The sequence below is a fragment of the Dyella flava genome, from assembly GCF_016904955.1.
Lineage (GTDB): Bacteria > Pseudomonadota > Gammaproteobacteria > Xanthomonadales > Rhodanobacteraceae > Dyella_B > Dyella_B flava.
Genome location: NZ_JADIKE010000026.1, coordinates 56,727 through 113,511, shown reverse-complemented (window position 1 = coordinate 113,511; position 56,785 = coordinate 56,727). Strand labels below are relative to the sequence as shown.

Below are 56,785 nucleotides of genomic sequence, written 5' to 3'. Positions count from 1 at the left end.
TTGTTACCGAAGGTCTGCCCGCAGTCAGCACAGCGGTACTTGTCGAGAACGTTGTCGTCCACCACTTCACCGAAGGCGGCGCCTGCCGCACATCCGGTCGCGCCACCGATCAACATGGCCAGCACGCCGCCAGTGAGAGCACCCACCGCTGACCCGACCGGTCCTGCCACAGCGCCCGCAACAGCTCCTACTTCCGCGCCCGACAGCACTAGTGCGACGCCACTCGTGGCACCTGCCACTGCACCGATGGTGCCGCCGACTTTCTTTCCATACCGACGGGTTTCAATGCGTATCGAACGGCAGACAGGGCAAGCTGGAGCCCCCGGGATCAGTCCCGACGGCGGCGAGGATTCATCCCGTACGTACGGGATCATTGCGGTTTGATCTTGCATCACCAACGCTCCATAGCAGAAGAACACCCATGCATCGATTGGCATGGATGGAGCAGCGGGGATATCCCTGCTCGCGTGGGTGATATATGGCTGAAGATTTTTCGGTCGAATAAGGGGGGCGCTGTCGATAGGCTCAGGATGCCACCGCCCGTTGATCGTAGGTTTATACGATGGCATGGAACGATCGAAATCCCTGTAATCGCAGGAGTCTCAACCCATGAGAAAAAAGCACATCACCATGACTATCAGTTGACGTGCCATCCCCACAGTCTGGGGCAACCAACAGGAGACAGATATGTTCAAAGTTATCGGTGCCGTGGTGGTCTATGGGTTTGCTCTTCTTGGTCTGGCGCGATACCTTGAAACGATGCACTCAAGCGATTGACTCACAGACAAGGCCGCCCTGTGAAGCGATACATGGTTTCTGTCACGGCTTACGACAAGGATGGAAAGCGTCCCAACGGCAACACCTGGGCTATCGACGCTGAGAATCAGCGCGACGCCATCGAGCTGGCCAAGAGCAAGTAGTGGACCGACGTCGCTACCGCCAAAGTCGTCGCTAAGATTGGTGCTGTTTTTGACCGGAAACAGCGCTGATACACTAGCTCTCCAGCGCGTAAAAAGGGGGGAAGACAGTGGGTGGTCAATCGAAGAGCCTGCAAAAATTCATCACCGTGGTGCCTGACGAAGCACTCCAAACCGAAAAGGTAGAAAAGAAAGGCTTCGACTGGGGCGGGATGACAAAGTCGTTCACCGGCGGCAAAAACTTAATGGACACAGCGAAGTCCGCAGTAGCAGATGGCGATTGGAAAACAATTGCAGCAGTAGGCGTAACCGTAGGCGTAACTGCGGCTGCGGCGGCTGTGCTGGCACCTGAGATTGCGGTCGGTGCTGCAGGTGCCGCCTTGACCACATACGGAATGTCTGCGCTTTATGACGCAGTTCGCGGCATGCGTTCAGAAGGATGTGATGTAAAGGTTCTGGGGGAGTCGTCCGTTCGAGAATTGGTCTTCTTGCCTGGTCATCCGCGCCCAAAGACGGTTTACGCGCAACATCCAGCCAACGAGCTTATTTATTTCCCAATCTCTTCCTTCCACCGTCGTGTTTTTGAAAACAAGTTTAGCGAGGCCATCCGTCTTCTTGCTGCACTGGGTGCGAGAGAGATCCAAGTAGAGCATAAAAAAGGTTGGGACCGGGCATTCGCCGCATCGTTGGCAGCCCCCATTGCTACACAAACAGGGGTAGCACAGGTTGATGCTTCTGGTGGTACGTCCGCCAAAGCTAGCGAAAACCTACTGTTCACGGCCACTCTCCCAGGAAGCGATACACCCAAAGTGATCGATAATCCCATTTGGTTGCCATTCGAGGACACATGGCAGGCCATTGTTGAGCAACGAATGGAGCATGGCCTGAAACAGTTCACACTTTCCGTCAACTATGAAGACGACTACTCAGTAAATGCTAGTTTGAAAGGGAAGATCGATAAGGCTGGCCTGGAAATTGGCGGCAAGTTTGAAGACCATGTCGCCACCCAATGGACCATGCAGGGTACATTTGGAAGAACAGTGGGTTGAGTAGTTCAGAAACCCTGCGCCTGACCGAAAAACACAGAGACGTATAGGTCACGAGCCCAAGGTATTCGACCGGGACGGCCTACCAGATCGCGCATGTTCGCTTCCTGCCAGGTGTAACGTCTGGCCTTTGGGTCCCGGGAATTTGCCCATAAGTTCGTAGTAACTCCTGTTGCCGCCGCATCCTATTCAGTAGTTACATGTATACGTAGCGAGGATCGGCATCGCAACGCTCATGCAACTAACTCGGCTCGTTTGCGCCGTTACAGAGTTCATCGGTGATTTTTAATATTTTTCCTGCCAAGTCCTCTTTGCGATGTACAAGCGCTTGATAGTCAAAACCTTGAGGGAGCGGGCGCCCCTGCATTTGCGAAACTACCTCACTAGTAACGGTAAGGGCCGCCGACAAGGCGGATAATCGCGCGCCAATGGCCGAAAATTTTGCTTGTTCAGTGAGTGCAGCCGCAGTTTTGGCCTGCGCATCAGCAGACCGCTCGAGCTGTTCAAGAGTTACTGCGAGCTCTTTGCGCGAACCTTCAAGCTCTTCGCGCGCGTATTCTAACTGCCTACTTTGAAGAACCAACGTAAGAACAAGTGCCAGCAGCGCAAAAAAGCTCAAGAGTGGACTGAGTGAGCCGCCAATAAATTCGCCAAACTGCCCCCAAACCGCTCGATCCGTGCTAAACGATCCACCGAATTGCATGAAGTACGCTGAGAACGTGACGACAGTTGCAGCGATAGAGAAAGCGACGATAAGCGCTAGTACTTTTAGAAGCTTCTTGGCATCAAGTGCTTCCAACCTTGTTGCAAGATCCTTGGACACAGCACAACCTCCTTGGCCAGTTAACGTCAAGATTAAATCAACGCCGACGCCCAGTATCACCTAGATACGGATCGCGCCATGGCGACGGCGCAAGACATTGGTGCTCGATGCGTGGCAGCGCCGTCGCTAGCTGTTCGACCTTTTCTCTGCTATTTCGCTTGCTCTTTCTCGACGAGAAGGCGTAGCGCTTCATGCTCGCGCTCCCAATACCCCATGTGATCAAAGCCAAAATATGCTGCCGCGGCTGTTGCGGCCATCAGCATCTGCTCAATGGAGCATATCAGGAGCCCAGCAGACGCTTTCAGATCCGGACTATTGGTCAGGCCGGCAATTTCCCCGTTGTCGCCGACGAGCATGTACTCAGTCAAGTCGCGCACCGTTGTGTGCACCGATGCGCTGAACATGGCATACACACCAAGGTACCAATCATGGAGTCCCGCCGCCTTGGCAATATCCGCCGTTGTGAGATCTCGGGAATTCGTTTCCGCGATGTCAGCCTCGATTTGTGCCAGTGAGTCTTCCGTAAGGACTCCATCGGCATCCGGTACAACACCTCTCTGCACCAGTTGCTCTGCTTTTCGGAAGTGTTTCTTTCGCTTCACCGCGTCGGCAACGACGAGTCGCTCGCAAAACTCACTATCAAGGCAAGCGCGAAGACCGAACAGCGATTCCATGGCTGCTCGAAGCACCACTTTCGCCTGCGAGGAAAGGCCTCGTTCGAGGAGAATGACGGAAGCCTGGACGCTGTTAATGGTGCGCGAAAAAAAAGTGGCCACCACAAGCCCCTGCACGTCTTCCGGCTCGACTACAAGTCGTCGCTGGATAGAGAGCGCATAATCGTTGACGCGATACAGCTGATCGAACAACTCCTTGTTCTCGTCTCGCGCCTGCTCCACAACACCCTGAATCTCACTTGAGAGAAATCCACCGCTCCACATGGTCCGCTCCGCAATAATAGCTTCACATGCACCTACTTTATCTCAGCGCGAGTCGGCACTGCGCCCGCAAGTGCAGCGGGCGCTATAGGGGCAAGAACTGCGGCTGGTTACTGCGCGGTTGCTGGCGAGCGTCCGATCACGTTGCCCTTGCCGTCGGTGCAGGTGTACTGACCACAAGTAATGCCATCTTGACCAACGTCGGCCGGATTCACCGGAAACATCTCCTTGGCAACCTCCGCGACTGCACCCATTGGTGTACCCGTACCACCAACGCACTGACCGCTTGGTTCGCATTCGACCTGGTATTCGGGGTAGCCCGAGGGTGCCATGTCGAGCACAGTCAACTCCGAGTGGATTGAGATCAACGCATCATCGATGGCGTCCAGTGGTGACTTACCCGGATAGAACGAAGCCACAACATTGCCATAGGTATTCGTCGTCACCTTTGAGTTACCGCCTTGATCTAGAGCCGCCGTGTCCTGCTGGACAGCCTTTTGCATCGCCTGCCAGCTTGGGGTCTGCACCGTGTGCTCAACCTGAGTGGCGTGCGACGTCGGCTCTTTGGTCAACGGCGAGCCTGAGCCATAGGTCTTATCACCCGAATCGTTCGGCGCATTGGAAAGCGTCGAACTGGTACCGCTACTTGCTGGGCTGTTATCAGGCGAGCCTCCGGTGTAGTAGCCGTTCGTATCGTCATCCGACACGTGAGAGCGGCTATACAGATAGCCAAGGAGTGCCGCCGTTGCACATACCACGATGACAGTCAAGAGCGCCAATACTCCCTTGCTTATGGAATTCCTCCGAGTAGGGTAGGGCAACGCTTGGGAAACTGTTGCTTTTGGCGTGACCGACCGCTCTGCGGTGGGGGCATAGCTCTGGAGCGCCTCCGCTTGAACAATCTGCTGCCTGCTTGTTGCAAGAGGGGGTTGTGGCGACGCCGCCTGGGCGATCTGTAGCTTGGCCCGTTTGTACCCAAGAACGAACACGATCAAACGGACAAATACCAGAAAGCCAGCGAACATCTGGCCTGCAAAGTCGAACAACAACATGATTGCGTACATGATCGCCACTTGAATCCAGTACCGCCGAAGTGGTTTCTGGGTGTTTCGCCATCCTTGGAGCCAGCCAGCATGTTTTGCTTGCACGTTCGGCTGGGGAAACTTGTCGCCGTATACCTTCATCACCAACACTGACAAGTTGAAGGCCGTCAGCAATGTAAAAATCAATGTCACAGCATCCATCTATCCCCCCATTTACTCTGGTTGATTACAACGACATACAAAAGCCTGGGGCGCTCCGGAAAGAGCGCCCCAGGCTTCTTACTTGATGTGCTACTACTGAGGAGCCTGCTTCCCTTGCTGGCAATCGGCTTGCCACTCGCTCAACTGATCATTGGAGATGGGCACATCTGCTCCCTGCGCCTTGTGAAAGGCGTCGATCCATCTGTTAACGCACTCGTCGCCGCCCGATGCAGACTGAGCGACAGCTTGTGGAGCGACCTGTGACGCAGATTCCGCTCCACTTTCAGGCACTGCACGACCATCTTGCTGGTGAATGCTTACAACCTGACCAGAGCTCGGGTCATGGAATAGGACATCACCTATCAACTGCCCATTCTCGATCTCGAATTCCAGGAGTGGGTTGCCTGCCGTTGTGAAGCACTCAACCTTGCCGGCAATATGGCCCTGCGACCAATAGGACTTATACGAATGACAATCCCTAAGGGCGCCGCTTGTATCCCCATTTGTCATTCTGTACGGGGGGAAGTTATATAAAACCTGAGGCATCCCGCCTTGAAAGCTATTGATAATCGCATTCGCGATGCCGCCGACGTGGCCATCCTCCCACAGGCCAGTTCGATTCCCATTGTCGTATTCGCCGGTAGAGATGGATGTGGATGGCGGTGAGGTTGAATCATCTTCGGCGTAAAAGGTTGCCTTACCGCTCTCCAGGCCGTTGACGTAATTTACGACCGATTCGACCGTGATGATCTTTACGCCACGTGGGTCGGCTCCAATTTTCCATTTGGCAATGGATCCGCTTTCCGGTTTCCCGTTATCCCACTTGCCGTCAGCAATAACGTTACCGGACTCATCCTTTACGACCTCTTGCCCGTCCTTGCGACCGCCAGACAAGTGAAGATCATCGATGATGGTGCTGCCATCAGAGCCATATGTTTTCTGATCCCCGTCAAGGGTTCCAGACTTCCAATTGAGCTCCGCATACTTCTTTGTCGCATCGAGTGGCGAATAGAGAACGGCCAAGCCATCAAACAAGCCCTTCTCATTCATTGAGAAGGATGCCATCTTGCCTCCGTTGTCATCTTTGCATTCTACGTCGCCATTCATAGCTCCCTTCACGAAGTGAAAGGAGCACGTAAAATTGTTCTGAATGCTTCGACTTTCTTGCAGGTCATATCCAGACATTGGTGCGTAGCTATACAACTTTCCAACAATGCTTGGCGTGTCGTGAACAAACGTCACAACACCGGTAAACGGGTCTTGGTGGTTAACCTGAAAAGCTAGGCCATCATTGAATTCGATGTCCCGCGAGTCAACTGCGTTAGAGCCACAACCAGTCAGACTGATTGCCAGAGGAGCTAGCGCGAGAAGTGTCCAGATTTGTGCATTCCTTTTCATATTTCCCCTTGTTTGTCGAAATTGTGATGGGTGTTGCGGAAAGTTCCTTTGGCGGATAAAGCTGATTGCGTGGCTTCCCCACCAGGGCGTGTAACGCAAATACCTGTGTAACTTCGCCTCAGTAACGGCTTCGCTCTCTCCGTACCGCCTCTCTGTCTTGCGCTGTTCTATCCCCAGCCAGGCAGTCAGCCGGGCTGACCAGACTATGGCCAGAGCGTCATCTTGCATGGCTAAGCTGAACTGAACCGAAAATCGGTTCAGCGGTAGAATTTTGAAGTCTCGCGTGATCAAAAAATCCCCGCAAAAACCTGGGCTTGTGGCAAAGCCGTATCCAGGGTCCGATAAGATAGAACCGAAGAATAGGTCAGCCTAGCGTCGCCCTATGGTGCGGCGATGGCTACCCGAACAGTCAAAAAATTGAAGAGCGTGGATAAGGGTGAATACGCGGTAGCGTGGGCGCTCTTGAAAGCCGCACGCCAAGCCGCGAAGCTCACCCAGCGACAACTGGCTGCCAAACTCGGGCGGTCCCAAACCTTTGTAGGTGACGTTGAATTGGGGCGGCGACGCTTGGATATTTTGCAGCTTTATGAGTGGTGTAAAGCTACCGGGACTACGCTGTCAGCCTATGCATATCAGGTGGAAAGCACGCTGGACGTGCTTCCGAAGAATCTGCCTAAAACGGTTCGAGCCCCGAAGGCGCGCGCACCCAAGAAATGAAAACGCCGCCCACGAGGGACGGCGGTCGGTGCATCGGTCATCCCTGATGGGGGTGGGCCCACCCCCAGATGCCAGACTTCCCGGCAGTGCCGATGGTGAGGGCATCCCGTTGGCGTTACAAGTCACCTATGATCCGTTTTCCGGGTCTACGCTTCCGCCTGCATGCGAGGTGTTCACGACGGACCTCACACCTTGTATGAACCGGGCTGATGGCTCACGCCGGTTTCACAAGCGGAATGGTTCCATCATCAGCTAGTTTTGGGGACCGTATGAGCTGAGGGTTTGTCGTCGTCGAAAAAGGGGGAGGGGATGGACAAAGGAACAGGGCGCAACACACGCCGAGCTCATGAAACATTGCGACAGCTCGCCGTTGCGTTGGGCTTTGCAGCCGTCTACTTTGCGCTGCGGGCTATCTCGTTCTCACACTGGGATCTCGTGGCTGGCCTGGAGCTGGCCGCCCTCATCTTGCTCCCTTATCGCTATTGGGCGGCCCTGGCGGCTGGTGAATTCATTCCTCTTGCCACCGTAGCTATTACCTGCGTAACTTCTTTCGGCTTGGCCTGGGCCAGCTTCAAGGCCATCCCGTCCATCTGCCTGGTCATGCCCATCGTGTATGTGTGCCGTGAACGCCTGGGCTTGATCTGGCGCCGCGGCGATGGCGTCAGCATGCCCGTGCTGGTGCTCTGCACCGCAGCGGCGGCATTGGCGGTAGCGGGCTACAACATCCTCCTCCTCGCGCTGGCTCCCCGCCCGCCGGGGTATCCGCCGCTTCATCAGTGGATGTTGCGCTACGTGCTCGGGCATTCGCTTGGCATCTTAACCGTCGCGCCGTTGGCCATCGCGGTGTGGGTCGCCGTGCGTGGCAAAACCCTCAAAACTCTAGCCTCAGAACTTCGCGACAACCGGATGCTGGTGGACAGCGTCGGTGTTCTTATTCCCGTCTTGGGATTGCTGCTTTGGATTGGCTCACGCGCAAAGCTGGGATCGGACATGCGCTACATGGCCCAGGTCGCCATGTTCCTGCCGCTAGTGATGTTGGCGCTTAAAAACGGTTGGCAAGGCGCGGCGATCGGGAGCACAGCGGCCAGTATCGCCATCGTGATGCTGATGCCCGCGAAATACGATCACGCCACGTTGCACGCTCAGGTCCTCTTGCTCTTTGTAACCTCCACCATGCTGATCATCGGTTCGAAGATCACGGCATGGCATCGCCAAGATCAGCAGGAAAAGCAGGATATGCGCAACGCGTTGGCGTTGGCGCAGCGGAACTATCATGAAGGCGAACGTCAGTTGCGGCGCGCTGCTTACATGCTCCGCGAAATGCAAACGCTCGGTTCGTCCTGGTTCCGCTTCCCAACCCAGATGAGCGACTACCAGCGGGCACAACCCGTGGTCGATGCCGCCAACCGCTTCATCGAATACTGCGATCCTCTGGAAGGCCAAGGTCGAAGCCTGCCCAAGGCGCTGGAAAAGGGTAGCCTGGCGCAAGTGTTGTCCCAGCACCAGGTTCCGTTTCGCACGAATTTCCACGGCGGCGTGAGCGCGTTACCAAATGCCATGCATCTGGCGATCTATCGCATGATTTGCGGCGGCGTCACGCACCTGGCCGCGCAAGATCACGTGGGTCAGGTCGTGATCAACGTTCGGTGCGTGCATTACCGCGACCAGCGGTGGGTCATCCTGCGCATGACGGGAACGGAGGATCACGATCCTTTCCCGTTGTCAGAATCGCGCTTGATGGCCTTGCAGCAGTTATCGCGTCATACGAATTTCCAAGCCATCAATGACGACGCGGCGACCTTTGGGGGCGCCGCGCGTCAACGCGCCAGCGAGCGAGGTCTGCATCTCACTGTGGTGATGTCGGCCTGACGTTACTGGATCTGTTTCACCACATCACCGCACTCACCGGGATCTGTGCAGGTGTCCAGCAAGGGTGAAGCGGTGACATTCAGCGCGCCGTTGCTGGCGGGCGTGGCTGTCACCGTTACAGCTTGGTCCTGATACACAGTTTCCGTGCCGGCACTCGTGGCTGTATTGGTCTTCATCGTGGTCACGTGCGCTGCATCCGTCCCGATCGGCAGCGCCAACACTGTGCCATTTGCCGTTGCAATGGCACTACGCACTGTGCCATTGAGGCCATTGACCTGCACATACTCAATGCCATCTTTTGCGAAGACATACACGTGGTAATGCGGGCTTAAACTGACATCAGTGGCATTGGGCCACGCTTGCCCCAGGCCTGTGGACGGCGCGCCTGCCCAAGCAGCGCCAGAGAGACCGAAAGCCAAACTGATGGCGAGCACTGCACGCTTACTCTTCATATAAAAGTCCCCTTTGCTCATGTGGTGGATGCCCGTTCCGTGGAACAGGCAATCTAACACCGCAGCTTGACCGACATTCGGTAGGTGCGATGTCAACGTTCAGCACGGCAGGGGGTGTGTGATGGAAATGTGAAGACTGCATGCGATGAAAGGTCATGCTGGAGTGACCGTCAAAATCGCGCGTGCCCGTGCGTCGGAATTGGATATCACCACCATCAACGCCAAGCACTAACTTCAGGCAGACTCGCGCTCAAGCTGAATCACTTTGGCGCCCACGCGAAGGCTGTCCAAATAGTCCGCCCACGCTTGCATCATTTTTCGACGCGCGGGCAAGTGCGAAGTTCGGTTATAAGCGCGGCCATTGGCGTCTTTGACAGCATGGGCTAGCTGGTGTTCGATGTGATCCACGGGGAAGCCCAGCTCCTCGTCCAGCACCGTTCTGGCCATCGCACGGAAGCCGTGCCCAGTCATCGTGTCGCTGTCGTAGCCCATGTAACGCAGAGCCGCATTAACCGTGTTCTCGCTTATAGGTCGGCGCATGCTACGCACACCGGGAAACACATATTTCCCACCGCCAGTCAGCAAGTGCAGCTCGCGCAAAATTGACACAGCTTGATCGGATAGTGGGACTAGGTGCGGCTGCTTCATTTTCATCTTTTCGGCAGGGATATCCCACACGGCCTCGTCCAAGTTGATTTCGGACCACTCGGCATACCGCAGTTCACCCGGTCGTACGAATACCATTGGCGCCAGCTTGAGCGCCGCTATCGTCACGAGCGAGCCTTGGTAGTTGTAGATGGAACGTAGCAGCTCGCCGATCTTCGATGGAAGGATGATGCTGGCAAAGTGCTTGGTTTTCGGGCGTTCAAGCGCACCAATCAGATCAGCTGCAGGATTGCGTTCGGCACGTCCCGTGGCGATGGCGTAACGGAATACCTGACCAGCCAAGCCGCGTGCGCGATGCGCCGATTCCACGATACCGCGCTTCTCCATCTTGCGAAGAGCCGCCAGCAACATCGTTGCGGATACTTCAGCCACTGGTAGGTTGCAGATACTCGCGAGGTCTTTTTCGACCAGGCGACGGCCACGCTCCACGCTGTCCATCCCCATTCCTTCCTTCTCGCGCTTAGCTAGGAACTCCAGAGCCACCGAGGCAAAGGTGTTGCTTGCACGCTCCATCCGTGCGGCGCGTTCGGCTTTGGCAACGTGCGCAAGATTCAATCCCTCTTTCACTTGCGCTCGTGCTTGGTCGCGCTCGCTGCGTGCTTCGGCAAGCGACATGGTGGGGTACTCACCTAAGGCTGCCATGCTCGGCTTGCCTGCATGTCGATAGCGATAGCGCCACAGCTTTGCACCGGTGGGCCGTACTTCGATACACAGTCCATTGGTATCGGCTACGCGATACACCTTCTCGCGGGGTTTCAATGTTCGCAACTTGGTATCAGTGAGCATGTGAGTAACGCTTTTGTGAGTAAGGCATGATTTGAGCCAGCCACTTACTCACAACCTTACTCACTTTTTCATTGGATGCAACAGGACGTCTCGGGACCATTCCGGACATGAGTCGACAAAAAACCCCGCTTTTAGCGGGGTTTCTTTAGATTCTCTGGACTTACTCAGACATCACTGGACAGATATTTGGTGGGCCCACCAGGATTCGAACCTGGAACCAAGGGATTCGCGTGTTCCGAAAGTTTCCTCTCGGCGCGGACTATCTCTTCACCCTCCGACAAGCGGGTGGGGTGCGGGACGCTCGAGCCTGTTATGAAGGACGCTGAAGTCCTCAGGTAGTCTCTGCACCGTCCGGCGGTGTACCGCCGGCTTGGCTCAGGGTTGCCATCGATCCGCGCGAGCGCGTCGCTAAGGTTTCCCTGAATTCATCCCGTTCCCGTCCATGCATTACTGCATGGCGGCACCTTTCGATGAGTCCCCTGCTCTAACCGTTGAGCTATAGGCCCTATCTCCCCGGGGATGATACCAGCACGGCGGTGGATGCGGTGTCGTTCTGCGACGCAAAAAGGTCTCTGTGGAGCTGTCACATACTTCGTTTCTTTAACGTTGCCCGGCTTAGATTATTTGCCCCCTTTCTACGCGGAGGTGCGGCCATGAGTACCGAGACGGTGGCGAAACGGTTGGTAACGTTGTGTCGCGAGGGCAAGTACGAGGAGGCACAGCAAGAGCTGTATTCCAAGGATGCGATCAGTCTTGAGCCGCAGGAGATGGCGGAGGGGCCGATGGGAAATGCGCGGGGATTGAAGGCGATTCTTGAAAAGGGCCATCAGTTCATGGGTAGCCTGGAAGCGATTCACAAGAACGAAGTCAGCGATCCGGTGGTGGCGGATGGCTGGTTCAGTGTCGCGATGCATCTGGATGCCACGATGAAGGGACGTGGGCGGACGGATATGCGGGAGATCTGCGTGTATCACGTGAAGAACGACAAGATTGTGCAGGAGCAGTTTTTCTACGATGTGCATTGAGCGGTTGGTGTTGGCTCGATGCGGTTGTGGCTGAGGTTTGTGGTTTGACGTGATGGATGGGTTTAGTGAGGCGGTTGTTCTGAGGCCGTCATTCCCACGAAAGCGGAGGCGATTTTCAACGGCGGCAGCTGGTCAACCCGGTGTTGTTACTCACATCAGAGCAAAATGGATCCCCGCGTTCGCGGGAATGACGGCAAAGAAAGCGCCGCGCCAAGAACAAGCTTCTTGGCGAGGTTGGCCCCTCACCCCAACCCCCGGATCAAGTCCGGGGCAGGCTCTCTCTCCCACAGGGACTACCTTCGGGTCGCCCGGAGGGGAGAGGGGGAAAAGAAAAAGCCCCGCGTTGGCGGGGCTTTTTGTTGGTGCATAGTGCGCTGGGCTTAGTCGATATCGAGGAAGCTGCGCAGCTGTTCGGAGCGGCTCGGATGACGCAGCTTGCGCAGCGCCTTGGCCTCTATCTGGCGGATGCGCTCGCGCGTAACGTCGAACTGCTTGCCGACTTCTTCCAGTGTGTGGTCGGTATTCATGTCGATGCCGAAGCGCATGCGCAGCACCTTGGCTTCCCGCGGGGTGAGGCCGGCGAGGACGTCGCGCACGGTTTCCACCAGGCCGGTTTCGGTCGCCGAGTCGATCGGCGAGCTGGCGTTGGTGTCTTCGATGAAGTCGCCCAGATGCGAGTCTTCGTCATCGCCAATCGGGGTTTCCATCGAGATCGGTTCTTTGGCGATCTTCAGCACCTTGCGGATCTTGTCTTCGGGCATGTCCATTTCCTTGGACAGCTCTTCCGGGGTCGGCTCACGGCCGAACTGCTGCAGCATCTGGCGCGAAATGCGGTTGAGCTTGTTGATCGTTTCGATCATGTGCACCGGAATACGGATGGTGCGGGCCTGATCGGCGATCGAGCGGGTGATGGCCTGACGGATCCACCATGTCGCATAGGTCGAGAACTTGTAGCCGCGGCGGTATTCGAACTTGTCGACCGCCTTCATCAGGCCGATGTTGCCTTCCTGGATCAGGTCGAGGAACTGCAGACCGCGGTTGGTGTACTTCTTGGCGATGGAGATCACCAGGCGCAGGTTGGCCTCCACCATTTCTTTCTTGGCGCGGCGAGCCTTGGCTTCGCCCACCGACATGCTGCGGTTGATTTCCTTGATGTCGGTCAGCGGCAGGAACAGTTTCTTTTCGATGGCTTGCAGTTTTTCCTGCTCGCTATCGATCTGCTCGCGGTAATTCTTGATGTTGGGCGACCACTTCTGGCGCTTGCGGCCGAGCTCGTTCGCCCATTCGAGGTTGCCCTCGTTGCTGGGGAAGGCTTTGAGGAATTCGGCCTTGGGCATCTTCACGTGCTTGACGAAGATGTCCATCAGCACGCGCTCGTGGTGGCGGATGTCGCCCACGACTTCACGCAGCTTGCGCACGAAGCCGTCGATCAGCGCGGAGGGCAGCTTGAGCTTGAGGAATTCCTCAGCCATCTGGTCGCGCAGCTTGGTCACCTTCTTGTCGCTGATGTCGGTGGCCTTGGGCGCGGACTTCTGGAACTTGCCGTAGTAGTCGCGCAGCAGTTCCATGCGGCGCTTCACTTCTTCCGGGTCGGGACCGCTGGGGCCTTCATCGTCATCGCCGCCGGCGACGTCTTCTTCTTCCTCGTCCTCGTCACCTTCGCTTTCGGCGGCCAGTACTTCGGCTTCGGCCAGGGCGGCGTCGGCAGCCTGTTCCAGGTCGGCGAAGCCAGCCAGGATTTCGCTGAGGCGGCGCTTGCCGTCCAGGTGCTGGTCGTATTCCTCAAGCAGCAGCTCGATGGTCAGCGGGAAGCTGGCCAGGGCGGTCTGTACCTGGGTGAGGCCTTCTTCGATGCGCTTGGCGATGGCGATTTCGCCTTCGCGGGTGAGTAGCTCGACCGTACCCATTTCGCGCATGTACATGCGTACCGGGTCGGTGGTGCGGCCGACTTCGGCGTCCACGGCTGAAAGCAGGGCAACGGCTTCTTCAGCGGCGGTTTCGTCGTCGGTGGCGGAGCCGGGGGCGTTATCGGCCAGCGGGTCGGCGTCCGGGGCGGCATCGTGTACGTCGATGCCGACGCCCTTGAGCACCGCCATGATGTCTTCGATCTGCTCCGGATCGACGATGTCGTCGGGGAGGTGATCGTTGATCTCGGCGTAAGTCAGATAGCCTTGCTCCAAACCCTTGGAGATGAGCGCTTTGATTTCTGACTGTTGCTCGTGGGCTTTGTTATTCATACCGGCCGCCGCGGGATAGGAACCAATCAGTATAGCGATGTGCTGCTTTTTTGACCAGTTTCAAGTGGAAAAATTCGGACACGCACCTACGCAAAAATCGCGCCAAAACGCGGACTTCGGCGTAAATACGAAGAATGGATGGAGACTCTTGCGCACGCTTGGTGCTCAACGCACATCGAGCCAGAACGTCACAGGGCCATCGTTTACCAGGTGTACCTGCATATGGGCGCCGAAGCGCCCGATTTCCACCTTTGGATGAGTGGATCTGGCTAATTCGACCAGCCGCTCGAACCAGCGGCGACCGTGTTCCGGCGACGCAGCGCTGGTGAAGCTGGGGCGCATGCCGGAGCGGGTGTCGGCGGCCAGGGTGAACTGGCTGACCAGCAGCAGGCCGCCGCCGGTATCTGATAGGGAACGGTTCATCTTGCCGGCGTCGTCCGCAAAGACCCGATAGCCAAGCAGGCGTTCCAGCATGCGCCTGGTCTGCGCCTCGCCATCCTCCGGCTGCACGGCCACCAGTGCGAGCAGGCCCGCGCCAATCGCGCCCACGGTTTGGTTGTCGACATCGACGCGCGCGGAAAGGACGCGCTGGATCAGGGCGATCATGGGCGATGAGCTGGGCAGTGACTGAGTGCGGCAACTGTGCAGGGGAATGACGGGACGGTAAAGAGGCGAAGGATGAGTGGCGAGGGCGCAAATTCGGATGGCTTCGGAAGGTGGTGGCCTACATGTGTTCTACGGCAGCGAGCTCGATAGCTTGAGCACATCCTGGCAGTGGCGATGAGGCCGTGCGTTCCACCCTCGCTACTCATCCCGCGTCCCTTTACGCTTACGCGTCCGCCTCCAGGCACCACTAGCTGGCCACATGCGTCCCGATATCTTCCTCGTCTACCTGCTGTTGCGCCTGTTCGGCCTGCTGCCCTTGCGCTGGTTGCAGGGCATTGGCGCGGGCTTCGGTCGGCTGGCGTTGAAGCGTGGCGGCAAGATGGCGCGCTATACGGCGGTGAATATCGCCATCACGCGGCCGGAGCTGGATGAGCAGGCGCAGGCAGCGCTGGTGCGCGAGGCGATGATCGAGGGTGGCAAGTCGATTACCGAGATCGTGAAGATCTGGGGCTCCGGCGCCGAGCATGCGCTGGGGCTGATACGCGAAGTGCGCGGGGAGGCGTTGTTCGATGCCGCGCTTGCTTCCGGCAAGGGCGTGATCATTGCCGCGCCGCACCTGGGATGCTGGGAGTTGCTCAACTACTGGCTGTGCCGCAAGACATCGATGGCGATCTTGTACCGTCCGCCGCGCATCGCCGCGGTGGAGGCGTTGTTGCGCAAGGTGCGTGGTGCGCTGGCGCCGGAGCAGGTTCGCGCTGAAGGTGCTGGTGTGCGGGCTTTGTATAAGCGCCTGGCGGGCGGCGGGACGGTGGGCATTCTGCCGGATCAAAAACCGCGTGCCGGTGAAGGCGAATTTGCCGATTTTTTCGGCCGCGAAGCGATGACCATGGTGTTGCTGCCGCGGCTGGCGGCGCGTACCGGTTCCACGGTGCTGTTTGCATTTGCCGAGCGCTTGCCGCGTGGTGCGGGATATCGCATTCACTTTTTGCCTGCGCCGGAAGGTTTGGCTGATGCGGATTTGCCGCGTGCGTGCGGGGCGCTCAATCGTGGTGTGGAGGATTGCGTGAAGCTCGCGTTCGCGCAGTATCAGTGGCATTACAAGCGGTATTCGGCGGATAACCGGCCGAGTCCGTACGATTTTTAGCTAGCGTTTTTCTCCCTCTCCCCTCCGGGGAGAGGGCTGGGGTGAGGGGGCACTCTTGCGAAAGAGTTGGTTGCGTAGCCCTGAAACATCAAAGCGAACATGTGTCGTAACGACGATGTTTATGGCAAGCGCGGCCCCTCACCCCGACCCTCTCCCCGGAGGGGAGAGGGAGCAAGGCGTTAGTTATCGGCCTTTTCCACGCGCCGCAAAAATACCGTCATTTCTTTTTCGGCTTGCTTGTCGCCGCGCTGGCGCGCCACCTCGATGCCTTGCCGCCACGCATCTGCCGCGCCGGAAGTATCGCCACCACCAAGGCATGCCTTGCCTAATAATTTCCACGCGGCGGAATAGTGCGGATCGAACGACACTGCACGGCGAAGTTCTTCCGCGGCAGCAGCGTGCTCGCCTTGTTCAAGCAAGGCATTGCCCAGCGAGAAACGCAGCAGTGCGCCATCGCGCGGGCCGTTGCATTGTGCGCGCAGGCTGGCGATCAGGCCGGCATTCATGGCTGTTGGCCGTATTGCACGGTCGTGGGGGCTGGGAAGACGGTTGGGGCTTGCGTGGGTTCGGCGGGCGTGCGGCCGGCGCGGAGATCGGCCAGCGTCGCGGCCGGCCAGATTTCCAGCCACGACGAGCGGAACGGTTGCACCAGCAGGCCGTAGCGCAGGGCTGAAGGTTCAACCTGGTCCGGGTGAGTGATGATCAGGCCATCCGGATGTTGCCTGGCGAAATCCTGCAGGGCCTCGGCATTCCAGAGTTCGGTGATCGGCTGGCTCAGTCTTCCCGCGAAATGGAACTGGCCTTCGTAGTTGCCCTGGATGGCCACCGCGTGGTGCCCGGCTTGTGCGCTGGAAATCATCGCCGAGGCCGGGCTGAGATCGTATTTGTGCCACAAGGTCAGGGTGAACAAGGTATTGAGCGCCAGCACGCCGACCAGTCCGGCAAGTGCGACACGGCGCATTTCGCCACGTCCGCGTACCAGCAGCAGGCAACCGAGCAGCAGGAACATCACGCTGAAGGTGCGGCTGTACGGCGCGGCACCTTCGATCCATTCGCCGTGCAGCTTGTGTACCTGGGTCAGGTACGGCAGTGCGAACAGCAGGATCGCAAACAGCACGCTGCCGATACCGAGCGGCCAGCTTCCCAACCAGTAGTTGTCGGCCAGTTGGGCGCGCTGCTCGCGCAATACCGCGATGGCTCCGGCCAGCAGCAGCATCCAGCCGGCGAATTCCGGCAGCAGGTAGTACCACTGTTTGCCGCTGATGAGCGAGAACACCACGAACGACGGGATGACCCAGCACAGCGCAAAACGCAGCCCGTTATCCAGTGGTTTGCGCAGCGTGCCCAGCGCAACCCAGGCGCGCGGCCATGCGCTGAACGGGAACAGCAGCATGGGCAGCGAGATCAGATACCAGCCAATCCAGCGCGGATGGCTTTGCAGCTTCTGATCGGTTTGCACGCCTTTCACAACGCGCCCAGCGGTCTGCGTGAAGAACAGGCGGTGACGGTACGCATCGCCGCCGCTGAAGCCGGCCGGAATCGCCCAGGCCACCAACATCGCCAGGCCAAGCAAGATGGACAGGACGCCGCGCGTATACCAGCGGCCGCGATGTTCGCGTGCCCAGTCGTTCCAGATCGGGCCGAGCAGCCACGGGAACGCGATGTGCAGCAGCATCACCGGGCCCTTGGTCAGCAAACCCGCGCCGATCAGCAGTCCGAACAGCAGCCAGCGCGGTTCGGCGCGGCTGGCCTTGGGGGTCAGGCAGAGCAAGGCACCCAGCACGCAGTCGACCAGCAGCACCTCGTACATGATCTGCAGGCCGAACAGGAACGCGTACGACAACGCCATCAACATCCACGGCGCAGCTTTCGCGACCCATGGGCGTTCGGGAAAGAGGCGGCGTGCCAGCACCGAAACCTGCACCAGCTGGATGGCGCCAAAGATCACTTCCAGCACGCGCGGCCACACATCGCTGACGCCGAACACGAGCCAGCCGGCGTGGATCAGCCAGAACAGCAGCGGCACTTTCTCGCTATACGGTTCGCCGTTGATGTGCGGTACCAGCCAGTGGTGCCCGTTCCACATTTCCCAGGCCACGGCGAGCGTGCGGGTGGAGTAGAGCGGCATCGGGCCGTGGGAAAAGATCGCGATGAGCGCGACCACGGTCCACAGCGGCAGCCATGGCCACAGGGCGCGCAGTGCTTCGGATCGGCGATAGTTATGGGTCGACACTTGCTAAAGCCATCCGTCTCGGGTGGTCGGAATTCTACTGAGCTATGCGGGTGAATTGGCTGTGACGGTGTCGCCGGTCAGGCCGGACCCCAATAGCCGATGCGCCGGCGCAACTTCAATTTGCGCCAGAAATTCAAGGGTTTGGATTTGCGATTGCGGCCACCCGCAGCAATAAACGCATCGATGGCGTCCAGCACGCGTTCACTGGAATGCCCGTCGCGATAGGGGTGGATGGCGTCGCTGAAGGTTTTGATCGCCTGCATCAGTTCCGGCGGCCGCGACAGCGCCCGCTCGATGGCCGGCTCGAATTGCGAGGGGTCGTCGATATCGATCAGCTGCGGACCGGGGGCGCGATTCTTGAACGTCACCACCGGCTTGCCGGTGAGCAGGAATTCGCTCAGCGCGGACGAGGTATCCGAACACATCATGTCGACCTGCGTGAACAGGTCCAGGATGTTGTCGTTTTCAGCGAAGGTCAGGTACTCGTTCTGCAGCGCCTTGAACTTGGCGGTGGTCTCCGGATTCATCTTCGGATGGAACGACACGATCCAGTGCCAGCGGCCGTCGCGCGACAGACGCTTCACTTCCTCATACAAGGTTTCCGCGGCGCTCCACGAAGGCGAGAAGGTGGAGTGATAAAGGATGACCGGCGGCTTGCTTACGGGCGGCAACGGGCCGGCGATTTCCTTCATAAAAGGATCGAGCTTGGGCCAGCCGGTTTCCGTCACGGTGAAATGGCCGAGCTTGTCGGACAGCGCGCCGAATTGCGCGGTGTCTTTGGGGCCGGTGGTGCAGTACAGGTCGAAGAAGCCGCGGATGTACACATGACGCGGCTTGCCGGCGTTGAAGCCGTGGAAGGTTTCCACCTTCACGCCGGGAAAGAAATGCGGCAGATGGTTGCCGGGCGTGATCACCGCGATCGGATTCCAGCGACGCACTTCCTTCACGCTGAGCGACCGCTCGCCTTCGACCAGATCTTCCGCGCCGGGGCCATCGAAGAACCAGGCGGTTTCATCGCCGCGTGCGCGGATGGCTGCTTGCAGCGGTCGCAGGATGGCCAGTGCATAGCGTTCGGAACCGTAGAGCAGATAGTGCTTGGGCATCAGTGATCCAGTCCGCTGCGGGTCAGGGCGTCCGCGGCGGTATCGCGAGAGGCGGGATTCTGGCGCATTTCGAAATAGCGCATGCGCTTATAGGCCGCGTAGCTGGCGGCCGTTTGCGCAATGGCGTAGCCGCGCCAGCCGTCCAGAAAGCCCAGGCGCAGGAAGTAATCCTTGATGAAAGCCAGGGCGAACACGAACGGGGTCTGCCACATGCGTGTGGACTTGTCCTTGTCGTGCCAGTCGCGGCACTTCAGCTCGGCATACAGCAATACCTTAAGCTGCTTCTCGACCAGGCTGGGATTGTTGTCGTGCAGGAACGGCGCCTTGAAGGTGATCGAAGGACCTTTGAACTGCAGCGACTCATGCACACGGACATCGCTCCAGCGGGCGCGGTCGCGATGGTAGAAACGGGCCATTTTTTCGCCGACCGCCGGGCGATACCAGCGCATCGGCTTGCCCATGTAGATCAGATGCCGGCGCAACACGGCGGCGGCGGTATCGCTTTCCATCAGGGCCGGCAGCCGGCGTTGCAATTCGTCGCTCAGCTCGGGCGTGAGGTATTCGTCGGCGTCCAGCGCAAGAATCCACGGGTGACTGCAGTGGCCGGCGGCGAAGTTGCGTTGCGGGCCGAAACCCAGCCATTCCTGCGCTACCACCCGTGCGCCATGGGCGCGCGCAATGGCCACCGTGTCGTCGGTACTGCCGCTATCCACCACCAGTTTTTCGGCGGCGAAGGGCACGCTGTCCAGGCAGCGCGCGATTTTTTGCGCCTCATTGCGGGTCATCACAACGAGCGTGAACGGAAGAAGGTGCGCCATGCGCGCATTCTAGCCTAAGGCTTTCTGTAGACAGGCCCTGGCATGGGCGGGCTACAGTTGGCGCGCCGGAAGCGTCCGCCGTCACAAAAGAACAGGCTGCATCGCGCCAGTTCATTGCGTTTCAGCCTCGGGCAGGCAACATGCGCGGGTATTCGGGCTGGTTCGATGGATGCCGCACGAAGCGGGGGACGCCCAGCTGTTACCAAACGCGGTATGGGGCGTTGTGTTCCAGATCATGGGAAGAATGTCGCCAGCATGCAGATGAAAAAGCCAAACCTTGCCGCCACGCGGGGACAGCGATTCCGGTTGCAGTCCGATTTGCCGAAATGGGCCGGTTACTGGCTGCTGCTGGGGATGTGGTGGTTGCTGGTCGGCCTGGCGGCGAGCCCGGTTGGCGACAAGGTATGGAACCCCGGCAAGCCTTACCACGACAGTCTGCTGTTGCTGTTCATCGCGCCGGCCGTGTGGTGGGTGTGGCAGCGGCGCGGCGAGTTTCGCCGGCGCATTGCACATAGTCTCGATGCCTGGCTGTTGCTGGCTTTTCTGGCCTGGTCGAGTCTGTCATCGGCGTGGGCCAATTACGGGCATGCGGGTGACAACGTCTTTGTGGCGGTCTATGTGTTGCTGTTCGTGATCACCTGGGCGGCGCTGGTGGCCGGCAATCCGCAGTGGTTTCGTCGGTTGCTGTTCTGGGGCGCGGTGGGTCTGGCGTTGAGTGCGCTCGGCGGCGTGGCCACGTTTCCATGGCGGACCCTGCATACGACGATGTGGCAGCAACAGGGGCGCCTGGTTTCCTTCGGCATGCTCGACAATCCCAATCTGGCCGGATTTGCCTATGGCGCTGCGATCGTGTGGCTGGCGCAGACCACCGTGCGTGGCCGCTGGCTGCACGTGATCCAGATCGTATCGCTCGGGATGCTGTCGGTTTTCGTGGTGATGACGTACAGCCGTGCGGCGTGGCTGGCGATCCTTGTCGCGCAGGGCTGCATGTTGCTGAGCGCGCGACATGGGCACGTCAAGTTGCGGGCGCTGGTGATACTCGCGTTGGCCGCACTGGCCGTTGGATTCGGCGGCTGGCGCTACGTCGAGCAGCGCGGCATGTCGTATCGGCCGCAAATCTTCGAGCAGGCGTGGGACCTGATCAAAGCCCATCCCTGGCATGGACTGGGCATGGCCAGTCATTACGAAATCCACGTCGGTGACGAGGTCTGGACGCACAGCCACAATGTCTTTACCCACAATGCGATCATGCTGGGTATCCCGGCCGGCCTGTTGTGGGTGGCGATGTGGCTGATCGTCGGCTGGCGTGGCTGGCTGTTCCGGCACATCGCGACCGGTCGCTGTCTGCTGGCGCTGTGGGTGTTTTCGACGGTAGCCTTCCAGTTCGATGCGCCCGAACTGATGCAGAAGCCCAGCGTGGAATGGCTGATGGGCTGGCTGCCGCTGGCGATCAGCATGGGGCTGATGTGGCGCGTCAGGGATAGCCAGCAACGTCGTGGAAAAGAGGTTCGTGCATGACCGCCGGGGGCAAGCCGCACAAAGTGTCGTTGATCGTCATCACCTACAACTGGCCGGATGCGCTCAAGCAGGTCTTGCGCAGCGTGGCGGCGCAGACCCGGCTGCCTGACGAAGTCATCGTGGCGGACGATGGCTCGAAGGAAGACACCCGGCAGCTGGTCGAGTCGATGGCAAAGGATTTTCCGGTGCCGTTGCGCCACCTGTGGCAGGAGGATCTGGGCTTTCGGGCCGCGCGTTGCCGCAATCTGGGCATTGCGGCCAGCCGCGGCGATTATGTGGTGCTGACGGATGGCGACATGGTCCTGCACCCGGCCTTCATCGCCGATCATCTGATGCTCGCCGAGCCGGGTTACTTTCTGCAGGGTGGCCGCTTCAAGACGACCACGCGCGAAACCGCTCGCCTGCTGGCTGGCGGCCGTCCGGTCTTTGCACCTTGGGCGGATGTGGACTTCCACGTTTTCGACGGCATTCGCCGTATTTACTCGTTCCGCGCACCGGGGCTGGCACGCTGGAAGGCGAAGGGAAAAAACGGCGGCCGGGTCATGAGCTGCAACATGAGCTTCTGGCGTGAAGATCTGCTGCGCGTCAACGGCTTCGATGAGCGCATGGAAGGCTACGGCGCGGAAGATCGCGAACTGGCCGCCCGGCTGGAAAATGCCGGTCTGCGTCGGCGTCAGCTGAAATGGTGTGCGCTGGCCGCGCATCTGGAGCACAAGACGCGGGCCCAGGTAGACGTGAACGATATGAGCTTGCCCAACAATCGGCTCTATCGCGCCACGCTTACCGAGCGCATCACGCGTTGCGAGCAGGGCGTTGATCGGCACTTGGCCGATCCTGCACTCAAATCCTGAGTTCGCTTAGCGCCCGGCCGATACGCTGGGCAAATTGCGCTTTGTTCTCGACAAACCACTGCCTGGCGTATTCGCCTTTACGCTCGAGTTCGGTATCGCTCAGGCTTAGCGCCTGCGCTACCGTCTGCTCCATCGCGCGTTCGTCAAACTGATAGGTGGTGGCGTGACCCATCGTGCCGGTGCTGGCATAAGCCACCAGCAGGCCACGTTCGGCATCGACGAGTTCGTTCATGGGGGCTGCATCGACGGTGATGACGACAGCGCCGACGCCCATGCCTTCAACAATGTAGTGACCCCAGCCTTCGGCTTCCGACAGGCACACGTGGTAGGCATGAGCATTTTGCAGCGTTTGCAGGGCCTCTGCCGGCACGTACTCCACGCAGTGCCGTATATTCGCCTGCGCCGGCCCCGGCTGCGCGCAGGAAGGATTTTGCAGCACGGTCAGCGTCGGCCATTCCGGGTGCTTGCGCCATAAGGCCAGCAATCGTTCGGTGCCTTTGATGCGGCTGCCACCAGCGAGGTGGAAGAACTGGCGCGTTCGGCGGACCTGCGGATCGTAACGATCATCGCTGTCAAAACCCACGAAGGACGTCTTGCAGCCCAGGCGCTGGAATAGTGCTTCCGCGTGACGGGTCTTGGCCCAGACGTGATCCATGCAGCGCAGGTGTGCAGCATCCTTGCTGTCGAACCACTCCGGATTCGGCAAGGCGATGTTGTAGCGCGCCAACGGTAAATGCAGCGGCCACAGGTGTTCGAACATGATATTGAGGTCGTATTGGGCGTGACCTCGCAAGCGTGCCCAGGTATGGCGCAGATGGCTGAAAAGCACGCGCCGTCCGCGCCCGTAGCGCCAACGCAGTTGCTCGTCCTGCTCGCCGAGCGAGGTGACATGCACCGTGCAGCCGCTGGCCTTGAGCGCATCGGCGAGCAATTGCGCGTCGCGCGTCAGCCCCAGGCCGTTATCACGCACCACCAGATTGACGCTCAGTGAGGCAGGCATGACGGGCACGCCGCTTACTTGTTACGCGCTGGCGGAGCAGCGTTGGCAATGGCATCCAGAAAACGCTGGCGGAATGCCGTGTTGTTGTGTTCGTACCACGCGCGTGCGGCGCGTCCCAGCGATGCTTGTTCTTCTTTCGGCATGGCAATGCAGCGTTCGATGGCGACACGCATGGCATCGAGATCGAAATCGTAAAGCGTGGCCAGCTCCTGCGTGCCGTTGGCATGTGCGGCGACCAGCACACCGCGTTCGGCGGTCACCAGTTCGTTCATCGGTTCGGCATCGGTGGTGATGGTGACGCAGCCCGTACTGAGGCTTTCCACCAGCGAATGGCCATAGCCTTCGGTTTGCGACGGGCACAGATGAAACACGTTGGCGTTGTGCAGGCGGCGCAATTCCGCTTCGGGAAGATAGTCGCGAATCAGCTTCACATTGGGCGGCAGCTCGGGAAGCTCCACCCGCTTGCGCCGCCAGACCACGGTGAGTTCGGGCCACTCCGGATGCTGTGCCCACAGCTCCAGCAAGGGCAGGGTGCCTTTGTTGCCGCTGCGGCCGGGGCCGTGGAAAAACGTGGCTTGTCGCGCGACTTCCCGATCCTGGTAGTCCGAGCCGGTGAAGCCGATCGGCACGACACGGCAGCCCAGCTTGCCGAAGATCTGCTCGGCATGCTGGGTCTTGGCGAAGATGAGATCGATATGCGGCAGTTCACGCAGCCATTCTTCGCGGAACCACTCCGGATTGGGAATCAGGATGTTGACGTGTGCCTGATCGAATGATTCCGGGCGCACATGTTCGAGCATGATGTTCATGTCGTAACGCGCGTTGAGTTCGCCGTGGAACCAGCCGCGAAACAGACGACGCAGGCGCGCATGCAAACGCCGCAGGCGATTGCTCAGGCGGCTGCGATGGCCAAGCCCGGTGATCGTGACATCGTGCCCGCCTTCGCGCAGCAAGCCGGCGAGCAGGTGCATGTCTCGCGTGAGGCCCGCGCCATTGTCGCGTGCGATGAGGTTGATATTGCTCATGGCTGCCGTGCGGTTTGCAAAGTGGGCGATGGCGGATTAATCAATGACGTCCTCATCCGTGGTGGCCGGGGGTGGTGTGCAACCGGGGATCACCGCATCCGCCTTGAACAGCCACCAGTCACGCCGGTTGGCATGACCCATGTTGATGGCCTTGCTGCGGTCCACGCAATGACCCATCGCCGGTTCCTGCACGAATAGCCAGCGGGTAGCGGGTGCGGCGGCCTGCCATTGTGCCGCATGTGCGAACTGCTGCGAGGTGGGCGCGCTGAAGCCGAAATCGACGGCAGGGCGATTGAGCATCAACATGTTTTGTTCTTTCCAGTCGACCAATGCGATTTCATCCTGCGGACCCAGATGTGCGCGCACATTGGCCATCAACTCAGAGGCTGAACTGCTGGCGTTGAGCAAGGGATAAGCCCACAGGCCGCACACCATCCACAGTGCCAGCATGCCGCCGGCGATCGCCCAAGGCGCGCGCCGCAGGCCGAATACGGCCAGCAACAGCCATTGCGCCGCGCCGATCACGATGCACATCCACCACAGGCTGTCCGCCGGACCATCGAAACCACGGTCATAGGCCAGCTTGGCGGCGAAGGGCGGATGGGTCAGCAAGGCATACGCGCCGAGCCCCAGCATGCCGCCGCCGATCACGAGCAGGAACAGCAGGCAGAGTATGCGCAACCAGCGCGTTGCCAGCATGGCTTCCAGATAAGGCGCGGTGATCAGCGCGAGCATGGGCAGCATCGGCAGGATGTACACATCACGTTTACCGGCCGATGCACTGAAGAACAGCAAGACCAGCAACATCCAGCCCAAGGGCAGCAGGATGCGTGCGTCTTTCGCTTTCAACGCCTGCCACCAGCGCGGGAAGCTGCCGGGATAAGTCAGCGACAGCGGCAGCCAGGCATAAAGCATGATCGGCAGGTAATAGAACCTGGACTGGATGTGATGCCACGCATGGGCGTAGCGGCCAGCGGTTTGGTGAAACAGGATGTTGTTGACGTAAGCGGCGTAGATCGGGTTGTCGGTATGCGATCGTGCCGCCAGCAGCATCGGGATCAGCCACAAACCGATCGCCGCCAGCGTGGCGACCAGGCCCAGCAACCAACGCCACCAGGCGCCCGCGCCCATGACCGCAACGCCGTCCCAGCGGCGAAACGCAGCCCACGCATACGGCAGCAGCATGAACAGGGCGAGAAAGCCGACGCCTTTGGTGATCACGCCCAGGCCCGCACAAAAACAGCCGAGCCAGTACATGCGCCAGTTCGGTCCGCACAACATGTGTCGCAGCAGGCCCCAGTTGGCGGCGGTGATGTAGAACACGACCAAGGGATCGATTTGTGCGCGCTTGGCCTGGAATACAAATTGGATGCACATTAGCGCGGCCATTGCCGCGTACATGCCGACCTTGCGATTCCAGAGCCGTCGTCCGAGATCGTAGATGAGCAGCAACGTGCCCAGCGAGGCGAGGAACGACGGCAGCATGAAAGCGATGCGCCAGTTGCGCACCACTTCAAAGCTGGCCGCTTCCAGCCACATCAGCATCGGCGGTTTGTCGGCGTACAACTCCACGCCGCGATGCGGGAACAGCCAGTCGCCGCTTTCCACCATCTGCTTGGCCGCGAGGGTGAAGCGCGGTTCGTCGGACGGCCAGGGATCGCGCAGGCCGATGCCTATGCCGAGCACCAGGATGGCGAATAGCATCAGTAGCCAGAATTGGCGGTGTTCCTGAAGCTTCTCCCTCAGCGGGTTGGGGTGAGGGGCTGCGCTTGCCATAGATCCCATTATTTTTCGGTGTGACTTATCAGTGGAACCCATTGGAGCAAAGGAGTCTTACCGGAAGATTGGCCCTTCACCCGGCGATTTCTCCCACGGGGGGGACTGCTTTCGGGTCGCCCGGACGAGACGTGAGCGCGCCTTCAGCGCCGCTCAAACACCGCATAGTACATGCCGTCGAGATCGCCATCGCCCGGCAGGATCTGCCAGCCGGGGGCGGCAGCCTGTCCGGCCGGCAAGGCCAGCGGTATCGCCTTCGCATCGTTGCGGCTGGCGAAAAAACCTTCGACAACCGCTTCATTTTCCGCACGCAACAGCGAGCAGGTGATGAAGACCAGCCGGCCGCCCGGAGCAAGCAGCGGCCACAGCGCGGCGAGTATGCGCCGCTGTTGCGCGACCAGTGCCTCGATGTCGCTGGCGCGCCGATGCAGGCGCACGTCTGGGCGGCGGCGCAATACACCGGTCGCCGAACAAGGCGCATCGATCAGGATGCGATCGAAGGGGCGGCCATCCCACCAGCCAGCCGGATCGCCGGCATCGCCCACGCGCACCTCGGCATGCAAACCGAGGCGTTCCAGGTTCTGGCCGATGCGCGTGGCGCGGGCGGCATCGAATTCGAGCGCGGTCAGCGCGATGTCCGCACGTTCCAGCAGGTGGCAGGCTTTGCCTCCGGGGGCGGCGCAAGCGTCGAGCACACGCTGGCCGGCATGCACGTCAGCGATGTCGGCAGCAACTTGCGCAGCACCGTCTTGCACGGCAAACAAGCCTTGGGCGAAGCCCGGCATGCGGGTGATGTCGCTGCTGTGCGGCAGCACGATGCCGTCCGCCAGCCACGGATGCGGATCGGCTTGATAGCCTGCCGCATGCAGTTGTTCGATCAGTGCATCGCGTGAAGTGCGGCGTCGATTTGCGCGCAGCATCAGTGGCGGTTCGCGGTTGCTGTCGGCCAGCACGGCGTCTTGCTGCGCAGGCCAATCGGCAGCGATGGCTTTGACCAGCCACGGCGGCATGGCGTAGCGCGTCTGCGGCCTTGCATCGAGCGCAGCCAGCAGATCCGTTCGCTCGCGTTGCCAGCGGCGCAGCACCGCATTGACGAGACCGGCCAGGCGCGGGCGGTTGAGTGCACGCGCTGCTTCGACGGTGGCGGCGACGGCGGCGTAGTCCTGCAGTTCCAGCACTTCCAACTGCACTAGCCCCAACACCAGCAGCGCATGGACTTCCGGCTCCTTGCGGCGCAGTGGTTTGTCGAGCAGGCGATCGAGCGCGGCGTCGAAACGCAGCCACCAGCGTGCGCCATCGCTGAGCAGCGCCATCAGCAAGGCGCGGTCACGCGGATCGCGCAGCTTGGGTGCTTTTTGTTCCATCGCTTCGCGCAATGACTTGCCGTGCAGGGCAATGTCGGCCAGCGCCTGCGCGGCCAGTGCGCGGGTATCGTTCATCGTGCCCCGCGTAGTTCGGGGCGTGCATTGAGGTAATCGGCGGCGGTGATGCGCTTGCCTCCTGCACGTTGCAAGGCGCTGATGCGCAGCGCGCCTTCGCCACAGGCGATATCGATGCCGTCGCGATGGACGGCGATCACGCTGCCCGGTGCGGCCGCGTTTTTGTGATTCTGTTCGACGGCGCGTGCGGCCCAGATGCGCAGGTTTTCACCGGCAATCTCGCCTTCCGCCACCGGCCACGGGTCGAAGGCTCGTACCTGATGCTCCAGCGCCAGCGCGGGGCGGGTGAAATCGAGCCGCGCTTCGGCCTTTTGCAATTTGTGCGCGTACAACACGCCTTCTTCGGATTGGGGCCGTGCGTGCAGAGTTTCGCCGGCACGGATACGGCTGATGGCTTCCATCAAGACGTCCGCGCCCAGCAGCGAGAGCCGGTCGTGCAGGCAGACGCCGGTATCGTTACGGTTGATCGGAGTGCGGCGCTCCAACAAAACCGGACCGGTATCGAGGCCGGCTTCCATTTGCATCAGGTCGACCCCGGTTTCTGCATCGCCGGCAAGGATGGCGCGCTGAATCGGCGCGGCGCCGCGCCAGCGCGGCAGCAGGCTGGCATGCACGTTCCAGCAGCCGAGCCGCGGAATCGTCAGCACCTTGGGCGAGAGGATCAACCCGTAAGCCACCACGACCATCAGGTCGGGCTGATAGGCCGCGAGCTGTTTGCGGGTTGCGACCGTCTTGAAGCTGCGCGGCTGTTCCACCGCAATGCCGGCGGCCAGCGCGGCTTCCTTGACTGGACTCGGCGTGAGTTTGCGGCCGCGGCCGGCGGGTCGATCCGGCTGCGTGTAGACCGCAACGACCTGCGCGCCGCTGGCGCGGCAGGCCTCCAGGCAGGGAACGGAGAACTCCGGCGTACCGGCAAAGACAATGCGCAAGGGATGCGCTGACCTATTCCGCGTAGGTGACATGGGTAAGGTCGGTTCCTGGGTCGCAAGGGTGCTGGTGAGGGCAATCTGGCCCTCGTTGGAGATGGCGAGCCAGCGGTAGGTGGATAGTGCGCGATGATGAAGCCTGCGTGGATGGTTGAGTGCTTCCCCCGATCAACCGTTGGCGGCCTGCTTGCGTTGCTTCTCCATGCGCTTGAGCAGGATCGAGCGCTTCAGCGGCGACAGGTAATCGACAAAGACCTTGCCGGCCAGGTGATCCATTTCATGCTGGATGCACACGGCCAGCGGGCCTTCCACTTCCAACTCGAAGCTGTTGCCTTCCACATCGTGTGCGCGGACCTTTATTTTCAGGGCGCGGGTGACGTCGGCGTAGATGCCGGGAAAGGACAGGCAGCCCTCCTGATACACCTGGGTGCCGTCCTTCTCCAGGATTTCGGCATTGATCAGGGCCAGCGGCTGGTTGCGCTCTTCGCTCATGTCGGCCACCAGCACGCGCTGGTGCACGTTGATCTGGGTGGCGGCCAGGCCAACGCCATTGGCGGCATACATCGTCTCGAACATGTCATCGACGAGCTGCTTCAATTCAGCGTCGAACACCGCGACCGGCTCGGCCTTGGTGCGCAGTCGCGGATCAGGGTATTCAAGGATGGTACGAACGGACATGGATGCTCACCTCGGGCGCCGGAAATGCGGGCGAATTGGTGAAAAGCCAACCCAGGCGCGGTCTAGAATGTGGATATTGTACGTGGTTCAAGGCTTTGTCGGCGCACGAATTTGCCAACTGGGCACGTGTTGCTTGAGTTAATGCTTCGGTTACACTCGCCCAAGCAAGGGGGCATTGGGGGATTCCCGTTTATGATTAGAAAGTCCATTGGGCTGCTGGCCGGCATGCTGGTCACAGTGGCCGTTTATGCGGCTGGCACCCAGCTTCGTGCCGATCACCCCGACAGCTACACCGTGCGTCGTGGCGACACCCTGTGGGGCATTTCCGCCCGCTTCCTCTCCAAGCCATGGTTGTGGCCGGAGATCTGGCAGGCCAACCCACAGGTTCGCAACCCGCACCTGATCTATCCGGGCGACGTGCTCGACCTGTCGTTTATCAACGGCGGTCCGGCGCTGCGGCTGGAGCCGGCCATCCAGCACGAAGGCGAGGCCATCCCGGCCATTCCAGTCGACCAGCTCAAGCCGTTCCTGCGCGATTCCCGCGTGGTGGATCCGGATGAGGTGAAGAACGCGCCCTACGTGATGGGTTTCGAGGAAGCTGATATCACCGGCACCTCGGGCCGCAATATCTACGTGCGTAACCTCAATGCGCAGCCGGGCCAGCGCTGGGCCGTCGTGCGCCCGACCCATGTGTTCCGCACCTACGGCGGCTCGGAGGCCGAGGACAGCGACGACATGGCGGCCAACCTGGTGGATAGCGATGTCGCCACCACCCGTTCGCCGTGGAACGAGGAATGGATGACCGACCTGGGCCGTGCCACGCCCAACCACGCGTTTCGTGGCAAGACCCTGGCGATGGAAGTCGAAGTGATCGGTCAGGCCGAGGTGTTGCGCGGCGGCGATCCGTCGACCCTGCTGCTGCTCAGTTCGATCATGGAAGTCCGCGCCGGCGATCGCCTGATGCCGATCGACGACAATCCGTACGACCCGTACTACTACCCGCATCCGCCCAAGACCCTGCCGGCCAACGGACGCGTGATCGCCTTCTCGCATGAACGCCTGACCCAGGTCGGCCCGAATGACGTGGTGGTGCTCTCGGTCGGCTCGAAGGACGGCGTCGACAACGGCACCACCTTCTCGCTATGGCAGCCGGGTGAGCAGGTGCCGGACGACGTCGCCAACGACAGCTGGAACCGCTACAGCCACAAGTTCGTGACCTTGCCGGACGAATACGTCGGCCACGTGATGGTCTTCCGCACCTTCGACCGGGTGAGCTACGCCCTGATCATGGATGGTCTCAAGCCGGTGCACCTTGGTGCCAAGGCGAAAATGCCTGAATAAAGACGGCCTGAATAAAGACGGCCGGAATAAAAACGGCAGAGCAGGAGTACGGGACTACAGCATTCCCTGCTTTCCGTTCACGGATAAAACCCACAGCACGGCGCGGTAATCCCGCGCCGTGGTTGTTTGTGGCCCTCGCGTAGACTCGCGGCATGAATGAACAAGCCGAATGGCGGGACTGGCTGACCGTCCTGCGCACGCCGGGATTGGGCCCAATGGGGCTGCGCGAGCGCCTGTGCGCCGCGGAGGGTCGGATCGGACAAGTACTGGCTCAGCTGCACCGGCACGCCTCCTCGCTCGATTCAGACGCCCAGGCGTGGTTGAGACAGCCTGATGAGGCCCGGCTCGCGGCCGACCTGGATTGGCTCGCCCAGCCCGGTCACCGGCTGCTGTGCTGTACGGATGCGGATTTTCCACCGCAGCTGGAAGGCATTCCGCAACCGCCGGCCGCATTGTTCGTCAGTGGCGACGCCAGCCTGCTGTTGCGCCCGCAACTGGCGATCGTGGGTGCGCGCAGCGCCAGTGCGGCGGGCAAGAGCACCGCCCGTGCGTTTGCCCGGCAGCTCGCCCAGGCGGGCTTCGTGGTCACCAGCGGTCTGGCCGATGGTATCGACGGCGCCGCACACGAGGCGGCGCTGGAGGCCGGCCAACCGACCATCGCAGTGATCGGCACCGGGCCGGATCTGGTCTATCCGCGCAAGCATCGGGCGCTCTCGGCGCAGGTGGAGACGCATGGCGCACTGGTCAGCGAATTTCTTCCGGGCATGACCGCTCGCGCCGACCACTTTCCACGCCGCAACCGCATCATTGCCGGACTGTCGCTGGGCACGCTGGTGGTGGAGGCCGGATTACAGTCAGGCTCGCTGATCACCGCGCGGCTGGCCGCTGAGCAGGGGCGGGAGGTATTCGCCATCCCCGGTTCCATTCATAATCCGCTCGCTCGCGGCTGCCACCGCCTGATCAGGGATGGTGCGCGGCTGGTCGAAAGCGCTCCGGAAATGATCGAGGCCCTGGTTCCCGCCGTGCAGGCGCTTGGTGCTGAATTGGCCCAGCGCCTCGAAAGGTTGCCGGTGGCAAACGCCGGGCATGATCGGCCGGCGATGGGCGGCTGGCGCGACGATCCGGAATACCGCCGGTTGCTGGAGGTACTCGGGTACGATCCCGCACCACTGGACGAACTGGTGGAGCGTACCGGGCAAAGCGCCGCCGTTTTGTCATCCATGCTGCTCATGCTGGAGCTGGAAGGCTGCGTCGAAGGTCTGCCGGGCGGTCGCTACCAGCGTTTGCCGGGTATTTGAATTTGCCCGAAAGCGCGCCAGGCCGCGCTTTCACGTCTGCCAGCTTGACAGTCATTGAGCCGGCATGCTTCCAACTATATATAGAGCGACCGATCCCCTGCGGTTGCCGATGCAACATCTGGAACCCCACGCCACATGGCAAAAAACCTGCTTATCGTCGAATCGCCGGCCAAGGCCAAGACGATCAACAAATACCTCGGCAAGGACTTTCAGGTCCTGGCTTCCTATGGCCACGTGCGCGACCTGAAGCCGAAAGAAGGCGCGGTGGACCCAGAGCACGATTTCGCCATGAAGTACGAGGTGATCGAGCGCAACGAGAAACACGTCGATGCCATCGCCAAGGCGGCCAAGATTGCCGATGACATCTATCTGGCCACCGACTTGGACCGCGAAGGCGAGGCGATCAGTTGGCACATCAGCGAGATCCTGAAAGAACGCGGCATCTCCAAAGGCAAGCAGATGCATCGCGTCGTGTTCTCCGAGATCACGCCCAAGGCGATCAAGGCGGCGGTAGCTGCGCCACGCGCGCTGTCGCACGATCTGGTCGATGCCCAGCAGGCCCGTCGCGCGCTGGATTACCTGGTCGGTTTCAACCTTTCGCCGGTGCTTTGGCGAAAAGTGCAACGCGGTCTGTCCGCCGGCCGCGTGCAGAGTCCTGCGCTGCGCATGATCGCGGAGCGGGAGGAAGAAATTGAAGCCTTCATCGCCCGCGAATACTGGACGGTCGAGGCCCGGCTCAAGCACGCCGAAGGCGATTTCAACGCGCGGCTGACCAAGCTCAACGGCAAGAAATTCGAGCAGTTCGACCTCACCAACGAGGCCGATGCGATGGCGGCCCGCGCCGCGCTCCAGGAAGCCGCGCGCGGCCATCTCACGGTCAGCGACGTCGGCAGCAAGGAGCGCAAGCGTCGCCCGGCGCCGCCGTTCACCACCTCCACGCTGCAGCAGGAAGCTGCGCGCAAGCTGGGCTTCGGTACCAGCCGCACGATGAAGGTCGCGCAAGGGCTGTACGAAGGCGTGAGCCTGGGCAGCGAAGGCAACGTCGGCCTGATCACCTACATGCGTACCGATTCCACCGCCCTGTCGGATGAGGCGGTCGGCGAGCTGCGCCAGCTGATCACGCGCGACTACGGCAACAAGGCGCTGCCGGATCATCCGCAGGTGTATCGCACCAAGTCCAAGAATGCACAGGAAGCGCACGAGGCGATTCGTCCCACCTCCGCCATGCGCACGCCGCGCGAGGTGGCGCAGTTCCTCAATGACGAGCAGCGCAAGCTCTACGAACTGATCTGGAAGCGCACGGTCGCTTGCCAGATGATCCACGCGACCATGAACACGGTGTCGGTGGATTTCGACGTCAAGCATGTGAAGGGTGGCGATGCGGCATTTCGCGCGACCGGCACCACCATCGTCGATCCCGGCTTTCTTGCCGTCTACGAAGAGGGCCGCGACCAGAAGACGGCTGAAGACGATGACGAAGGCCGCCGCTTGCCGCGGCTGGAAAAGGGCGAGCAGGTACCGTTGCAGGACATCGTGGCCGACCAGCATTTCACCGAGCCGCCGCCGCGCTATTCCGAAGCCAGTCTGGTGAAGGCGCTGGAGGAATACGGCATCGGCCGTCCGTCCACCTATGCCAGCATCATCCAGGTGCTGCAGAACCGCGAATACGTGCTGCTGGACAACCGCCGTTTCCGTCCCACCGACGTGGGCCGCGCAGTGAGCAAGTTCCTCACCCAGCATTTCACCCAGTACGTCGATTACGACTTCACCGCCAAGCTCGAAGACGAACTCGACGCGGTAAGCCGTGGCGAAGAAGCCTGGGTGCCGCTGATGCAGCGCTTCTGGCAGCCGTTCAAGCAGCAGGTCGAAGAGAAGACCGAATCGGTCGATCGCAGCGAAGCCACCGGCGCGCGTGAACTCGGCGCCGATCCGAAAACCGGCAAGCCGCTGTCGGTGCGCCTGGGCCGCTACGGACCGTATGCGCAGATCGGTGACAAGGATGTGGACGAAAAGCTGCAATTCGCATCGCTGCGTCCCGGCCAAAGCATGCATACGATCACGCTGGAAGAGGCGATCGAGCTGTTCAAGCTGCCGCGCAAGCTCGGGCAGGCCGAGAACGGCGACGAAGTCACGGTTGGCATCGGCCGTTTCGGCCCGTTCGTAAAGCAGGGCAGTACCTATGCCTCGCTGAAGGCGGAAGACGATCCGTACACCATCGAGCTGCCGCGTGCACTGCAGATCGTGCAGGAAAAGCTGGAGCTGATCGCCAATCGCATCATCAAGGATTTCGGCAACGGCGTGCAGATTCTCAACGGCCGCTTCGGTCCGTACATCACCGATGGCGAAAAGAATGCGCGCATTCCCAAGGATCAGGATCCGAAGGAACTGACGGAAGTGCAGTGCGTGGAATTGCTGGCGGCGGCGCCAGTCAAGAAAGGCCGCTTCGGCAAGAAAACGACCGCCAAGACTGCACCGGCGACCAAGAAGGCTGCGGCCAAAAAAGCGCCAGCCGAGAAGGCGGCTGCAAAGAAAACCACAGTCAAGAAAACCGCGGCCAAGAAAACAGCCACCAAGAAGACTGCGGCCAAAAAGGCAGCCACCAAGAAAACCAAAGCTTGATGCTCGTGGGTCTGCCCTCTCTCCTCGGCAGGGAGAGGGGGTGAGGAAACTCTTTCGCCCGGCAGCGTGATCGAAGCGAGTGTCGGTTTGAAATGAACAACGTCCGGGGCGAGCATGGCCCCTTACCTCAGCCGCCATCTTCGGCGGGGAGAGGAAGCAAAGCCGCATGCCCAAGCGCTACACATTGGCTGAACTCCAGGGCGCCGCCGACGTACTGCACGCCGGTGGCGTTATCGCCTATCCCACCGAAGCGGTCTTTGGCCTTGGCTGCGATCCGCATAACCAAGCCGCTTTCGAACGCATTTTCACGCTCAAGCAGCGGCCATCGACGCAAGGTGTTTTGCTGATCGCCGCTGACTTCGCCCAGGTCGAACACTACGTGGACATGACGAAAGTCCCGCGGGGTGTACTGGCGCAGGTCCGGGCCAGTTGGCCGGGACCGTTTACCTGGGTGTTCCCGCGCAGCGCAGAAGTCCCCGAATGGGTGGCTGGCGCCCATCCCGGCATCGCCTTGCGCGTCAGCGGCCATGCGCCGGCGGTCGCGCTGTGCCGCGCATTCGGCGGGGCGCTGGTCTCCACCAGTGCCAATCTCCACGGCAAGCCACCGGCGCGTGATCTGGCCACCGTGACCGAATATTTCGGCGAAGCCCTGGATGGCATGGTCGATGCGCCACTGGGCGGTGCGGCCCAGCCCAGCACCATCCGGGATGCGCTGACAGGCGCTATCATCCGCACCTGAATCAGGGGACACTCTGATTCATTCAGCACAGGCGGCACCGGCACTGTCTGTTCGCATCCCTTCGGTCCATTGGCTCGACAGACGGCCAGTCGCCTTCGCCAACGGTCCTATGGCCTGCAGACAGACAATGCCGGTGCCGCCCATGCTGAATGAATCAAAGCATCCTGGAATATGCTCGTCGGCGCGGTAGGTGCCGATTCAGCCGCGACCATGAGGATGGGGGCCGCAGGACACAATCCCGAAAACCGGCAGCAACCGACCACTCGGCCGGACGGGCTAATGCATGGGAAAAGCCATCAGGAGCGCAAGGCGTGGCGATCGTCTACCAGACCTATCAACGCGATGAAGCGGAGCGCCTGCTGCCTTTGTTGAAGGTTGGCGATCCGCTGCGGGTCGTGGCATTGCATGAAGGCGAGTCCATCACGGCGGCCCAGTTTGTGGCCCATGTTGAACACGTCGCTGCGCAACTGCCGGACGCGACGGCTGCGGTCAACCTGTGCGAGGACCGTTACGCGTTCCTGGTGGCCTTTTGTGCCATTGCCTTGCGTGGCCAGGCCAACCTGCTGCCGCCTTCACGTGCACCGCACGCCGTCGAGGAGGTGATGGCTGCCTATCCGGGCTGCCATGCCGTCGGTGACAGATCCATGGAACCCGCCCCGCATCGCTATCACGTCCTGCCATCGCTCGCGGTGGATGCGGCGGTTTCGCCATCCGTCGAGTGGCCGTTCCTGCCGGCAATGCACAACGTGGCAGTCGGCTATACCTCCGGCTCCACCGGTGCACCGCGTCCGAACAACAAAACCTGGCGCAGCCTGCATGCCAGCACCGCAGGCAATCTGCGCATGTTGCAGCAGGTGGTGGGCGAGCACTTCACCGTGGTGGCTACCGTGCCGCCGCAGCACATCTACGGCATTGAGATGTCGATACTGCTGCCTTTGCTGGGCCATGTGCAGGTCCATTCCGGCCGTCCGTTTTTCCCCGCCGATATCGCCACAGCGCTGGCGGACATGCCGGCACCGCGCGTACTGGTCACCACGCCGGTACATCTGCGCGCACTGGTCGAATCAGGTGTTGAGCTGCCGCCGCTGGCCGCGGTGCTTTCGGCCACGGCGCCGATGCCGCCCGAGCTGGCCGCGCAGGCGGAGCGCCGCTTTGGCGCGCCGTTGCTGGAAGTGTTTGGTTCTACCGAAACCTGTGCCTTCGCGTCGCGCCGCGTAACAGTGGATGACCGCTGGTCGCTTTATCACGGGGTGCATCTGCATCCGCAGCCCGACGGTACACAGATTGAGGCGCCGCAATTGGAGGCGCCTGCGATCCTTGCCGACATCGTGACCTTGCACGATGAAGGCCGCCGCTTCGAATTGCGCGGGCGCCACGCTGATTTGCTCGAAATCGCCGGCAAACGCGCCTCGCTGGGGGACCTCACCCGCCGTCTGCTCGCCGTTCCTGGCGTGAAGGATGGCGTGGTGTTCCAGCTGGATGAGCCGGATGCTATCGGTGTGCGCCGTATTGCCGCGCTGGCGGTGGCGCCTGAGCTGGATGAGCACGCGATTCTTGATGCTCTGCGCACCTCGATCGACCCGGTTTTCCTGCCGCGTCCGCTACGCCTGGTCGAGAGCCTGCCGCGCAATGAAACCGGCAAGCTGCCGCGTGCCGCTTTGTTGGATCTGCTGCACGTCAAATGCTTCTGATTTAGCTCCCTCGCGGCATTTCCGCGAACAGGCACTACAATGCGCGCTGCGCCGCAGGGCGGCGGTTTCGAGCAGTGGAGCAGGCAAGGCATGAAAGTTCTGGTAATCGGCAACGGTGGTCGCGAGCACGCGCTGGCGTGGAAGCTCAAGCAATCACGGCGCGTGAGCGAGGTGATCGTTGCGCCGGGCAATGCCGGTACCGCACATGAGCATGGCCTGCGCAATGCCGATGTGGCCGTCACCGATGTCGAAGGACTGCTGAAACTGGCCAAGGCCGAAAAGGTTGAGCTGACCGTCGTCGGTCCTGAAGTGCCGCTGGTGGCGGGCGTCGTCGACAAATTTCGCGCCGCGGGCTTGCGTATCTTCGGACCGCGCGCCATCGCCGCCCAGCTGGAAGGCTCCAAGGCCTTCGCCAAGGATTTCCTGCTACGCCACAACATTCCCACCGCACGCTACGCGGTGTTTACCGAACTGGATCAGGCACTGGCCTATGTGCGCAAGCACGGTGCGCCCATCGTCATCAAGGCCGATGGCCTAGCCGCCGGCAAAGGCGTGGTGGTGGCGCTCACGCTGGGCGATGCGGAACTGGCGTTGCACGACATGCTCGGTGCGCATGCTTTCGGTGATGCGTCGGCACGCGTGGTGATCGAAGAATTCCTGGATGGTGAGGAAGCCAGCTACATCGTGATGAGTGACGGCTCGCACGCTCTGCCGATGGCCAGCAGCCAGGATCACAAGCGCCGCGACGACAACGACCTCGGTCCCAACACCGGCGGCATGGGCGCGTATTCGCCTGCGCCGGTGGTGACGCCCGAGGTGGAAAAACGCATCCTCAAGGAAGTGATCGAACCCACTCTGCGCGGCATGGCGTCCGAAGGCGCGCCATTTATCGGCTTCCTTTATGCCGGCCTGATGATCGACAAGCACGGCGCCCCCAAGGTGATCGAATTCAACGTGCGTTTCGGCGATCCGGAAACACAGCCGATCATGCTGCGCCTGAAGTCCGATTTCGTTGACCTGATCGAAGCGGCGCTCGACGGCGAACTGCATCACACCCATGTGCAATGGGATGCGCGCCCTTCGATTGGCGTGGTGCTGGCGGCCGGTGGCTATCCGGGCAAGGTGCAGAGCGGCGACGTGATCGAGGGCCTGGACAGCGATCTTGGCCCGGATGTGAAAGTGTTCCACGCCGGCACCAAGCTCGACGCACACGGTCGCCCGATTACCGCGGGTGGCCGTGTACTCACCGTGTGCGCCTTGGGCAAGGACATTGCCGCCGCACGCGAACATGCCTATGCAGCGGTCAGCAAGCTGCACTTCGACGGCGCATTCTGCCGTCGCGACATTGCCCATCGTGCGCTGCGGCGCAGCTGAGTCTGCGGCGATTCCGGACGGGCTTCAAACGGGCGGATGGCGTGGCGTGCCGCGCTACAGGATGGGAGCGAATCTTCGTTTCCACTGAAAACTCAGGCGTGAGGGAGTGATCAAGCCCCTCGCGCCGTGTAAGTGACGTCCGCAATCCAATTGCGCTGGCGACGCTCCAGGCGTTCTTCGCCGCTTTCCTCGTCCAGGGTTGCCGATGAGCGGCGAAGCAGGGACGGCTCGACATTTTCAAACGTGTTGACGTTGACCACGGCATAAAGCTTGCCGTCAATCTCACTCGTCACCACCGGGACCACGCCGCAACGGGTGCAGATGTGGAAGTCGGCCGTGCATGTGCCGAACGCGTAGCGCGAAACCTGTTCGGCATGCCGTACCGTCACCGTAAGCGAACCCGTTGGACAGGATGTCCAGACACCACCATGCCTGGTACAGAACGTACACGTGCAGGCGCGAGCAGGGATTTCAGTGGGATCGGTTTTCCAGTCCAGCTGGAACGAGATATTTCCGCAGTGGCAACGTCCAGAGATCAGCATAAAGTTTCTCGAAACCGGCGTGCATCGGCGGCCAAGAGTACGTGAGCTTGCGGTGGTAAATCCATGGCGGCAGGGTTTAGTGGGGCGGCCTGCTGCTGAGCCAGCGGCGTATCAGCCATGCATAGACGGATACGTTCAAGATCAGCACGAACGCCGCCAGCAGGAACTGGATCTCCCGGGTCAGCCCGTTGGGATAGATTGTGGCCAGCAGGTAATGTCCGATGAAGTCGCCTTGATAAGCGGCTTGTCCGGCTCGTTCGCGAAAATGGTTCTCGATGCTGGTCAGCGGGCAGATGCGCCCGCTCAGTTCCACGTAAAACCCCCAGGCCGCGGCCGGAAGCTGGAGTAACACCATCCATCGCCATTTCAAGGCGAGCAGTGCGCCAAGCGTGCAGAAAAGGATGAACCCCAAGTGGAACGTCAGCACAGCATCGGCAGCGATAAGCGGCAGCATGGTATCGGGGTGGCTACCCGTGAGTGTTTTGCGCAGACGAAGCGCCCAGCCGCGTGATGGTTCCCTGCGCCGTGGCGCACAGCCGCTCTTCATGGCCATCCGCGCAAAACACATCGCAGCGGCAAACCGCCTGGTTTTTTCCAGCGTGGATCACGTGCGCGCGGGCAATCAGGCAATTGCCCATAGCAGGTCGCAGATAATTGATCTTGAATTCGGATGTCACCACGCCAGGGCCGAGCGCGCTGCCGCCGGCGAAGGTGAGCGTGTTGTCCGCCGCGTAGCTGATCACGCCGCCATGCACGAAGCCATGCTGTTGCTTCAAGCTGTCGCGAATCGGAATACGGATCTCGGCATGGCCTTTGACGAAGACGGTGAGCTCCGCCCCCATCAGCGCGCTGAACGGCTGCAAAGCCAGCACGCTCTGTCCCAATGCCAGTTGTTCCGACATCGCCATTCTCCAGTTCAGCTCGGCCGGCGCCATGCATGCCAGACGATCGCGGCAGTGAGCATAACTACGGCTCCTGCAAGGTGAAAGAACCGCCCGGGTTTTCTTGGTAAAGGACGGGGCGCCGGGCATGAGCGAGGTCCGAAAAAACCCATAAAGATCACCGTTACCAAAGCGCCGGCCCTCACCTGCGTCCATCGATGGACAGCAACTGGCCGAAGTGGCCGGGCTTCGATAAGGCATAGGTTTCCGCGCTAGTCTACGCATCAGTTTCGCCGCCAAGGACCCGCATGAGCCAGTTCGCCCTGTTAGGCCGTCGCCGTTTTGCGCCGTTTTTCTGGACTCAGGCGCTGGGTGCGTTCAACGACAGTGCTTTTCGCAACGCGATGGTGATGCTGGCGGCATTCCAGATGGGGCTATCCGATCATGAGGTCGGCTTGTACACCAATCTGGCGCCTGCGCTGTTTATTCTGCCGTTCTTCCTGTTTTCCGCGACGGCCGGGCAGTTGGCGGAGAAGTTTGAGAAGACGCGCATCATTCGCTTCGTCAAGCTGTTCGAGATTGCGGCCATGGCGCTGGCGGCGTACGGCTTTATCGGGCACCACCTGTTGTTGCTGCTGGTGGTGCTGTTCATGATGGGCATCCACTCGACGGTATTCGGGCCGATCAAGTACGCCATTCTCCCGCAGGCGCTGAGTGACACGGAACTGGTGGGTGGCAACGGCCTAGTGGAGATGGGCACCCAGATGGCGATTCTGATCGGCATGGTGGCCGGCAATGCCCTGATGCTGATCGCCGGTATCGGGCCGCATTTTTCGGCGGCGTTGACGATCGGTGTCGCCATCGTCGGCTACCTGGCCAGCCGTTTCATTCCACCTGCGCCGGCCACCGCGCCACATCTCAAGTTCAGCTGGAATCCGTTCACTGAAACGGTGCGCGTGTTGCGCATCACGCGTGAAGATCATGCAGTGTTCAACGCGGTGTTGGGCATTTCATGGTTCTGGTTTTTCGGCACCGTGCTGGTCGCGCAACTGCCGTTGTATACGCGCGTCAATCTGGGCGGTGATGGCTCGGTCAACACGCTGGTGCTGACTTTGTTCTCGATCGGTACCGGCGTGGGCGCCCTGTTGTGCGAAAAGATGTCGTGCAAACGGGTGGAAATCGGCCTGGTGCCGCTGGGTGCGTTTGGTCTTACCGCGTTTGGTGTCGATCTGTTTCTGGCACGGCCCGGTGCCGCACCGCTGCGCGGGCTGGATTGGTTGGCGTTTCTTCACGTTGCCGGAAGCTTGCGCATCGTGCTGGATCTCACCTTGATCGGTGTATTTGCCGGCTTTTATGTGGTGCCGTTGTTTGCCTTTGTGCAAGCGCGTACGTTGCGTGATCGCCTGTCGCGTGTGATTGCCGGCAACAACATTCTCAACGCGCTGCTGATCGTCATCGCATCCGTCTTTGGCTTGGCACTGGATACGTTGGGTTTCGGGGCGCCGCAAATTTTCCTGGTGGCGGCGCTCCTCAACGTGATCGTGGCGGTCTACATTTTTACGCTGGTGCCCGAGTTCCTGATGCGTTTCATCACCTGGGTGCTGGTGAACACGCTGTACCGCATCCGCGTGGATGGCATGCAGAACCTGCCGGAAGAAGGTCCCGCCTTGCTGGTCTGCAATCACGTGAGTTTTATGGATCCGCTGATCCTGATGGCCAACCTGCGACGGCCGGCGCGCTTCGTGATGTATTACAAGATCTTCCGTATTCCGGTGTTGCACTTCGTATTCAAAACCGCCAAAGCCATTCCGATTGCGGGGCTGAAGGAAGACCCGGCGATACTGCATCGGGCCTTCGAGGAGGTCGATGCGGCGCTGGCGGAGGGTGAGCTGGTGTGCATTTTTCCGGAAGGCGGTTTGACCAAGGACGGCCAGATCGCGCGGTTCCGGCCGGGCGTGGAAAAGATTCTGCAGCGCCGCCCGGTGCCGGTGGTGCCGATGGCCTTGCGGGGGCTATGGGGCAGCGTATGGAGCCGTCGCGATTCCATGCTGCGGCGCGCACGCCTGCCGCGCCGCTTCCGTGCTCGTGTCGAATTGGTGGTGGATGCGCCGAAGCCGGCGGCACAAGTCGATACCGCCGTGCTGCAAGATCGCGTGGAGGTATTGCGGGGGGATATGGCGTGAATCGGGAGTCGGGAAAGCGTGACGCTTATTGGCTTTTCACCCTTCCCGCTTCCCTCTACGATTTCCCGCTCTTAATGCAGCCATCCGCCGATCACGATCAACGCGACCACGCTCAGCCAGGCGAGCAATGCACGTAGCAGGGCATCACGCAGGCGGCGAAGTTCGTGCAGCGGATCGGTGCGTTCTTCCGCGTAGCCGTCACCGCCTTCGACATCGGTAAGCACATCGGCTCGCGCGGCCGCGCCCAGAAAGGCCGGGCTGGAGAGATACCAGCTATTGGGGGCGGCCTGCTGGTGCCAGCGGCGCCATGCGCCGATCACGGCGTCCCAATGCCCGACCAGCGCCAATGTGAAAACCATCAATTGTGCCGGCAGCCAGTCGAGGCCGTTGGCGAGATAACCGGCTGATGCGCGCGCGCCGGCATCGAGGGCCAGCGAGCTGTCATGTCCAAGTTGCCGTGCCAGTCGATAGAGCAGGGCGCCGGCCGGGCCGAGCACGAAAAACCAGAACAGCACGCCAAAGCGACGGCGCAGCGCGCCATAAGCAGTTGCTTCGCCGAGATCCGCCGTCGTCCAGGCGATGGTTTCGCAATCCTCGCAGAGTTCTTGGGCGGCGGCTTCGCGGCTCTGTTGATCGGGCGCCTTGAGAATGGCCTCGATGGCCGCCTCGAAAGCCTGCGGACCAAACGAGAACAGCAATACCACCAGCCCAAATGCCAGCTGTAGCAGCGCCGCCAGCGGCAAGCGGTGCAGCATCCAGGCAATCAGCGCGCACGCGGCGACCGGTGCCAGCACCGTGAACAGCACACGTGCCATGCCGTTGGTATCGGCAAGTTGATGGACCCAGCGCCGGAAGCCGGCATCGCCACGCCAATGCGCAAGCTGTGGCTGCAGATGCAGCAGTCCGAGAGCGATCAGCGCAGCAAGCAGGCGAATAGCCATGAAAACGGACTCCGTGGGATGACGCATTGTATGCGAGGGATGGGAGCCTGATCAGGCCCCGTCCCGACACATCAGTGCGCGCGCTCGATCAGCGAGTCCAGGTCCAGGCCTGCGCGCTCCCGCAGCCAGTGCGAGATCAGTTGATAGGACACGGACAGCCGGGTCGGTGTGGCGAGGCTGCCGTCGGCCAGCCCATCGATGATTTGCTGCGGCGTAAACCAGCGCGCATCTTCCAGCTCGCCATCGCGCAGGCGGATCGCTGGGGAGATCGCCGTGGCGGTGAAGCCCACCATCAAAGAAGCCGGCAGCGGCCAGGGTTGCGACGAGTGATAGTGCACATCGCCGACGATCACGCCGGATTCTTCGGCGACTTCGCGGCGAACGGCATCTTCCAGGGCTTCGCCTGGTTCGATGAAACCCGCCAGCGTGGAGTAGCGTCCTGCGGGCCAGCTGGCCTGACGGCCGAGCAGGCAGGCGCCTTCGTATTCGACGATGACGATGACCGCGGCGTCGGTACGCGGAAAGTGCACATGTCCGCAGGCGGGATTGGTGCACTGTGCGCGGTGGCCCGACGACACCAGCTTGAGTGGTGAGCCGCAACGCGCGCAGAAGCGTGTCTCACGTTGCCAATGGGCCAGCCCTTTGGCGTACGCAAACAGGCCCGCTTCATCCGCGGCCAGCAGCAGGCCGGCCGCGCGCAGGCCCATGCGGCGAGCATCGAGTGCGGACTCCAGCTCGGCGTGGTCGTGGCGCTCGTCCAACAGCAGCATGAAATGCGGCTGTCCGTCGGCGATGCCGAGCAGGCTCCACGAGGCATCGGGCAGCAGGCGCTCGCGCTCACCGGCATCGAGCCAGCGCAGGGCTTCCTGCTGGTGGTGCAGGTAGGCATCGCCAGCAGGATCGAGCAGCAGGTAGCGGGCGTCTGCCGAACCGGCTTTCGCGGTCACCCAATCGACATCATCGCGTTGTTCGGAAACGCGATCGAGTATCAGGCTGAGTCCGGCGAAGGTGTTGAGGTTCGTCGACGCCATCCGTTGGTCAACCGCTCAGGTGGAGAACGATGAGCCGCAGCCGCAGGTGGTCTTGGCGTTGGGATTGCGGATGACGAACTGCGAGCCGCTCAGGTTTTCGGTGTAATCGATCTCTGCGCCGGTGAGGTATTGCAGCGACAGGGGATCGACCAGCAGGGTGACGCCTTCGCGATCCAGCGCGAAATCGTCATCCGCACGCGCTTCGTCGAAGGTGAAGCCGTACTGGAAGCCCGAGCAGCCGCCACCGGTGATGTACACGCGCAACTTCAGCTCAGGATTGCCTTCTTCCTGGATCAGTTCGTGCACCTTGCGGGCGGCAGCCTCGGTAAAGACCAGCGGAGCGCCGGCCTGGCGGTAATCGGGGATGGCGAGGATGGTTTCCATGGCGCGGAAATGGGGCTGATACAGGGTGGACTCAAGCATATCAGCTGCAAGTCGATGGCCATCGGCCCCCTCCACGTCTTATTCAGGCTGTCGCGGGCTCCGGGCGCATCTCCGGCGCCGGCAGCTCGCGCTGGACATGACCCTCGCCCTGGTGCGCCATGCGGCCATTCACCTGCGCGCCGGAGGTCATTTCCAGCGAATTGTAGCGAACGTCGCCGGTCACGCGAGCCTGCGCGGCCAGTTCCAGCCGCTCGCTGGCGTAGATGTCACCCGTGACCTGGCCGTTGATCATGGCGTGCGGCACGCGCACCTCGCCTTGCACGTGGCCGTGTTCGCTCAGGGTAAAGAGCGCGTTGGGGCCTTCCCCAAGCACGCAGCCTTCGATGCGGCCATCTAGATGCAGCGTGCCAGAGAAGCGGACGTCACCGCGAATGGTCGTGCCATGCGCAATCAGGCTGGTTTCGGCGTTGCGGGGTGCCTGTTCGTTACGTTTACGGCTGAGCATCGGTATCCCCCTGGGAGTTGGTGACTGGGCTGGATAAGGCGTCACTCCAAGCGACAGCACGGGTGACGGGGTCGCCATTCTCCGGCTGGACTGTGACGTGCAGACGAGTGGGCCGAAAATCGGCCGGCAACGCGATGGTGGTGTGCAACTGCTGGAAATAGCGGAACCTAAAGGGAATGCCATCCTTTTCGGCGGCATCTCCCAGGGTAGGCCAATCCAGTTGCACCACTTTGTTGTTGCTCAGTCCTTCCACGCTGACCGTGGTGGTGCCGCTGGTGTCGTCATCGCGCTTGATGTTTTGGGTGAGGCTGATGGCGAGGTTCCATGCTTGCGAGTGCGGTACGGGTTGCAGAGATACCTCTTGTACCTTCAGCCCTTCGCGTTGCGCGTCGCCGCCCACCAGTCGCGAATAGAAACTGAGATCCGCGCGCAGGCCGCTGATTTCTTCATCGCGTTGTGAAATGGTTTCGCGCAATGCCTTGGTCGCAACATCGGCAACTTGTTCCGAACGTTGCAGATCGGCGACCTGTTGTTTCAGATCCCCATTTTCGGCGGTAAGTGCGCGCAGCTCGCGTCGATCCGAGATGCGCGGCACCACGCCTTTCCATGCGCCGATTGCCAACGCAACCATCAATCCAACCAGCAGCATGCTGCCGAGCCACGCCAGTCCGAACCACAACAAGCGACGACGCTGACTGGCAGCGTCGTGTGGGCGTACGACGTAGCGCGGTGGTGGGCGGGAAGCCATGCGCGGCCTTTCCGGGAAAGCGGAGGGTATAGCCCGGCTGTGACGAGACCGTCAAGGAATCGTCGCGTGCTTTGTGTCGGCGTTCGCTTTGCTGCGCTGCGGGGTGTGCGCTTTTAACCTTGAACAGGTTGTTGAGAAACAATCTGTTAGCACAGGCAGAGGATGGCTCGCCACGAATCCGGCACCGTAAGTACCTGATTCGCGGAGCCGGGTTCGGACATGCATCGAACTCAGCACGCGGGGAAAGTGCGGGCGCGCAGGGAGCGCACTAACTATGTGCTCGGCTTCGAGGCGCGAAGAAAGCACGCCTCTGTATCTTGTGAATGTCAGCTTTCCATCTTCGACTGGAGATAACGTTCCGAGCCGATATCCTTGACCAGGCTGAGCTGGGTTTCCAGCCAGTCGATGTGTTCTTCTTCATCATGAAGAATGTTCTTGAACAAATCGCGGCTGACGTAGTCGGCAATGCTCTCGCAATATGCGATCGCCGCACGCAGATCTTTCGTCGCAGCCATCTCCAGGTCGAGATCGCCGTGGATGCACTCGATCACATTTTCGCCGATGCGCAATTTGCCCAGATGTTGCAGATTGGGCAGGCCTTCCAGGAACAGGATGCGCTCGATCAGTCGGTCGGCGTGCTTCATCTCGTCGATCGATTCCTTGTACTCGTGTTCAGCCAGCTCCTCATAGCCCCAGTTCTTGAACATGCGGTAATGCAGGAAGTACTGGTTGATGGCCGTCAGCTCGTTGTAGAGCACCTTGTTGAGGAACTCGATGACCTTGGCGTCACCCTTCATGGCTGCTCTCCGGACGTTGGCTGAAGTGGAAACTATACGGATTCTGCCTCCGCCATGGAGTATTGCGAACCGTTTGCAGCGGCAAACAAAAAACCACCGGGGTCAGCCGGTGGTTTTCAAATCTGTACGCAAGAAGGGGTCAGGCGGCGACCAGGATCGGCAGGTCCAGTGCTACCTGTACCACGGCCTCTTCCAGTGTGGTGCGGGCCTCGGCCTCACAGCAGCCGCAGCAATCCGCGCAGCCCGTGCGGTTCTGTAGTTCGGCGAACGTTCGCACGCCGTCAGCGGCAGCGCGACGGATATCGTGGTCGGTAATGGCGTTGCACAGGCAAATGTACATGCCGCGCATTTCAACGCGAATGCGAATGATTGTCAACTAATGTTCGCTTAACGGCGAGCCTGACCGTCAGGCGGCCTGCCGCCGGCCACGGTTGCCGCGTGGTTGCGGCTGTGGGCCGAGCTCGATGCTCAGGATGGTCTCCACCAGCGGGGCGAAATGGCGTAAAGCCCGGTGGTAGACGTCACGCTTGAAGTTGACCACATGGCCGGCCGGGTACCAGAAATCCACCCAGCGCCACAGGTCAAATTCCGGCTTCTCGCACGCATCCAGGCGCAGTGCATCCTCGCCACCGACCAGTTTCAGCAGGAACCAGACCTGCTTCTGGCCAATGCAGGTGGGTTGCTGGTGATGGCGGATATAGCGGCTCGGCAGCTTGTAGCGCAGCCAGCCGCGGGTGCTGGCCAGCACCTCGACATGTTCGGGGGAAAGACCGGTTTCTTCCTGCAGCTCCCGGTACATGGCTTCCAGCGGGGTCTCGTCGCTGCGCATGCCGCCCTGGGGGAACTGCCAACCGTCGCGGTGGATGCGGCGCGCCCAGAACAGCCGGCCGTCTGCATTGAGCAGCACGATGCCAACATTCGGACGGTAGCCATCAACGTCAATCATCCAACCTCCTCGGGCCAGGTCGGCGCTCGCCGCCTTGACGTGAGCGCATTTGACCCGAGATCGATTCAACCACAGCCTACAAACCCGGAGCAAGCCAACCACTTGAACCGCAAGGGCGACACGATTAAACTGCCGCGCCCCGCCTGAATCCAGCCGATCCGGCTTCCCCCAGGCGACGCACGCACCCCATGGCTATGTAGCTCAGCCGGTTAGAGCACAGCACTCATAATGCTGGGGTCGGTGGTTCGAGTCCACCCATAGCCACCATTTGTCCGCACACCTTCCAGAACCCTGATTTCAAGGGTTTTTATGCGGACCCTTGGCCAGTTCGGCCCACCTGGTTGCCACTTTGTTCAATTCGCCAGAGGCTCGACGGCTGGTTGACGAACACCGAATGCGGCGCCCGCTGAAGCCGCGACAATGGCCGTGATGGCCACCCACTGCTGCGTATCCAGCCGTTCCCCCAGAAATGCTGCCCCGGCCAGTGCGGCAATGGCTGGTTCGAGGCTTAGCAATACGCTGAAGGTGCGGGCCGGCAGGCGGGTCAGCGCGATCATCTCCAGCGAATAAGGGAGTATCGAGCTCAGTATCGCTACGCCCAGTCCCAGTGGCAGCAACGCTGGTGACAGCAAGGCCGTGCCTGCGTGTGCAAATCCCGTCGGAACGGCCAGCAATGCACCGATGGCAATGCCCAGTGTCACCGCGTCCCCGCCATGGCTGGCACCGGCTTTTTGTCCAAACACGATATATAGGGCCCAGCCCACGCCTGCAGCGAGTGCATACAACACGCCTATCGGATCCAGTGCATGAGCTTGTCCGCGTAGCGGCAGCAGCAGAAGCAATCCGATCACGGCAAGTACGATCCAGGCGAAATGCGATATCTGGCGCGAACTGAGCACGGCGATCGCCAGCGGACCGGTGAATTCGATCGCGACCGCTATGCCAAGCGGAATGGTGCGCAGCGCCATGTAAAACACCAGGTTCATGGCGCCCATCGACAATCCGTAGCCCCACAGCGCGCGCCAACTGGTGCCGCTGCGCAGATTGCGCCAGGGGCGCCGCACCACCAGCAGGATCAACGCTCCCAGCCCGAGCCGGAACGCGGTAGCGCCTTGTGCGCCGACCAGTGGGAACAACTGCTTGGCGATGGCCGCACCACATTGGTACGACGTCATGCTGACCAGCAATGCACCGACTGCCAGCAGTACCGGGGCGTAGGACGAACGTGGGGACATGTTGTAGCTGCAAGCACGTCAAGGGATGTAGACATGATGCCGATATGTCAGCGGAAAAGCTTGCTCCCATCGTGATCTTGCTGACATGGGGTGGCAGCAGACTTTAGCGATGGGAATGAATGCGTAGAGTCATGCAAGGATCTCTATACATTTGGTCATAAGGAAATTTTCACCGCATGAATCTGGCCCTCTTCGATTTCGACGGCACCATCACACGTAAGGAAATGCTCGCTGACTTCATGCGCTTTGCAGTATCGCGTCGTCGTCGGATGTTGGGTGCGCGGTTTTTCTGCCGATGTGGGCGGGCTACAAGCTCGGTTTGGTTTCAGGCAACACGATACGCGCCAGTGTCGTGAGTTTCGGCTTACGCGGCATGTTTGCCGATCATGCCAAGGAGATGGGACGGCGTTTTTCCGAGGAAGTGCTCCCCGACGTACTGAGGCCGATGGCCATGGAGCGCATTCAATGGCACCTGGCGCAGGGCGACAAGGTGATGGTTGTGTCCGGCGCGCTGGATATCTATCTGGAACATTGGTGCCGCGGGCAAGGGCTTGATTTGATCTGTTCGCGCCTCGAAGTAGCGGACGGCTTATTAACCGGTCGCTATGACGGGTTGCAGTGTGTCGGCTCGGAAAAATCCAGGCGCGTGCGTGAGGTATGCGAACTCAAGCGATTTCCGTTGGTGTGTGCCTACGGCGACACCAAGGAAGATTTCGACATGCTCGGCCTCGCCGACAAGAAGTATTACCGCTGGCAAGAGATGGTCCAGCGAGCCCGCGTATGACAGTCCGTTTTCATCCGGCGCGACCGCTGCGGCGATTCAATCGCATAGTCCCAACGGTCATCAGATCGTGATATCCAACTTGCTACCCTGGCAGGTGGCACCTCGCGTCAAAAGGATTATGCTGATCAACCTGTCACGTGAATCCTGCGCGCTGCGCTGCACGACTGGCCGAGCGCTGCGGGCCACAGGTATGAGCATGGTCATAACATGGCTTTCTCTATGCTGATGTGCCTGCCAGATGTCGACGTTGCTGCAAGCAACCTCGCGGGCCGCGCGACCCGAATGAACGACTCGCCTCATTTCACCTAGGAGTACTGCAATGGAGCACCCAACCCACACGCTGAATGGGCTCGGCCAGAGCCTGTGGCTGGATAACATCACCCGAAGCATGCTGGGCGACGGCACCTTGCTCGGCTACCGCGAGCAAAAGAACGTTACCGGCCTGACCTCCAACCCCACCATTTTTGCCCAGGCGATCAAGACCGGGAAGGACTATGACACCTCGATCCGCGCGGCGGGGCAGGCGGAGCCGGAGACGGTGTTCTTCGGACTGGCCATCGACGATCTGCGCCGCGCCGCGGCCATCTTCGAGCCGGTGTATCAGCATACGCACGGCGTGGATGGCTGGGTGTCGCTGGAGGTTTCCCCGTTGCTGGCGGACGACACGGCCCGCACCGTCGAGCAGGCGGTCGCGTTGCACAAACAGGCGGCCGTGCACAATCTTTTTATCAAGGTGCCGGGCACACCCGCCGGTATCGACGCCATCGAAGAGCTGATCTTCCGTGGCGTGCCGATCAACGTGACCCTGCTGTTCTCGCCGGAGCAATACCAGGCGGCGGCCGAGGCCTGGCTGCGCGGCCTGGAACGTCGTCATGCGGCAGGACTGGACCTGGACGTGGCATCGGTCGCCTCCGTGTTTATCAGCCGCTGGGATGTGAAAGTGGCCGACAAGGTACCTGCTGAGCTCCGCAACAAGCTCGGCTTTGCCGTGTGCGCACAGATCTATGCCAGGTATCGCCAGTTGCTCGATTCACCGCGCCTGCAGCGCTTGCAGAATGCTGGGGCGCGCGTGCAGCGCTTGCTGTGGGCGAGCACTGGCACCAAGGATCCCAAGGCCAGCGATGTGCTCTACATCGAAAACCTGATCGCACCGCTGACCGTCAACACCATGCCGGAGAAAACCCTGCTGGCGTTCGCCGACCACGGCAAGGCCGAGCACCTGATGAGCTTGAACGACCCCAGCGTCGCCAGCACGCTGGCGCAGTTCGAGGCGTCCGGTATCCAGGTCGAGCCGCTGGCCAAGACACTTCAGCAGGAAGGCGCAGATGCTTTCGTGAAGTCCTGGCGCGAGCTGCTGGACACCATCAGCGAGCGCATAGGAGCAACTGCATGAGTGCATTGCGCGAGAAAGCGGCGTGGCTTGCACTGGAACAACATCAACCCGAACTGGCTCAACAACATCTGCGCGACTTGTTCGCGGCTGATCGCGGACGCGCCGAGCGCTATCGTGCGGAGGCGGCCGGTTGGAAGTTCGACTACTCCAGGCACCGCGTCAACGATCAGACGCTGGAACACCTGTTTGCGCTGGCACGTGAGTGCGGGGTGGAAGACCGGCGCGATGCAATGTTTGCCGGTGAGAAGATCAATATCACCGAACAGCGCGCCGTGCTGCATGTTGCCCTGCGTGCGCCGGCGCGCAAGGTGATCAAGGTCGATGGCGTCAACGTGGTGCCGGAAGTGCATGCGGTGCTCAAGCGTATGGCCGAGTTTGCCAACGCCATCCGCGAAGGGCGCTGGCTTGGCTTTACCGGCAAACCGATCCGCAATATCGTCAATGTCGGCATCGGCGGTTCCGATCTTGGCCCCGTCATGGCCTACGAGGCTTTGCGTCATTACAGTGACCGCAAGCTTCAGCTGCGTTTTGTTTCCAACGTGGATTACACCGACTTTGCCGAAGCGGTGCACGATCTTCGCCCTGAGGAAACCCTGTTCATCGTCGCCTCCAAGACCTTCACTACGCTGGAAACGATGACCAACGCGCACAGCGCGCGTGACTGGCTGATGGCTGCAGCGGGTGGTGACAAGAAGGCGGTTGCCAAGCACTTCGTCGCGCTGTCGACGAACGAAAAGGCAGTAGAAGATTTCGGCATTTCCACCGACCACATGTACGGCTTCTGGGATTGGGTGGGCGGTCGCTATTCGATGGATTCGGCCATCGGCTTGTCCACCATGATTGCGATCGGGCCGGATGCCTTTGGCGAGATGCTCGCCGGTTTCCACGCGATGGATGAGCATTTCCGCACCGCGCCGCTGGAACGCAATCTGCCGGTGATCATGGGTCTGCTAGGCCTGTGGTACACGGACTTCTTCAACGCCGAAACCGTGGCCGTGCTGCCTTATGAGCAGTATCTCAAGCGCTTCCCGGCGTACCTGCAGCAGCTCACGATGGAATCGAACGGCAAACACGTCACCTTGGATGGCAGCAACGTCGATTATCCAACCGGCCCGATCTACTGGGGCGAGCCGGGTACCAACGGGCAGCACTCGTTCTATCAGCTCATCCATCAGGGCACGCGACTGATTCCCTGCGATTTTGTCGGTTTCGCACAATCGTTGAATCCATCGGGTCGCCACCATGATCTGTTGATCGCCAATGTCATTGCACAAGCTGAAGCGCTGGCTTTCGGCAAGACGCTGCAACAGGTCAAGGATGAGGGCATCAGCGATGAACTGGCGCCGCATCGTGTGTTTGAAGGGAATCGTCCCTCCAGCCTGTTGCTGGCCGATCGCCTTACGCCGGCTGCGCTTGGCAGCCTGGTCGCGCTGTATGAGCACAGCGTGTTCACTCAGGCGGCGATCTGGAACATCAATCCCTTCGACCAGTGGGGCGTGGAGCTTGGCAAGCAGTTGGCGCTGCGTGTGGTGGATGAAATCGAGTCGCCACGCAAACCGCTCAATCACGATAGCGCCACCAACGCGACGATTGCCTGGTATCGCAAAGCACGCCGCAAGACCTCGGGCAAAGAGAGTACGCCGGCAGTTGCCGCCAAATCAGCACATCGCGTGCTGGTGATCGATATCGGCGGCAGTCATGTCAAGGCGATGCTCAGCGGCAATCCGCGCGAGGTGGCGATCAAGTCCGGCCGCACTTTGACCCCGGATGCGATGATCAAGCAATTGCGTCCGGCGATTCGTGGCTGGAAATACGATGCCGTGAGCATCGGTTATCCCGGACCGATGCTGCACGATCGCATTGCTCGCGATCCGCACAATCTTGGCAAGGGCTGGGTGTGCTTCGATTTTGCCAAGGCGTTTGGCTGCCCGGTCAAGATCGTCAATGACGCGGCGATGCAGGCACTGGGTAGTTACGAAGGTGGCCGCATGCTGTTTCTCGGTTTGGGCACCGGTCTTGGCACCGCTTTTATCGTCGACGGCATCGTTGAACCGATGGAGCTGGCGCATCTGCCCTTCAAGAAGGGCACGTTTGAAGACTATGTCGGTGCGCGTGGACTCAAGAAACTCGGCAAGAAGAAGTGGCACGCCCATGTTGTCGAGGTGATCGAGCAATTCAAGGCGGCGCTGGAGCCCGACTACATCGTGCTGGGTGGCGGCAATGTGCGGCAGCTTGAGCAATTGCCCGACGATGTACGTCGCGGCGACAACCATAACGCCTTTGCCGGTGGATTCCGTTTGTGGGAGAACAAAACATGAGTGCAGGAAAAGCACAGGCAGAAAAACTGCAGCTGGGCTTTGTCGGTCTGGGGCGCATGGGGCTGAACATGGTTCGCCGCATGCAGCAGGCCGGTATCGATTGCGTGGTGTTTGATACCAACCTCGATGCACGCAAGGAGGCCGCCGGCTACGGCGCAACGGCAGCCCAATCCATTCAGGATCTGGCCGACAAGCTCGAAGGTCCACGTGCCGTATGGTTGATGCTGCCGACGGCGGTGGTCGACGCCGTGCTCGATCAGCTGGTGCCACTGTTGTCTGCCGGCGACACCATCATTGATGGCGGTAATTCGCATTATGTGGAAGACCTGCGTCGCGCCGCCGAGCTGGGCAAGCATCAGATCATGTACGTCGACGTCGGCGTCAGCGGCGGCGTTTGGGGGCGCGAACGTGGTTATTGCCAGATGATCGGCGGCCCCGAACAGGCCTTCAAGCGACTCGAGCCGGCCTTTGCCGCGTTGGCGCCGGGCTTCGAGGCGGCGCCGCGCAGCGAAGGTCGTAGCGGTGATCCAACACCCGCTGAAAAGGGTTATCTGTATTGCGGTCCCAGTGGCGCGGGCCATTTCGTGAAGATGGTTCACAACGGCATCGAGTACGGCCTGATGGCGGCGTATGCCGAAGGCCTCAACGTGCTGAAGAACGCCAATGCCGGCAAGCAGAAGCGCAGTGCCGATGCGGAGACGTCGCCGCTTGAGCATCCGGAGCGTTATCAGTACGACTTCCCGGTCGGCGACATCGTGGAACTGTGGCGGCGCGGCAGCGTAGTGGGTTCATGGCTGCTCGATCTCACCGCGTCCGAGCTAAGCCGCGATCCATCTCTGAAGGATTACACCGGCCGTGTTTCTGACTCCGGTGAAGGCCGCTGGACGGCACAGGCTGCAATCGATGAAGGGGTGCCGGTGCCGGTACTTACCGCGGCGCTGTTCGGGCGTTTCACCTCGCAAGGCAACGAGCTGTATGCGAACAAGGTGATGTCCGCGATGCGTCATGCATTTGGTGGACACCACGAAATCAAGACCGGCAACAAGGATTGATCCATGACTGCCACCACGCTTGTGATTCTGGGCGCCAGCGGTGATCTCACCCAGCGTTTGTTGATGCCGGCGCTCTATCGCCTGCATGCGTTGGGTCTGACGCCAGGTCTGCGCATTGTCGGCTATGCCAAGGAAGCGTGGAGTCGTGAGTATTTCGAACGGCATATCCATAAAGCGCTGCAGGCGTTTGCGCCGGACTTCAAGCCGGCGCAGTGGAACCGTTTTCGTCGCCAGCTGGATTACGTAGGCGGTGAATTGCAGGCCGATCAGCTTGCTGCGCTCAAGGACAAGCTAAGCCCGGCGAGCATGTTCTACCTTGCGTTGCCGCCGCCGCTGTTCGGCATGGCCGCGACGGCACTGGGCGAGGCGGGTTTTTCGAACAGTCCGCGAGGTGGATGGCGACGCCTGGTGGTGGAAAAGCCCTTCGGCACCGATCTGGCCTCGGCCGAGGCGCTGCGCGAGCAGATGCACACACACTGGGAGGAAGAGCAGATCCTGCGCATCGATCACTTCCTCGGCAAGGAAACCACGCAGAACCTGATGGTGTTCCGCTTTGCCAACCGCTTTCTCGAGCCGATCTGGAATACGCAGCACATTGCGCAGGTGCAGATCACTTATGCGGAAACCTTGGGCGTAGAACAGCGTGCGGCGTACTACGACAAGGCGGGTGCTTTGCGTGACATGCTGCAAAACCATCTGATGCAGTTGTTCAGTCTTACTGCGATGGAGCCGCCGTCGAGCTGGGATGCCGAAGTGCTGCGCGACCACAAGGTGGAAGTTTTGCGTTCGGTGGTGCCCATCACTGCCAAGACCGTTAACCAGCATGCGGTACGCGGGCAATATCGCGCAGGCACGCTCGGACGCAAGAAACTTGTCGGTTATCGCAGTGAGCCTGGCATCAAGCGCGGCTCGGATACGGAGACCTTTGCCGCCCTGCGTCTGGAAGTTGATAACTGGCGCTGGCGTGGCGTGCCGTTTTATCTGCGCAGTGGCAAGCGTCTGGCCAGTAATTACTCGGAAATCGCGGTGCAGTTTCGCGAAGTGCCGGGGCCGATTCCGCATGCTGTGCATGCGGGCAACAACTGGATGATCTTCCGCATTCGTCCCATCGAATGCATGGATCTGCTGGTCACTGCCAAACAGCCGGGCGTGAAGCTGGCAGGACGTCCGGTGACGTTGGCGGCGCCGTACGCCACGCCAAACGATCGTGAGTTTTCTGCTTACGAGCAACTGCTAATGGATGCGCTTGGTGGCGATCGCTCGAACTTCCTGCGCTTCGACGAGGTGGAGTGGGCGTGGAAAGTACTCACGCCTGTATTGGAAGCGTGGGAGAAGGGAACGCCGGATTTTTATCCGTCCGGTTCGGAAGGGCCGGAAACGCAAGCGCGATTGCTGGATCCTGATCATCATTGGCGATCCATCGCACGGAACGGTGACGGCTGAACTTGTAGCTTCGCTGCGGCGCGGCAAGGCACGGCGGTAGAATGTCGCCATGCATATCTTCAAAGTTTTCCAGATTGAGGCAGCACACCGTCTGCCGAACGTGCCTGAAGGGCACAAGTGCGCGCGCTTGCACGGTCATTCGTTTCGCGTCGAGATTCACCTGCGCGGTGAGCCCGATCCGAAGCTCGGCTGGGTAATGGATTTCGCCGACGTCAAAGCCGCCTTCGCACCGCTCTACGAGCGGTTGGACCACCACTATCTCAACGAGATCGAGGGGCTCGAAAACCCGACCAGCGAGATGTTGGCGCGCTGGATCTGGCGTCATCTGGAGCCAGTCCTGCCTGGCCTGGACAAAGTGGTAGTGCACGAAACCTGTACCTCAGGCGCGGCCTGCACCCGGGACAGCTTTTGACATAATTTTGACGCGGCGCAAAATAAATTGATTTGTCACTAACGGTTTGTGTTTATTGAACATTTTGTGACATATCGGTTTCTTAACAAAAAAGATATTGCACCGCACAAAAGACCTTGCTAGGATTCATTCCACTCTCCTTACTCCCGCTTGAGGGACAAAACCATGACGCAGCAACTGAATACCCAGATTTTTGCTTACGCCAAGCAGCTGTCCGACAACGCGTTCAAGGCGCACTCCCTGACCATCAAGGGTCTGGAGCAGGTTGCCGAACTGCAGCTGGCTGCCCTCGAAAAGCAGGCTCAGGCCACCGCCGACTTCATCGCGCAAGCTGCTGAAGTGCGTGACGTCGAAGCCCTGCGCGGCCTGTGGGAAAAGGGCACCTCGCTGAGCCGCGAGCAGGCTGAAAACGCCGTGTCCGTGACCAAGGAAGTGGTCGCCGTGGCACAGAAGACCGCCGAATCCCTCAATGCGCTCCTGCAGGAACAGCAGAAGGCCGCCAACGAAGCCGTGGCCGCTCCGGTCGCTGCGATCAAGAAGGCTGCCGCCGCCGCTGCTGCGAAGTAATCACCTTCCCGCGTATCGCGACTCCCCTTGCGATATGCCCTTGGGCCGGACCCCTGTGTCCGGCCTTTTCTTGTCCGCAGGGCCCCCGTGAGGCTCCGTGTCGCAGCTTTGTCAGCTTGATGGGTAAAAAGTCACGCTGATATACTTTTCCGGATTGGATCGTGACCCGTGGCGTGATGAATGCCTGGTGCGAAAAACCGCGGGAACCTCACGTGCTCAACAGTCTTGCTTCCGGCCGACGTCTCGCCCTGCGATTGCTGCTATGGCAGCTAATCGCGGCGGTTATCGTGGGCCTCGTTTTTGCGATGTCGGGACGTCGTGAAGCGATA

General features: G+C 60.7%; 53 protein-coding genes and 1 tRNA gene (2 of these 54 only partly in view). 23 read left to right on the top strand and 31 right to left on the bottom strand.

Features of this window, described 5'->3' with window-relative positions:
* A protein-coding gene (locus ISP19_RS03360; protein ID WP_204679852.1) for a hypothetical protein crosses the window boundary here: on the bottom strand, positions 1 to 146 show its 5' portion. The gene continues 10 nt to the left of window position 1, outside the view; only the first 146 of its 156 coding nucleotides appear in the window; its start codon is at positions 144 to 146; the stop codon falls past the left edge of the window.
* 881 nt (positions 147 to 1,027) lie between these two features.
* Here ISP19_RS03360 and ISP19_RS03355 point away from each other — a divergent pair.
* Complete coding sequence (locus ISP19_RS03355) at positions 1,028 to 1,966, top strand: hypothetical protein (protein WP_204679850.1); 939 nt, start codon at positions 1,028 to 1,030, stop codon at positions 1,964 to 1,966.
* Between the two features lie 238 nt (positions 1,967 to 2,204).
* Here ISP19_RS03355 and ISP19_RS03350 read toward each other — a convergent pair whose 3' ends face one another.
* The 4 genes from ISP19_RS03350 to ISP19_RS03335 form a co-directional block, all read right to left on the bottom strand.
* Complete coding sequence (locus ISP19_RS03350; RefSeq protein ID WP_204679848.1) at positions 2,205 to 2,786, bottom strand: hypothetical protein; 582 nt, start codon at positions 2,784 to 2,786, stop codon at positions 2,205 to 2,207.
* Positions 2,787 to 2,935: 149 nt separating this feature from the next.
* A complete protein-coding gene (locus ISP19_RS03345; RefSeq protein ID WP_204679846.1) occupies positions 2,936 to 3,724 on the bottom strand; it encodes a DUF5677 domain-containing protein in 789 nt (262 codons plus the stop codon).
* A 107-nt stretch (positions 3,725 to 3,831) separates the two neighbouring features.
* Positions 3,832 to 4,965 carry a hypothetical protein gene (locus tag ISP19_RS03340; RefSeq protein ID WP_204679844.1) on the bottom strand — a complete coding sequence of 378 codons (1,134 nt, stop codon included), beginning with the start codon at positions 4,963 to 4,965 and terminating at the stop codon, positions 3,832 to 3,834.
* Between the two features lie 93 nt (positions 4,966 to 5,058).
* On the bottom strand, positions 5,059 to 6,654 hold the full coding sequence (locus tag ISP19_RS03335) for a toxin-antitoxin system YwqK family antitoxin (protein ID WP_204679842.1): 1,596 nt from the start codon (positions 6,652 to 6,654) through the stop codon (positions 5,059 to 5,061).
* 102 nt (positions 6,655 to 6,756) lie between these two features.
* On the opposite strand from ISP19_RS03335, the gene ISP19_RS03330 reads away from it, so the two are divergent.
* On the top strand, positions 6,757 to 7,080 hold the full coding sequence (locus ISP19_RS03330) for a helix-turn-helix domain-containing protein (RefSeq protein ID WP_204679840.1): 324 nt from the start codon (positions 6,757 to 6,759) through the stop codon (positions 7,078 to 7,080).
* Between the two features lie 282 nt (positions 7,081 to 7,362).
* Complete coding sequence (locus ISP19_RS03325) at positions 7,363 to 8,949, top strand: MASE1 domain-containing protein (protein ID WP_204679837.1); 1,587 nt, start codon at positions 7,363 to 7,365, stop codon at positions 8,947 to 8,949.
* 2 nt (positions 8,950 to 8,951) lie between these two features.
* Here ISP19_RS03325 and ISP19_RS03320 read toward each other — a convergent pair whose 3' ends face one another.
* Together ISP19_RS03320 and ISP19_RS03315 are read right to left on the bottom strand one after the other, a co-directional pair.
* Positions 8,952 to 9,422 carry a hypothetical protein gene (locus ISP19_RS03320; protein WP_204679830.1) on the bottom strand — a complete coding sequence of 157 codons (471 nt, stop codon included), beginning with the start codon at positions 9,420 to 9,422 and terminating at the stop codon, positions 8,952 to 8,954.
* Between the two features lie 213 nt (positions 9,423 to 9,635).
* A complete protein-coding gene (locus ISP19_RS03315; protein WP_204679828.1) occupies positions 9,636 to 10,853 on the bottom strand; it encodes a tyrosine-type recombinase/integrase in 1,218 nt (405 codons plus the stop codon).
* A gap of 653 nt (positions 10,854 to 11,506) precedes the next feature.
* On the opposite strand from ISP19_RS03315, the gene ISP19_RS03310 reads away from it, so the two are divergent.
* Entirely contained in the window at positions 11,507 to 11,878 is a 372-nt protein-coding gene (locus tag ISP19_RS03310; protein ID WP_204679826.1) for a SnoaL-like domain-containing protein, read from the top strand.
* Positions 11,879 to 12,258: 380 nt separating this feature from the next.
* Here the strand turns inward: ISP19_RS03310 and rpoD are convergent, their stop codons facing one another.
* Positions 12,259 to 14,115, bottom strand: coding sequence for an RNA polymerase sigma factor RpoD (rpoD, locus tag ISP19_RS03305; protein WP_204679824.1), 1,857 nt, complete (start codon positions 14,113 to 14,115; stop codon positions 12,259 to 12,261).
* Positions 14,116 to 14,280: 165 nt separating this feature from the next.
* Positions 14,281 to 14,721: a D-aminoacyl-tRNA deacylase gene (dtd, locus tag ISP19_RS03300; RefSeq protein ID WP_204679821.1), complete on the bottom strand. Its 441-nt coding sequence runs from the start codon at positions 14,719 to 14,721 to the stop codon at positions 14,281 to 14,283.
* 259 nt (positions 14,722 to 14,980) lie between these two features.
* On the opposite strand from dtd, the gene ISP19_RS03295 reads away from it, so the two are divergent.
* Positions 14,981 to 15,865 carry an LpxL/LpxP family acyltransferase gene (locus ISP19_RS03295; protein WP_204679819.1) on the top strand — a complete coding sequence of 295 codons (885 nt, stop codon included), beginning with the start codon at positions 14,981 to 14,983 and terminating at the stop codon, positions 15,863 to 15,865.
* Between the two features lie 179 nt (positions 15,866 to 16,044).
* Here the strand turns inward: ISP19_RS03295 and ISP19_RS03290 are convergent, their stop codons facing one another.
* The 4 genes from ISP19_RS03290 to ISP19_RS03275 form a co-directional block, all read right to left on the bottom strand.
* Positions 16,045 to 16,371, bottom strand: a complete 327-nt coding sequence (locus ISP19_RS03290; protein ID WP_204679817.1) for a tetratricopeptide repeat protein — start codon at positions 16,369 to 16,371, stop codon at positions 16,045 to 16,047.
* Positions 16,368 to 18,098 carry an ArnT family glycosyltransferase gene (locus ISP19_RS03285; RefSeq protein ID WP_204679815.1) on the bottom strand — a complete coding sequence of 577 codons (1,731 nt, stop codon included), beginning with the start codon at positions 18,096 to 18,098 and terminating at the stop codon, positions 16,368 to 16,370. Before ISP19_RS03285 ends, ISP19_RS03290 begins: the two co-directional genes overlap by 4 nt.
* Before the next feature lie 77 nt (positions 18,099 to 18,175).
* The gene (locus ISP19_RS03280) at positions 18,176 to 19,201 is read right to left on the bottom strand and encodes a CDP-glycerol glycerophosphotransferase family protein (RefSeq protein ID WP_204679813.1); all 1,026 of its coding nucleotides are present in this window, start codon (positions 19,199 to 19,201) and stop codon (positions 18,176 to 18,178) included.
* Positions 19,201 to 20,019 (bottom strand): glycosyltransferase family 2 protein, encoded by an 819-nt coding sequence (locus ISP19_RS03275; RefSeq protein WP_204679811.1) that lies wholly within the window; start codon positions 20,017 to 20,019, stop codon positions 19,201 to 19,203. Before ISP19_RS03275 ends, ISP19_RS03280 begins: the two co-directional genes overlap by 1 nt.
* Positions 20,020 to 20,280: 261 nt before the next feature.
* On the opposite strand from ISP19_RS03275, the gene ISP19_RS03270 reads away from it, so the two are divergent.
* Positions 20,281 to 21,537 carry an O-antigen ligase family protein gene (locus ISP19_RS03270; protein WP_204679809.1) on the top strand — a complete coding sequence of 419 codons (1,257 nt, stop codon included), beginning with the start codon at positions 20,281 to 20,283 and terminating at the stop codon, positions 21,535 to 21,537.
* The gene (locus ISP19_RS03265; RefSeq protein ID WP_204679807.1) at positions 21,534 to 22,388 is read left to right on the top strand and encodes a glycosyltransferase family 2 protein; all 855 of its coding nucleotides are present in this window, start codon (positions 21,534 to 21,536) and stop codon (positions 22,386 to 22,388) included. The genes ISP19_RS03270 and ISP19_RS03265 overlap by 4 nt, the downstream gene beginning before the upstream one ends.
* Here the strand turns inward: ISP19_RS03265 and ISP19_RS03260 are convergent.
* The 6 genes from ISP19_RS03260 to def form a co-directional block, all read right to left on the bottom strand.
* Positions 22,378 to 23,388, bottom strand: a complete 1,011-nt coding sequence (locus ISP19_RS03260; protein WP_204679804.1) for a glycosyltransferase family protein — start codon at positions 23,386 to 23,388, stop codon at positions 22,378 to 22,380. The genes ISP19_RS03265 and ISP19_RS03260 overlap by 11 nt on opposite strands.
* Positions 23,389 to 23,402: 14 nt before the next feature.
* Complete coding sequence (locus ISP19_RS03255) at positions 23,403 to 24,413, bottom strand: glycosyltransferase (protein WP_204679802.1); 1,011 nt, start codon at positions 24,411 to 24,413, stop codon at positions 23,403 to 23,405.
* Positions 24,414 to 24,449: 36 nt separating this feature from the next.
* Positions 24,450 to 26,117 (bottom strand): ArnT family glycosyltransferase, encoded by a 1,668-nt coding sequence (locus ISP19_RS03250; protein ID WP_239556444.1) that lies wholly within the window; start codon positions 26,115 to 26,117, stop codon positions 24,450 to 24,452.
* Between the two features lie 215 nt (positions 26,118 to 26,332).
* Positions 26,333 to 27,628 (bottom strand): 16S rRNA (cytosine(967)-C(5))-methyltransferase RsmB, encoded by a 1,296-nt coding sequence (rsmB, locus tag ISP19_RS03245; RefSeq protein ID WP_204679798.1) that lies wholly within the window; start codon positions 27,626 to 27,628, stop codon positions 26,333 to 26,335.
* Positions 27,625 to 28,557 carry a methionyl-tRNA formyltransferase gene (gene fmt, locus ISP19_RS03240; RefSeq protein WP_204679913.1) on the bottom strand — a complete coding sequence of 311 codons (933 nt, stop codon included), beginning with the start codon at positions 28,555 to 28,557 and terminating at the stop codon, positions 27,625 to 27,627. Before fmt ends, rsmB begins: the two co-directional genes overlap by 4 nt.
* A 165-nt stretch (positions 28,558 to 28,722) precedes the next feature.
* A complete protein-coding gene (gene def / locus ISP19_RS03235; protein ID WP_204679796.1) occupies positions 28,723 to 29,232 on the bottom strand; it encodes a peptide deformylase in 510 nt (169 codons plus the stop codon).
* 192 nt (positions 29,233 to 29,424) lie between these two features.
* Here def and ISP19_RS03230 point away from each other — a divergent pair, with 192 nt between their 5' ends.
* From ISP19_RS03230 to purD, 6 genes are all read left to right on the top strand, one after another.
* A complete protein-coding gene (locus ISP19_RS03230) occupies positions 29,425 to 30,573 on the top strand; it encodes a LysM peptidoglycan-binding domain-containing protein (protein WP_204679794.1) in 1,149 nt (382 codons plus the stop codon).
* Positions 30,574 to 30,725: 152 nt separating this feature from the next.
* Positions 30,726 to 31,871, top strand: coding sequence for a DNA-processing protein DprA (gene dprA, locus ISP19_RS03225; RefSeq protein ID WP_204679792.1), 1,146 nt, complete (start codon positions 30,726 to 30,728; stop codon positions 31,869 to 31,871).
* 135 nt (positions 31,872 to 32,006) lie between these two features.
* On the top strand, positions 32,007 to 34,490 hold the full coding sequence (locus ISP19_RS03220; RefSeq protein ID WP_204679783.1) for a DNA topoisomerase I: 2,484 nt from the start codon (positions 32,007 to 32,009) through the stop codon (positions 34,488 to 34,490).
* 166 nt (positions 34,491 to 34,656) lie between these two features.
* Entirely contained in the window at positions 34,657 to 35,229 is a 573-nt protein-coding gene (tsaC, locus tag ISP19_RS03215) for an L-threonylcarbamoyladenylate synthase type 1 TsaC (protein WP_204679781.1), read from the top strand.
* A 311-nt stretch (positions 35,230 to 35,540) separates the two neighbouring features.
* Positions 35,541 to 36,920, top strand: coding sequence for an AMP-binding protein (locus ISP19_RS03210; protein ID WP_204679774.1), 1,380 nt, complete (start codon positions 35,541 to 35,543; stop codon positions 36,918 to 36,920).
* A 90-nt stretch (positions 36,921 to 37,010) separates the two neighbouring features.
* Complete coding sequence (purD, locus tag ISP19_RS03205) at positions 37,011 to 38,294, top strand: phosphoribosylamine--glycine ligase (RefSeq protein WP_204679772.1); 1,284 nt, start codon at positions 37,011 to 37,013, stop codon at positions 38,292 to 38,294.
* Between the two features lie 110 nt (positions 38,295 to 38,404).
* Here the strand turns inward: purD and ISP19_RS03200 are convergent, their stop codons facing one another.
* From ISP19_RS03200 to ISP19_RS03190, 3 genes are all read right to left on the bottom strand, one after another.
* Entirely contained in the window at positions 38,405 to 38,836 is a 432-nt protein-coding gene (locus ISP19_RS03200; protein WP_204679770.1) for a GFA family protein, read from the bottom strand.
* Positions 38,837 to 38,912: 76 nt separating this feature from the next.
* The gene (locus ISP19_RS03195) at positions 38,913 to 39,290 is read right to left on the bottom strand and encodes a DUF2784 domain-containing protein (RefSeq protein WP_204679768.1); all 378 of its coding nucleotides are present in this window, start codon (positions 39,288 to 39,290) and stop codon (positions 38,913 to 38,915) included.
* A gap of 13 nt (positions 39,291 to 39,303) precedes the next feature.
* Positions 39,304 to 39,738: a PaaI family thioesterase gene (locus ISP19_RS03190; protein WP_204679766.1), complete on the bottom strand. Its 435-nt coding sequence runs from the start codon at positions 39,736 to 39,738 to the stop codon at positions 39,304 to 39,306.
* Between the two features lie 287 nt (positions 39,739 to 40,025).
* On the opposite strand from ISP19_RS03190, the gene ISP19_RS03185 reads away from it, so the two are divergent.
* Positions 40,026 to 41,900 (top strand): MFS transporter, encoded by a 1,875-nt coding sequence (locus ISP19_RS03185; RefSeq protein WP_204679764.1) that lies wholly within the window; start codon positions 40,026 to 40,028, stop codon positions 41,898 to 41,900.
* A 71-nt stretch (positions 41,901 to 41,971) separates the two neighbouring features.
* On the opposite strand, the gene ampE is transcribed toward ISP19_RS03185, so the two are convergent.
* The 8 genes from ampE to ISP19_RS03145 all read right to left on the bottom strand — a co-directional run bounded on the left by ampE (position 41,972) and on the right by ISP19_RS03145 (position 47,252).
* The gene (gene ampE, locus ISP19_RS03180) at positions 41,972 to 42,841 is read right to left on the bottom strand and encodes a regulatory signaling modulator protein AmpE (RefSeq protein ID WP_204679762.1); all 870 of its coding nucleotides are present in this window, start codon (positions 42,839 to 42,841) and stop codon (positions 41,972 to 41,974) included.
* 71 nt (positions 42,842 to 42,912) lie between these two features.
* A complete protein-coding gene (gene nudC / locus ISP19_RS03175; RefSeq protein ID WP_204679760.1) occupies positions 42,913 to 43,872 on the bottom strand; it encodes an NAD(+) diphosphatase in 960 nt (319 codons plus the stop codon).
* Between the two features lie 15 nt (positions 43,873 to 43,887).
* A complete protein-coding gene (erpA, locus tag ISP19_RS03170; RefSeq protein WP_204679911.1) occupies positions 43,888 to 44,256 on the bottom strand; it encodes an iron-sulfur cluster insertion protein ErpA in 369 nt (122 codons plus the stop codon).
* 82 nt (positions 44,257 to 44,338) lie between these two features.
* Positions 44,339 to 44,761 carry a bactofilin family protein gene (locus ISP19_RS03165; RefSeq protein ID WP_204679758.1) on the bottom strand — a complete coding sequence of 141 codons (423 nt, stop codon included), beginning with the start codon at positions 44,759 to 44,761 and terminating at the stop codon, positions 44,339 to 44,341.
* Positions 44,748 to 45,509 (bottom strand): DUF6776 family protein, encoded by a 762-nt coding sequence (locus ISP19_RS03160; RefSeq protein ID WP_204679756.1) that lies wholly within the window; start codon positions 45,507 to 45,509, stop codon positions 44,748 to 44,750. Before ISP19_RS03160 ends, ISP19_RS03165 begins: the two co-directional genes overlap by 14 nt.
* 326 nt (positions 45,510 to 45,835) lie before the next feature.
* Positions 45,836 to 46,306: a bacterioferritin gene (gene bfr, locus ISP19_RS03155; RefSeq protein ID WP_204679754.1), complete on the bottom strand. Its 471-nt coding sequence runs from the start codon at positions 46,304 to 46,306 to the stop codon at positions 45,836 to 45,838.
* Positions 46,307 to 46,445: 139 nt separating this feature from the next.
* A complete protein-coding gene (locus ISP19_RS03150; RefSeq protein WP_379946123.1) occupies positions 46,446 to 46,682 on the bottom strand; it encodes a (2Fe-2S)-binding protein in 237 nt (78 codons plus the stop codon).
* A 30-nt stretch (positions 46,683 to 46,712) separates the two neighbouring features.
* Complete coding sequence (locus ISP19_RS03145; protein ID WP_204679752.1) at positions 46,713 to 47,252, bottom strand: RNA pyrophosphohydrolase; 540 nt, start codon at positions 47,250 to 47,252, stop codon at positions 46,713 to 46,715.
* A gap of 190 nt (positions 47,253 to 47,442) precedes the next feature.
* Between ISP19_RS03145 and ISP19_RS03140 the strand changes: the two genes are divergently transcribed.
* Positions 47,443 to 47,519, top strand: a tRNA-Met gene (locus ISP19_RS03140).
* Between the two features lie 86 nt (positions 47,520 to 47,605).
* On the opposite strand, the gene ISP19_RS03135 is transcribed toward ISP19_RS03140, so the two are convergent.
* Entirely contained in the window at positions 47,606 to 48,487 is an 882-nt protein-coding gene (locus ISP19_RS03135) for an EamA family transporter (protein ID WP_204679750.1), read from the bottom strand.
* A 295-nt stretch (positions 48,488 to 48,782) separates the two neighbouring features.
* On the opposite strand from ISP19_RS03135, the gene ISP19_RS03130 reads away from it, so the two are divergent.
* From ISP19_RS03130 to ISP19_RS03095, 8 genes are all read left to right on the top strand, one after another.
* Positions 48,783 to 49,271, top strand: coding sequence for an HAD-IB family phosphatase (locus ISP19_RS03130; protein ID WP_239556442.1), 489 nt, complete (start codon positions 48,783 to 48,785; stop codon positions 49,269 to 49,271).
* Positions 49,272 to 49,590: 319 nt separating this feature from the next.
* Positions 49,591 to 50,664 (top strand): transaldolase, encoded by a 1,074-nt coding sequence (gene tal, locus ISP19_RS03125; RefSeq protein WP_204679748.1) that lies wholly within the window; start codon positions 49,591 to 49,593, stop codon positions 50,662 to 50,664.
* Positions 50,661 to 52,982, top strand: a complete 2,322-nt coding sequence (gene pgi / locus ISP19_RS03120; RefSeq protein ID WP_204679746.1) for a glucose-6-phosphate isomerase — start codon at positions 50,661 to 50,663, stop codon at positions 52,980 to 52,982. Before tal ends, pgi begins: the two co-directional genes overlap by 4 nt.
* Entirely contained in the window at positions 52,979 to 54,034 is a 1,056-nt protein-coding gene (gene gnd, locus ISP19_RS03115) for a phosphogluconate dehydrogenase (NAD(+)-dependent, decarboxylating) (protein WP_239556440.1), read from the top strand. The genes pgi and gnd overlap by 4 nt, the downstream gene beginning before the upstream one ends.
* Before the next feature lie 3 nt (positions 54,035 to 54,037).
* A complete protein-coding gene (zwf, locus tag ISP19_RS03110; RefSeq protein WP_204679744.1) occupies positions 54,038 to 55,477 on the top strand; it encodes a glucose-6-phosphate dehydrogenase in 1,440 nt (479 codons plus the stop codon).
* A 49-nt stretch (positions 55,478 to 55,526) separates the two neighbouring features.
* Entirely contained in the window at positions 55,527 to 55,889 is a 363-nt protein-coding gene (gene queD, locus ISP19_RS03105; protein ID WP_204679742.1) for a 6-carboxytetrahydropterin synthase QueD, read from the top strand.
* 165 nt (positions 55,890 to 56,054) lie between these two features.
* Positions 56,055 to 56,456: a phasin family protein gene (locus ISP19_RS03100; protein ID WP_204679740.1), complete on the top strand. Its 402-nt coding sequence runs from the start codon at positions 56,055 to 56,057 to the stop codon at positions 56,454 to 56,456.
* 161 nt (positions 56,457 to 56,617) lie between these two features.
* Positions 56,618 to 56,785, top strand: the start of a protein-coding gene (locus ISP19_RS03095; RefSeq protein ID WP_284385289.1) for a hypothetical protein. 249 nt of this gene lie beyond the right edge of the window; the window shows 168 of its 417 coding nt (coding positions 1-168); its start codon is at positions 56,618 to 56,620; its stop codon lies off the right edge, out of view.

Coding starts and splice junctions, on each gene's coding strand:
- ISP19_RS03345 (WP_204679846.1), bottom strand. CDS start 3,724: ATGTGGAGCGGTGGATTTCTCTCAAGTGAGATTCAGGGTGTTGTGGAG.
- ISP19_RS03340 (WP_204679844.1), bottom strand. CDS start 4,965: ATGGATGCTGTGACATTGATTTTTACATTGCTGACGGCCTTCAACTTG.
- ISP19_RS03330 (WP_204679840.1), top strand. CDS start 6,757: ATGGCTACCCGAACAGTCAAAAAATTGAAGAGCGTGGATAAGGGTGAA.
- ISP19_RS03320 (WP_204679830.1), bottom strand. CDS start 9,422: ATGAGCAAAGGGGACTTTTATATGAAGAGTAAGCGTGCAGTGCTCGCC.
- ISP19_RS03315 (WP_204679828.1), bottom strand. CDS start 10,853: ATGCTCACTGATACCAAGTTGCGAACATTGAAACCCCGCGAGAAGGTG.
- ISP19_RS03310 (WP_204679826.1), top strand. CDS start 11,507: ATGAGTACCGAGACGGTGGCGAAACGGTTGGTAACGTTGTGTCGCGAG.
- rpoD (WP_204679824.1), bottom strand. CDS start 14,115: ATGAATAACAAAGCCCACGAGCAACAGTCAGAAATCAAAGCGCTCATC.
- dtd (WP_204679821.1), bottom strand. CDS start 14,721: ATGATCGCCCTGATCCAGCGCGTCCTTTCCGCGCGCGTCGATGTCGAC.
- ISP19_RS03295 (WP_204679819.1), top strand. CDS start 14,981: ATGCGTCCCGATATCTTCCTCGTCTACCTGCTGTTGCGCCTGTTCGGC.
- ISP19_RS03290 (WP_204679817.1), bottom strand. CDS start 16,371: ATGAATGCCGGCCTGATCGCCAGCCTGCGCGCACAATGCAACGGCCCG.
- ISP19_RS03280 (WP_204679813.1), bottom strand. CDS start 19,201: ATGCCCAAGCACTATCTGCTCTACGGTTCCGAACGCTATGCACTGGCC.
- ISP19_RS03275 (WP_204679811.1), bottom strand. CDS start 20,019: ATGGCGCACCTTCTTCCGTTCACGCTCGTTGTGATGACCCGCAATGAG.
- ISP19_RS03270 (WP_204679809.1), top strand. CDS start 20,281: ATGAAAAAGCCAAACCTTGCCGCCACGCGGGGACAGCGATTCCGGTTG.
- ISP19_RS03265 (WP_204679807.1), top strand. CDS start 21,534: ATGACCGCCGGGGGCAAGCCGCACAAAGTGTCGTTGATCGTCATCACC.
- ISP19_RS03260 (WP_204679804.1), bottom strand. CDS start 23,388: ATGCCTGCCTCACTGAGCGTCAATCTGGTGGTGCGTGATAACGGCCTG.
- ISP19_RS03255 (WP_204679802.1), bottom strand. CDS start 24,413: ATGAGCAATATCAACCTCATCGCACGCGACAATGGCGCGGGCCTCACG.
- ISP19_RS03250 (WP_239556444.1), bottom strand. CDS start 26,117: ATGCTATTCGCCATCCTGGTGCTCGGCATAGGCATCGGCCTGCGCGAT.
- rsmB (WP_204679798.1), bottom strand. CDS start 27,628: ATGAACGATACCCGCGCACTGGCCGCGCAGGCGCTGGCCGACATTGCC.
- def (WP_204679796.1), bottom strand. CDS start 29,232: ATGTCCGTTCGTACCATCCTTGAATACCCTGATCCGCGACTGCGCACC.
- ISP19_RS03230 (WP_204679794.1), top strand. CDS start 29,425: ATGATTAGAAAGTCCATTGGGCTGCTGGCCGGCATGCTGGTCACAGTG.
- dprA (WP_204679792.1), top strand. CDS start 30,726: ATGAATGAACAAGCCGAATGGCGGGACTGGCTGACCGTCCTGCGCACG.
- ISP19_RS03220 (WP_204679783.1), top strand. CDS start 32,007: ATGGCAAAAAACCTGCTTATCGTCGAATCGCCGGCCAAGGCCAAGACG.
- tsaC (WP_204679781.1), top strand. CDS start 34,657: ATGCCCAAGCGCTACACATTGGCTGAACTCCAGGGCGCCGCCGACGTA.
- purD (WP_204679772.1), top strand. CDS start 37,011: ATGAAAGTTCTGGTAATCGGCAACGGTGGTCGCGAGCACGCGCTGGCG.
- ISP19_RS03200 (WP_204679770.1), bottom strand. CDS start 38,836: ATGCTGATCTCTGGACGTTGCCACTGCGGAAATATCTCGTTCCAGCTG.
- ISP19_RS03195 (WP_204679768.1), bottom strand. CDS start 39,290: ATGCTGCCGCTTATCGCTGCCGATGCTGTGCTGACGTTCCACTTGGGG.
- ISP19_RS03190 (WP_204679766.1), bottom strand. CDS start 39,738: ATGTCGGAACAACTGGCATTGGGACAGAGCGTGCTGGCTTTGCAGCCG.
- ISP19_RS03185 (WP_204679764.1), top strand. CDS start 40,026: ATGAGCCAGTTCGCCCTGTTAGGCCGTCGCCGTTTTGCGCCGTTTTTC.
- ampE (WP_204679762.1), bottom strand. CDS start 42,841: ATGGCTATTCGCCTGCTTGCTGCGCTGATCGCTCTCGGACTGCTGCAT.
- nudC (WP_204679760.1), bottom strand. CDS start 43,872: ATGGCGTCGACGAACCTCAACACCTTCGCCGGACTCAGCCTGATACTC.
- erpA (WP_204679911.1), bottom strand. CDS start 44,256: ATGGAAACCATCCTCGCCATCCCCGATTACCGCCAGGCCGGCGCTCCG.
- ISP19_RS03165 (WP_204679758.1), bottom strand. CDS start 44,761: ATGCTCAGCCGTAAACGTAACGAACAGGCACCCCGCAACGCCGAAACC.
- ISP19_RS03160 (WP_204679756.1), bottom strand. CDS start 45,509: ATGGCTTCCCGCCCACCACCGCGCTACGTCGTACGCCCACACGACGCT.
- bfr (WP_204679754.1), bottom strand. CDS start 46,306: ATGAAGGGTGACGCCAAGGTCATCGAGTTCCTCAACAAGGTGCTCTAC.
- ISP19_RS03145 (WP_204679752.1), bottom strand. CDS start 47,252: ATGATTGACGTTGATGGCTACCGTCCGAATGTTGGCATCGTGCTGCTC.
- ISP19_RS03135 (WP_204679750.1), bottom strand. CDS start 48,487: ATGTCCCCACGTTCGTCCTACGCCCCGGTACTGCTGGCAGTCGGTGCA.
- ISP19_RS03130 (WP_239556442.1), top strand. CDS start 48,783: ATGTGGGCGGGCTACAAGCTCGGTTTGGTTTCAGGCAACACGATACGC.
- tal (WP_204679748.1), top strand. CDS start 49,591: ATGGAGCACCCAACCCACACGCTGAATGGGCTCGGCCAGAGCCTGTGG.
- pgi (WP_204679746.1), top strand. CDS start 50,661: ATGAGTGCATTGCGCGAGAAAGCGGCGTGGCTTGCACTGGAACAACAT.
- gnd (WP_239556440.1), top strand. CDS start 52,979: ATGAGTGCAGGAAAAGCACAGGCAGAAAAACTGCAGCTGGGCTTTGTC.
- zwf (WP_204679744.1), top strand. CDS start 54,038: ATGACTGCCACCACGCTTGTGATTCTGGGCGCCAGCGGTGATCTCACC.
- queD (WP_204679742.1), top strand. CDS start 55,527: ATGCATATCTTCAAAGTTTTCCAGATTGAGGCAGCACACCGTCTGCCG.
- ISP19_RS03100 (WP_204679740.1), top strand. CDS start 56,055: ATGACGCAGCAACTGAATACCCAGATTTTTGCTTACGCCAAGCAGCTG.